At 38.3% G+C, this 57,671-nt stretch carries 50 protein-coding genes and 1 other RNA gene (1 of these 51 only partly in view); 38 read left to right on the forward strand and 13 right to left on the reverse strand.

From position 1 onward, the window contains the following. Positions 1 to 76: 76 nt before the first annotated feature. Positions 77 to 640, reverse strand: coding sequence for a c-type cytochrome (locus CER18_RS02620; RefSeq protein WP_100128548.1), 564 nt, complete (start codon positions 638 to 640; stop codon positions 77 to 79). A 108-nt stretch (positions 641 to 748) separates the two neighbouring features. Here CER18_RS02620 and CER18_RS02625 point away from each other — a divergent pair, with 108 nt between their 5' ends. From CER18_RS02625 to truB, 24 genes are all read left to right on the forward strand, one after another. Next, the gene (locus tag CER18_RS02625; protein ID WP_100128549.1) at positions 749 to 1,480 is read left to right on the forward strand and encodes a 3-deoxy-manno-octulosonate cytidylyltransferase; all 732 of its coding nucleotides are present in this window, start codon (positions 749 to 751) and stop codon (positions 1,478 to 1,480) included. Next, positions 1,477 to 2,340, forward strand: a complete 864-nt coding sequence (locus tag CER18_RS02630; RefSeq protein ID WP_100128550.1) for a prephenate dehydratase — start codon at positions 1,477 to 1,479, stop codon at positions 2,338 to 2,340. Before CER18_RS02625 ends, CER18_RS02630 begins: the two co-directional genes overlap by 4 nt. A 567-nt stretch (positions 2,341 to 2,907) precedes the next feature. Next, positions 2,908 to 3,312 carry a hypothetical protein gene (locus tag CER18_RS02635; RefSeq protein WP_100128551.1) on the forward strand — a complete coding sequence of 135 codons (405 nt, stop codon included), beginning with the start codon at positions 2,908 to 2,910 and terminating at the stop codon, positions 3,310 to 3,312. Between the two features lie 884 nt (positions 3,313 to 4,196). Next, positions 4,197 to 4,294: signal recognition particle sRNA small type (gene ffs / locus CER18_RS02640), an RNA gene on the forward strand. A 225-nt stretch (positions 4,295 to 4,519) separates the two neighbouring features. Next, positions 4,520 to 6,460, forward strand: coding sequence for a DNA polymerase III subunit gamma/tau (locus CER18_RS02645; RefSeq protein WP_100128552.1), 1,941 nt, complete (start codon positions 4,520 to 4,522; stop codon positions 6,458 to 6,460). Between the two features lie 14 nt (positions 6,461 to 6,474). Next, positions 6,475 to 6,798 carry a YbaB/EbfC family nucleoid-associated protein gene (locus CER18_RS02650; protein ID WP_100128553.1) on the forward strand — a complete coding sequence of 108 codons (324 nt, stop codon included), beginning with the start codon at positions 6,475 to 6,477 and terminating at the stop codon, positions 6,796 to 6,798. 31 nt (positions 6,799 to 6,829) lie between these two features. Next, the gene (gene recR / locus CER18_RS02655; RefSeq protein ID WP_100128554.1) at positions 6,830 to 7,435 is read left to right on the forward strand and encodes a recombination mediator RecR; all 606 of its coding nucleotides are present in this window, start codon (positions 6,830 to 6,832) and stop codon (positions 7,433 to 7,435) included. A gap of 49 nt (positions 7,436 to 7,484) precedes the next feature. Then, positions 7,485 to 8,513, forward strand: coding sequence for a YeiH family protein (locus CER18_RS02660; protein ID WP_100128623.1), 1,029 nt, complete (start codon positions 7,485 to 7,487; stop codon positions 8,511 to 8,513). A 235-nt stretch (positions 8,514 to 8,748) separates the two neighbouring features. Beyond that, the gene (gene tsaB, locus CER18_RS02665; protein WP_100128555.1) at positions 8,749 to 9,435 is read left to right on the forward strand and encodes a tRNA (adenosine(37)-N6)-threonylcarbamoyltransferase complex dimerization subunit type 1 TsaB; all 687 of its coding nucleotides are present in this window, start codon (positions 8,749 to 8,751) and stop codon (positions 9,433 to 9,435) included. After that, positions 9,435 to 9,926, forward strand: a complete 492-nt coding sequence (gene rimI, locus CER18_RS02670; RefSeq protein ID WP_100128556.1) for a ribosomal protein S18-alanine N-acetyltransferase — start codon at positions 9,435 to 9,437, stop codon at positions 9,924 to 9,926. The genes tsaB and rimI overlap by 1 nt, the downstream gene beginning before the upstream one ends. A gap of 31 nt (positions 9,927 to 9,957) precedes the next feature. After that, complete coding sequence (gene miaB / locus CER18_RS02675; protein WP_100128557.1) at positions 9,958 to 11,334, forward strand: tRNA (N6-isopentenyl adenosine(37)-C2)-methylthiotransferase MiaB; 1,377 nt, start codon at positions 9,958 to 9,960, stop codon at positions 11,332 to 11,334. Positions 11,335 to 11,463: 129 nt separating this feature from the next. Further along, positions 11,464 to 12,576 (forward strand): PhoH family protein, encoded by a 1,113-nt coding sequence (locus CER18_RS02680; protein ID WP_100128558.1) that lies wholly within the window; start codon positions 11,464 to 11,466, stop codon positions 12,574 to 12,576. 19 nt (positions 12,577 to 12,595) lie between these two features. Beyond that, positions 12,596 to 13,087, forward strand: a complete 492-nt coding sequence (gene ybeY, locus CER18_RS02685) for an rRNA maturation RNase YbeY (protein ID WP_100128559.1) — start codon at positions 12,596 to 12,598, stop codon at positions 13,085 to 13,087. A gap of 84 nt (positions 13,088 to 13,171) precedes the next feature. Then, positions 13,172 to 14,197 carry a hemolysin family protein gene (locus CER18_RS02690; protein ID WP_100128560.1) on the forward strand — a complete coding sequence of 342 codons (1,026 nt, stop codon included), beginning with the start codon at positions 13,172 to 13,174 and terminating at the stop codon, positions 14,195 to 14,197. After that, positions 14,160 to 15,794 (forward strand): apolipoprotein N-acyltransferase, encoded by a 1,635-nt coding sequence (gene lnt, locus CER18_RS02695; protein WP_100128561.1) that lies wholly within the window; start codon positions 14,160 to 14,162, stop codon positions 15,792 to 15,794. The genes CER18_RS02690 and lnt overlap by 38 nt, the downstream gene beginning before the upstream one ends. A 149-nt stretch (positions 15,795 to 15,943) precedes the next feature. Further along, complete coding sequence (locus CER18_RS02700) at positions 15,944 to 16,357, forward strand: helix-turn-helix domain-containing protein (protein WP_100128562.1); 414 nt, start codon at positions 15,944 to 15,946, stop codon at positions 16,355 to 16,357. Positions 16,358 to 16,487: 130 nt separating this feature from the next. After that, positions 16,488 to 17,756, forward strand: a complete 1,269-nt coding sequence (gene metK / locus CER18_RS02705) for a methionine adenosyltransferase (protein WP_100128563.1) — start codon at positions 16,488 to 16,490, stop codon at positions 17,754 to 17,756. Continuing rightward, positions 17,753 to 18,454, forward strand: a complete 702-nt coding sequence (locus tag CER18_RS02710; protein WP_100128564.1) for a tRNA (guanine(46)-N(7))-methyltransferase TrmB — start codon at positions 17,753 to 17,755, stop codon at positions 18,452 to 18,454. Before metK ends, CER18_RS02710 begins: the two co-directional genes overlap by 4 nt. A 150-nt stretch (positions 18,455 to 18,604) precedes the next feature. Further along, on the forward strand, positions 18,605 to 19,231 hold the full coding sequence (gene rimP, locus CER18_RS02715; protein WP_100128565.1) for a ribosome maturation factor RimP: 627 nt from the start codon (positions 18,605 to 18,607) through the stop codon (positions 19,229 to 19,231). A 47-nt stretch (positions 19,232 to 19,278) separates the two neighbouring features. Beyond that, the gene (nusA, locus tag CER18_RS02720) at positions 19,279 to 20,892 is read left to right on the forward strand and encodes a transcription termination factor NusA (protein ID WP_100128566.1); all 1,614 of its coding nucleotides are present in this window, start codon (positions 19,279 to 19,281) and stop codon (positions 20,890 to 20,892) included. Further along, positions 20,893 to 21,528 carry an RNA-binding protein gene (locus CER18_RS02725; RefSeq protein ID WP_100128567.1) on the forward strand — a complete coding sequence of 212 codons (636 nt, stop codon included), beginning with the start codon at positions 20,893 to 20,895 and terminating at the stop codon, positions 21,526 to 21,528. Next, complete coding sequence (gene infB, locus CER18_RS02730; protein WP_100128568.1) at positions 21,525 to 24,056, forward strand: translation initiation factor IF-2; 2,532 nt, start codon at positions 21,525 to 21,527, stop codon at positions 24,054 to 24,056. Before CER18_RS02725 ends, infB begins: the two co-directional genes overlap by 4 nt. An 84-nt stretch (positions 24,057 to 24,140) precedes the next feature. Then, entirely contained in the window at positions 24,141 to 24,587 is a 447-nt protein-coding gene (rbfA, locus tag CER18_RS02735; protein ID WP_280951561.1) for a 30S ribosome-binding factor RbfA, read from the forward strand. Positions 24,588 to 24,592: 5 nt separating this feature from the next. Continuing rightward, a complete protein-coding gene (truB, locus tag CER18_RS02740; RefSeq protein WP_100128570.1) occupies positions 24,593 to 25,555 on the forward strand; it encodes a tRNA pseudouridine(55) synthase TruB in 963 nt (320 codons plus the stop codon). A 471-nt stretch (positions 25,556 to 26,026) separates the two neighbouring features. Here the strand turns inward: truB and CER18_RS02745 are convergent, their stop codons facing one another. Beyond that, the gene (locus CER18_RS02745; RefSeq protein ID WP_100128571.1) at positions 26,027 to 27,655 is read right to left on the reverse strand and encodes an MFS transporter; all 1,629 of its coding nucleotides are present in this window, start codon (positions 27,653 to 27,655) and stop codon (positions 26,027 to 26,029) included. 312 nt (positions 27,656 to 27,967) lie between these two features. On the opposite strand from CER18_RS02745, the gene rpsO reads away from it, so the two are divergent. The 3 genes from rpsO to CER18_RS02760 all read left to right on the forward strand — a co-directional run bounded on the left by rpsO (position 27,968) and on the right by CER18_RS02760 (position 31,751). Beyond that, positions 27,968 to 28,237 (forward strand): 30S ribosomal protein S15, encoded by a 270-nt coding sequence (gene rpsO, locus CER18_RS02750; RefSeq protein WP_005774142.1) that lies wholly within the window; start codon positions 27,968 to 27,970, stop codon positions 28,235 to 28,237. 249 nt (positions 28,238 to 28,486) lie between these two features. After that, on the forward strand, positions 28,487 to 30,682 hold the full coding sequence (gene pnp / locus CER18_RS02755) for a polyribonucleotide nucleotidyltransferase (protein WP_100128572.1): 2,196 nt from the start codon (positions 28,487 to 28,489) through the stop codon (positions 30,680 to 30,682). Between the two features lie 73 nt (positions 30,683 to 30,755). Then, a complete protein-coding gene (locus tag CER18_RS02760) occupies positions 30,756 to 31,751 on the forward strand; it encodes a class I SAM-dependent methyltransferase (protein WP_100128624.1) in 996 nt (331 codons plus the stop codon). Between the two features lie 18 nt (positions 31,752 to 31,769). Here the strand turns inward: CER18_RS02760 and hslU are convergent, their stop codons facing one another. Together hslU and hslV are read right to left on the reverse strand one after the other, a co-directional pair. After that, complete coding sequence (hslU, locus tag CER18_RS02765; RefSeq protein WP_100128573.1) at positions 31,770 to 33,080, reverse strand: ATP-dependent protease ATPase subunit HslU; 1,311 nt, start codon at positions 33,078 to 33,080, stop codon at positions 31,770 to 31,772. Further along, the gene (hslV, locus tag CER18_RS02770) at positions 33,081 to 33,662 is read right to left on the reverse strand and encodes an ATP-dependent protease subunit HslV (RefSeq protein ID WP_012230625.1); all 582 of its coding nucleotides are present in this window, start codon (positions 33,660 to 33,662) and stop codon (positions 33,081 to 33,083) included. A gap of 218 nt (positions 33,663 to 33,880) precedes the next feature. Here hslV and CER18_RS02775 point away from each other — a divergent pair, with 218 nt between their 5' ends. The 4 genes from CER18_RS02775 to CER18_RS02790 all read left to right on the forward strand — a co-directional run bounded on the left by CER18_RS02775 (position 33,881) and on the right by CER18_RS02790 (position 38,391). Next, positions 33,881 to 34,870: an asparaginase gene (locus CER18_RS02775; RefSeq protein WP_100128574.1), complete on the forward strand. Its 990-nt coding sequence runs from the start codon at positions 33,881 to 33,883 to the stop codon at positions 34,868 to 34,870. 174 nt (positions 34,871 to 35,044) lie between these two features. Continuing rightward, positions 35,045 to 35,989 (forward strand): type I pantothenate kinase, encoded by a 945-nt coding sequence (coaA, locus tag CER18_RS02780; RefSeq protein ID WP_245410034.1) that lies wholly within the window; start codon positions 35,045 to 35,047, stop codon positions 35,987 to 35,989. A 13-nt stretch (positions 35,990 to 36,002) separates the two neighbouring features. Next, on the forward strand, positions 36,003 to 37,370 hold the full coding sequence (locus CER18_RS02785) for a leucyl aminopeptidase family protein (RefSeq protein ID WP_100128576.1): 1,368 nt from the start codon (positions 36,003 to 36,005) through the stop codon (positions 37,368 to 37,370). A gap of 160 nt (positions 37,371 to 37,530) precedes the next feature. Further along, on the forward strand, positions 37,531 to 38,391 hold the full coding sequence (locus tag CER18_RS02790; RefSeq protein ID WP_100128577.1) for an NlpC/P60 family protein: 861 nt from the start codon (positions 37,531 to 37,533) through the stop codon (positions 38,389 to 38,391). Between the two features lie 1,059 nt (positions 38,392 to 39,450). Here the strand turns inward: CER18_RS02790 and mutT are convergent. The 3 genes from mutT to CER18_RS02805 form a co-directional block, all read right to left on the reverse strand. Then, entirely contained in the window at positions 39,451 to 39,864 is a 414-nt protein-coding gene (gene mutT / locus CER18_RS02795; RefSeq protein ID WP_100128578.1) for an 8-oxo-dGTP diphosphatase MutT, read from the reverse strand. 122 nt (positions 39,865 to 39,986) lie between these two features. After that, positions 39,987 to 41,219, reverse strand: a complete 1,233-nt coding sequence (gene argJ, locus CER18_RS02800; protein WP_100128579.1) for a bifunctional glutamate N-acetyltransferase/amino-acid acetyltransferase ArgJ — start codon at positions 41,217 to 41,219, stop codon at positions 39,987 to 39,989. A 149-nt stretch (positions 41,220 to 41,368) separates the two neighbouring features. Then, the gene (locus CER18_RS02805) at positions 41,369 to 42,322 is read right to left on the reverse strand and encodes a peptidylprolyl isomerase (RefSeq protein WP_100128580.1); all 954 of its coding nucleotides are present in this window, start codon (positions 42,320 to 42,322) and stop codon (positions 41,369 to 41,371) included. Positions 42,323 to 42,743: 421 nt separating this feature from the next. On the opposite strand from CER18_RS02805, the gene secA reads away from it, so the two are divergent. From secA to prmC, 4 genes are all read left to right on the forward strand, one after another. Further along, on the forward strand, positions 42,744 to 45,461 hold the full coding sequence (secA, locus tag CER18_RS02810) for a preprotein translocase subunit SecA (RefSeq protein WP_100128581.1): 2,718 nt from the start codon (positions 42,744 to 42,746) through the stop codon (positions 45,459 to 45,461). Next, a complete protein-coding gene (locus CER18_RS02815) occupies positions 45,400 to 45,891 on the forward strand; it encodes a Fur family transcriptional regulator (RefSeq protein WP_100128582.1) in 492 nt (163 codons plus the stop codon). Before secA ends, CER18_RS02815 begins: the two co-directional genes overlap by 62 nt. Before the next feature lie 221 nt (positions 45,892 to 46,112). Next, positions 46,113 to 47,189 (forward strand): peptide chain release factor 1, encoded by a 1,077-nt coding sequence (gene prfA / locus CER18_RS02820; RefSeq protein ID WP_100128583.1) that lies wholly within the window; start codon positions 46,113 to 46,115, stop codon positions 47,187 to 47,189. Further along, positions 47,186 to 48,052: a peptide chain release factor N(5)-glutamine methyltransferase gene (prmC, locus tag CER18_RS02825; protein ID WP_100128584.1), complete on the forward strand. Its 867-nt coding sequence runs from the start codon at positions 47,186 to 47,188 to the stop codon at positions 48,050 to 48,052. Before prfA ends, prmC begins: the two co-directional genes overlap by 4 nt. On the opposite strand, the gene nrdF is transcribed toward prmC, so the two are convergent. The 4 genes from nrdF to nrdH are packed head-to-tail and all read right to left on the reverse strand — an operon-like array spanning position 48,049 to position 51,789. Next, positions 48,049 to 49,023 carry a class 1b ribonucleoside-diphosphate reductase subunit beta gene (nrdF, locus tag CER18_RS02830; protein WP_100128585.1) on the reverse strand — a complete coding sequence of 325 codons (975 nt, stop codon included), beginning with the start codon at positions 49,021 to 49,023 and terminating at the stop codon, positions 48,049 to 48,051. The genes prmC and nrdF overlap by 4 nt on opposite strands. 11 nt (positions 49,024 to 49,034) lie before the next feature. Then, entirely contained in the window at positions 49,035 to 51,185 is a 2,151-nt protein-coding gene (gene nrdE, locus CER18_RS02835; RefSeq protein WP_100128625.1) for a class 1b ribonucleoside-diphosphate reductase subunit alpha, read from the reverse strand. Continuing rightward, a complete protein-coding gene (gene nrdI, locus CER18_RS02840) occupies positions 51,167 to 51,565 on the reverse strand; it encodes a class Ib ribonucleoside-diphosphate reductase assembly flavoprotein NrdI (protein ID WP_100128586.1) in 399 nt (132 codons plus the stop codon). Before nrdI ends, nrdE begins: the two co-directional genes overlap by 19 nt. Next, positions 51,565 to 51,789 (reverse strand): glutaredoxin-like protein NrdH, encoded by a 225-nt coding sequence (gene nrdH, locus CER18_RS02845; RefSeq protein WP_005774163.1) that lies wholly within the window; start codon positions 51,787 to 51,789, stop codon positions 51,565 to 51,567. Before nrdH ends, nrdI begins: the two co-directional genes overlap by 1 nt. Before the next feature lie 685 nt (positions 51,790 to 52,474). Between nrdH and CER18_RS02850 the strand changes: the two genes are divergently transcribed. Genes CER18_RS02850 through CER18_RS02860 form a run of 3 tightly spaced genes read left to right on the forward strand, consistent with a single transcriptional unit; the run spans position 52,475 to position 55,031 of the window. Beyond that, positions 52,475 to 53,227 (forward strand): ABC transporter ATP-binding protein, encoded by a 753-nt coding sequence (locus CER18_RS02850; RefSeq protein WP_100128587.1) that lies wholly within the window; start codon positions 52,475 to 52,477, stop codon positions 53,225 to 53,227. Between the two features lie 3 nt (positions 53,228 to 53,230). Beyond that, positions 53,231 to 54,100, forward strand: coding sequence for a metal ABC transporter permease (locus tag CER18_RS02855; RefSeq protein WP_100128588.1), 870 nt, complete (start codon positions 53,231 to 53,233; stop codon positions 54,098 to 54,100). Between the two features lie 10 nt (positions 54,101 to 54,110). Further along, positions 54,111 to 55,031: a metal ABC transporter solute-binding protein, Zn/Mn family gene (locus tag CER18_RS02860; RefSeq protein WP_100128589.1), complete on the forward strand. Its 921-nt coding sequence runs from the start codon at positions 54,111 to 54,113 to the stop codon at positions 55,029 to 55,031. A 940-nt stretch (positions 55,032 to 55,971) separates the two neighbouring features. Here CER18_RS02860 and CER18_RS02865 read toward each other — a convergent pair. Further along, positions 55,972 to 57,018 carry a sn-glycerol-3-phosphate import ATP-binding protein UgpC gene (locus tag CER18_RS02865; RefSeq protein WP_100128590.1) on the reverse strand — a complete coding sequence of 349 codons (1,047 nt, stop codon included), beginning with the start codon at positions 57,016 to 57,018 and terminating at the stop codon, positions 55,972 to 55,974. 2 nt (positions 57,019 to 57,020) lie between these two features. Beyond that, a protein-coding gene (gene ugpE / locus CER18_RS02870) for a sn-glycerol-3-phosphate ABC transporter permease UgpE (protein ID WP_100128591.1) crosses the window boundary here: on the reverse strand, positions 57,021 to 57,671 show its 3' portion. Its footprint extends 201 nt past the window's final position; 651 of the gene's 852 nt are visible here — the last part of the coding sequence; its start codon lies beyond the right edge, outside the window; its stop codon occupies positions 57,021 to 57,023.

Below are 57,671 nucleotides of genomic sequence, written 5' to 3' on the forward strand. Positions count from 1 at the left end.
TCGATAAAACCTTAAAACTAAAATCATAAACAAAATTAATCATCCTTCTTTCTAAAATGAGCCATTATGGTATAAGTTAGCTTGGCTCGTTCACTTCATCATTATCCATTGGTATGGCAACAGGATGATCGGATAAACTGCGTAAATAAAGCAAAAGATCGGCACGATCTTGGTCATTTTTGATGCCACGGAAAGACATAGTGGTCCCAGGGAATGCTTTACGTGGAGAATGCAAATAACGATCTAACGTTACAAAATCCCATTTTTGATCAGAATGTGCACGCAACGCCCGTGAATACGCAAAACCTGCTGCTGATGCCAAAGGACGATTAACAATCTCCCAAAGAACTGGACCAACGCGCCCTGCTTGATTGCGTCCAGAAGTATGGCATATGGCACATTGACGAAAAATTTTACGCCCATTTTCAAAATCGCCTTGTTGAAGGCGGCTATTTAGTGATATAGGGATATTAGATTCTTCCTGTTTTTCCTCCAATGTATCATTCTTGGTAACTGTGTGATAATATTGAACTGAAGTAGGATGATCGTAAACTATATCACTGAGCGTGGAAATTCCCACAACAATAACCAGCACACATAAACAAGCGCCAATAAAATAGATAACTTTCGAGCAATCCATAAAAACTCAAATGTTCACGGTTTCATTACCATTTGTAGTATAGGCTTTTTCTTTATAACACACAACATCATAAATATATCCACTACAGATGACATTTGGAATCTTGCAATGGCTCTTGAACCGATTATTCTTATTCCTGCCCGTATAGGCTCAACCCGTCTTCCCCAAAAAGCTCTTGCTGAAATTGGTGGGAAGCCGATGATTGTTCATGTCGCAGAACAAGCCAAAAAAGCAGCAGTAGGGCGTACGATCGTTGCAACAGATCACAATGATATCGCCAAAGTTGTTGCAGAATATGGACATGAATGCATCATAACACGAGGAGATCATAAATCTGGATCTGATCGTATTTATGAAGCTTTAATGCGTATTGACCCTGAACAACGCTACAATGCTATTTTAAATATACAAGGTGACCTCCCAACGATCATGCCTCGCGAAATTATCCATGCGTTACGCCCTCTAGAAAATAGTTTTACTGATATCGCAACCTTGGGTTCTCAAATCATTGAGGAAGATGAAAAAAGAGATCCCAATGTTGTCAAAATCATTGGAACTCCGCTTTCTCAAAATCGCCTTCGTGCTCTTTATTTCACGCGCGCCACAGCTCCCTATGGAGATGGTCCTCTTTATCATCATATTGGAATATATGCCTACCGGCGCAAAGCACTTGAGAAATTTGTATCATTCAACCCCTCTACACTCGAGATGCGTGAAAAACTTGAACAATTACGTGCATTAGAGCACAATATGCGGATCGATGTGGAAATAGTCGATACGATTCCTTTAGGTGTAGACACACAACGTGATCTCGATAGAGTACGTAAGATTTTGGCATGAAAACACTCAAAAAAACCAATAAAATCTCTTTCCAAGGAGAATACGGTGCTAATTCGCACATTGCTTGCTCTAATATGTTCCCCAATATGGATGCTGTGCCCTGTGCTACTTTTGAAGACGCCCTTAATTTGGTGGAAAATGGGAAAGCTGATCTTGCTATGATCCCGATTGAAAATACTCTTGCTGGACGTGTTGCAGACATTCATCATCTTTTACCACAATCATCGCTTTATATTATTGATGAATATTTTTTACCTATCCATTTTCAATTAATGGTTTTGCCCGGCGTTACCCATGATGAAATTAAAACCGTCCACAGTCATACGCATGCCCTTGCACAATGCCGAAAAATCATACGAAACAACGGTTGGAAACCTGTTGTTTCTGCCGACACCGCTGGAGCTGCAAAATTTATTAAAAAAAGTGCTCAACGTTCACAAGCCGCCTTAGCACCGCTGATCGCAGCAGAACTCTACGGGCTTGATATTCTTGAAAAAGATGTTGAAGATAACTCTCATAATATTACCCGTTTTGTCATCCTTTCGCGGTCCAAACGACATGTCCCAAAGCCTACAAATGGCGAAAAAATTATCACCAGTCTTCTTTTTAGAGTGCGCAATGTCCCCGCTGCTCTCTATAAAGCTATGGGAGGATTTGCAACAAACGGTATCAATATGACAAAATTAGAAAGCTATCAAATCGGCGGAAATTTCAATGCAACACAATTCTTTGTTGATATTGAAGGACATCCTGAAGATCCCATGATGAAACTCGCCTTAGAAGAATTGTCTTTCTTTTCTGCTGAATTGCGTATTATCGGCACTTATCCAGCACAAAACGATCGAACATCGCATATATAAAAGCAACAAAACCACCAGCATTTTTCGCTGATATCGAAGAATATTCTAAAAATCCTATAATGCCATGTGTCCTAGAGAAAATCGTTTTTTATGCTAAACGCGCTTCATCATGAATGCTAAAGCAGAAAAAAAGAAAAACATCCAATAACAGAATATACAAATTGCTTTGATAATGTTTTTTGATAAATTATATGATAAATAGCAATTCAACGTGTACAAAGGTCTATATAAAGAAAAAAATAACCGAAAATGAAAGCATTTGTATCATCCATTTTCTTTCATATAAAAGTAAGATTCTTTAAAAAATATATCATTTCCTATAGCAGTTTATTCCAACAAAGATAACGAACTTCTTAAATTAACACTAAAAATAATTTAACTTATCATCAAAGTATATTTGAGATAACAGATTATTCAAACCTCTTGAATTCAAGTAATTTCAACGTGCTTTTTATAAAACTAAGCTAAGCTATGCCGTTTAATCATATTTTTGTATCACGTTTGAACTTTTCTATTTACAAAATCTGATTTATGATTCATCCCGTTTTAAGAAAAAAGGAGAGGATAATGAAAAAAATCTTCCCGCAAGGATTATTAGCTGCACATATTCTCGTCTGCTCTAGTGTTGCGTTTGCTGGATTTGGTGAGAGAGAATGGAATTTTGCGCCAGATGAAAGTGTTACAATTATTCCCTCCGATATAGTCCGTCAAGGAGTCGAATATTCTTGCGAAGCATTTAAACCGAAAAAAGTATCCTTTACTTTATCGTACTCTGCTCCCTCTGACTTAGACAAACTACACATTGTTGTTGATGATGAAAAGAAAATAACCCACGATAAGGAAAAGAAGATCTTTACGCTCAAAGATGTAAAATCCCTCAATATAGGTTTCCCTCCATCAGGAAATTATATTTTCAAAAATATTACGAAGGAAAAAGTTACTGGTATAGATTGTGATGCAGGAGATTTTTAATAATATTTCTCATCAACATCTAAGTTTCAGTAAAATTATCTTGTTTTTTCAATCCGACATGATGAATTATGAAAGCTGGATTCGTAAAAGGGATTTTTTGCTGGTAGAAATGGATATTTAAAGAATTTTTGTAGCAATTTAAATTGCTCTGTATTCTCTACCATCAGGCTCATTTTTAAATCAGTAAAACAAGTTCGGCCTTCGTAATAGATTAAGCTTAGAGCATTAAAAGTGCATTTACACAAATCACTTAGATTAAAAAGGAAAGTAATATTTTTTAGGTCTTAGGTGTGTTTCTTATTTTGCTCAGCATGATAAATCAGAAAAATGAAAAGAACTATTCCAATATATAACCGCACATGGAGGTCATATGAATAACCCGCACTACATTTTTTAGTGCTGTGAATGCTAGAAACTAAATTTTATTTTAAATCATATTCATCTGGGCTTATGAAACCGTTTATCTCTCTTTTATCCCCTTAATAAAGAATCTCATTATTTACAGCTATAAATGGAAGTAATGTGTGAGTAAAAACAATTAAAAAAGGAATAAAAATACCTCTTATGAATCCTCTTAAATAAATATGGGGGGCTGTTAAATAGTATGAGGGTGCCGGCTATCCTTTATATTAAGCATAAAGATGGTAATACAAAATGGATTTACACTTTAGAGGCAGTAGATACATACTTTACAAGTGATGTTGTGAAATAACGTTAGAGCTATAGAAAAATATTTCTTTAAAAAGCATGTGAATGGATCAATCCTCAATTTCTTCGTTGTTTATATCTCAATAAATTAAACGCAAAAAAAATTCTTTCTTGTTCTTATGATATTTTTCATTTCTGAGCTTGATTTTTCATTCCAAATCGACAATATGAGCTTGGGAGGTTGGTGGTGGACGAACTACTCGCCAACTGGGTCAGGTCTGGAAAGAAGCAGCCCCAACGAGTTCTAGTACGGGTCATCGTACCGGCCTCCTATTTCGCTGAAGCGATTATTTTTGTGCTATGTTTTAGCAAGGTATTTTCAATCTTCAGAGCAGCATTTTTATGCAGCACTTAAAGGGTTTGGTTGTTTTTAAGCAAATTATCCCATAAAAGTAAATTGATTGAGAAAAAATCCTTTATATATGAGAGTGTAGTATTGACCTATGCTTTGTGTATGATCAAAATGTACGCATAAAGAACTTCGAAGTTGGAAACATTCATGGAAAATGTACCGGTAGAAACAGCCTATCGTGTTCTTGCTCGTAAATATCGACCACAAAATTTTTCTGACCTCATTGGTCAGGAAGCTATGGTGCGTACTCTCACCAATGCCTTTGAAAAAGGTCGTATTGCACAAGCGTGGATGTTAACAGGGATTCGTGGCGTAGGTAAAACCACAACGGCACGTATTTTGGCACGCGCGCTTAATTATAAAACAAAAGATATTGACCAACCAACAACCGTATTGGACACTCTTGGTGAACATTGCACACAAATTATCGAAGGACGCCATATTGATGTTATAGAAATGGATGCCGCTTCTCATACGGGCATTGATGATATTCGTGAAATTATTGAACAAATACGCTATCGTCCTGTTTCTGCGCGCTATAAGGTTTATATTATCGATGAAGTCCATATGCTCTCAACGCAAGCCTTTAATGGTTTGTTGAAAACTCTTGAAGAACCACCATCCCATGTAAAATTTATTTTTGCCACAACAGAAATTCGCAAAGTTCCCATTACAATTCTTTCGCGTTGCCAACGTTTTGATTTGCGACGGATTGAATCAAAAGCTTTGAGTGCGCATTTGCACCAAATTGCCAAATATGAAAAGGTCGAAGTAGAAGATCAAGCACTTTCTATGATTGTTCGTGCTGCAGAGGGCTCTGCACGTGATGCATTATCCATTTTTGATCAAGCGATTGCCCATAGCAATGGCAATGTTAACGCCACCGCAGTGCGTACAATGCTAGGATTAGCTGACCAAGCACGTATTATTGATCTTTTTGAATTTATTATGAAGGGTGATGTTATCAATGCATTACATGAATTACGCAATCAATATGATGCAGGCGCAGATCCCCTTACTATCTTAACAGAATTAGCCGATTTTAATCATCTGGTCACGCGTTTACGTTTCACACCAGAAATAGTGGAAGATTTCTCACTGACTGAAGAACAACGTTTAAGAAGTTTAGACTTTTCAAAAAAACTTTCCGTTCCTGTTTTATCCCGAAACTGGCAAATGTTACTCAAAGGCATACAGGAAGTTAATCAAACTGCACGTCCACTTCAAGCAACTGAAATGCTTTTAATTCGTCTTGCACACACAGCTGACCTTCCAACTCTTGATGAAGCTTTAAAAAAACTTACGCAAGAAAAAACACCTCTCACGCTCATTACAAACTCTTCTCATCAAGAATCAATCAGTGCAAATAATATAACAAAAGAAACAATAGTCGATGCCCGTACTGTCTCGAGCGTTTCAAATGCGTTACCAAATCAATCAAACCTAAAAACATCCTTGCAAGACCCATTAGACCACTCTTTAAAACCAGAAAATTTCGTTAAAAGTCAAACTCCTGACAACACAAAAGCCCAAGAGGGCACAGAAACTGTTGAAGCTTCTCAAGCTACTGACTTTTATGAAAATATTGCAAATTTATCGCATTCTGTCACGCAAACAACAGGAGAGATTAGTGAACCTAAAACTCTCGTGATTAATTCTTTACACGATATTGTTAAATTAGCCGAACAACATAATGACGTGCCTTTCAAACTCCTTGTTAAAGAATTTGTTCACCCCGTTTCTTTTGAAACTGGACGTATTACTTTAAGACTTTCTGAAAATACCCCCAAATTTCTTGCTCATGATATCGAAAAAAAAATCTCTCAATGGGCTAAAAAACGCTATGTAATAACTTTTGTTAAGGAAGGAGGCGGTCCAACCTTACAGGAAGAAAGTGTCGCGATTCAAAAGACTCTTTTTTCCCATGCAGAGACAGATCCTGATATTGCGAAAATCCTCAACCATTTTCCAGAAGCAAAAATTGTCGATATTCGACTCAATAGAGAGGAAAATGATCTTGATTTACCCCCCGATACCTTTAAAAACACTGATCTCTTTAAAAATGAAAATGATAGAAACGATGAATAAGGATACCTATTCCTATGCGTGAAATGATGAGCATGATGAAAAAAGCTAAAGAAATGCAAGAGAAAATGCAGAAAATTCAGGAGGAAATGGCTAATCTGCAAGCGACCGGCACTGCAGGGGGTGATCTTGTCAGTATCACTTTAAATGGCAAAAATATTATAACAGCAATTCAAATTGATCCTTCATTACTCAAACCTGAAGAATCTGAAATTCTTGAAGATCTTATTATGGCAGCTTACAATGAAGCAAGAGCGAAAATTGACAATGCACTAGAAGAAAAAACCAAAAGCATGACGGCAGGACTACCTCTTCCGTCAGGTTTCAAGCTTCCATTTTAATCAAACGGATTTTTTCCATGGGAAAAAATATATGTCTAAATACATTGCAGGACCTGAGATTGAGCGTCTCATTCAGATTTTAGCACGGTTGCCAGGTCTTGGTCCGCGTTCAGCGCGTCGTGCTGCGCTTCATCTTATTAAGAAAAAGGAAACTTTGCTGGAACCTTTAGGAGCAGCTATACAAACAGCCATAGAAAAAGTCGGCATTTGTTCTGTTTGTGGCAATGTCGATACTATTGATCCTTGTTTAATTTGTACAGATCCGCGACGTGATGATACAACGATCATTGTTGTTGAGGACATTGCTGATCTGTGGGCTCTTGAGCGTGCAAAAACTTTAGCAGCACGTTATCATGTATTGGGTGGACGACTCTCACCCTTAGATGGAATAGGTCCTGACGAACTCAACATTGCCACCTTAATACAACGTGTTGTACAAAACCCAATTACGGAGATTATTCTTGCTGTCAATGCGACTGTCGAAGGTCAAACAACCGCTCACTACATCACCGATCAGCTTTCCAATTTTTCAGTTAAAATTACGCGACTTGCACATGGTGTTCCTGTAGGAGGCGAGCTCGATTATCTTGATGATGGAACTTTAGCAGCAGCCGTGCAAGCAAGAACAAATCTTTAAAACTTTTTCATCTTAGCCTTTAGTTTCTTTCGTGATGGGGAAATATAAAATTTTAAAGAAAAACTTTTTACTTTTAAACAACTTTGGTCCTGGTATTTTAGTATGTTTACTCATATCAGCTTCAGCGTATGGTTTAGAATCCCTAGAAAAACAGTTTTTTGGGCAAGCATGGCTTGAAGGTCTTGTTTTAGCAATTCTCTTAGGATCTGTTGCGCGTAGTTGTTTTAGGATGCCAACATATTTTCAAAAAGGTATCACCTTTTGCGCTAAAACACTTCTCGAAATTGCTATTGTCCTTCTAGGTGCAAGCATTAGTATTCATGCCGTTCTTTCCACTGGTTGGGGCTTGCTTGCAAGCATTGTGTTTGTTATATTTGTAACAATTATTCTCAGTTTTATCATCGGTCGATTGTTCGGGCTTTCTACGCATTTGGCAATGCTTGTTGCTTGCGGAAATGCCATTTGTGGAAACTCAGCCATTGTTGCCATTGCCCCTGTCATTAAAGCAAAACAAGAAGAGATTGCTGCATCAATTGCTTTTACTGCTCTTTTAGGGATTCTAATTATTTTATGTCTCCCTTTTGCTCATCCACTTCTGAATTTATCATTTAACCAATATGGCGTGCTTGCCGGCATGGTTGTTTATGCCGTACCGCAGGTTTTAGCAGCAACAACACCTATCTCTTTTGCCAGTGTTCAAATTGCAACTGTTGTTAAATTGGTACGCGTTCTGATGTTAGGCCCACTTATTTTTGCTCTCTCAATCATCTATCGCCGCTCAGCAGAAACACGCTTTCGCTTACGTACTCTCGTTCCATGGTTTATTATTGGTTTTATTATAATGATGCTGATGCGCTCGAATGCGCTTATTCCTGAAATAGCTCTCAATCCTATCAAATTTATTGCTCAATTGTTCACGGTCATTTCAATGTCCGCATTAGGACTAAGGGTTGATATTCACGCATTAAAACAAGCAGGATGGCGCGTTATTTTGGCTTCATCCTGCTCCATAATTATTCTCGGTATTTTTAGCCTTATCATGATACAATTGAACGATTTAAATCATATTTCATTTTGAAATATTGTTGTTTTTTTCATTAGCTTCTCAGTCCATAATAATTTGCAACGATGTAACATAAAAATACATGACGCATACAAATAAGAGCCAGATCAACATCTCGTCCTATTCCATAACAAGATATTATTGCCTATCAGCACTAGCAACTTTCTTACAAATGAACTATACAACGATAAAAAAGATTAGAAATACAGTAGACCTTTCTTCTATCATTTTATTCAATTAAAATATTTTTATGCTTATTCTTGCTATCGATACTGCTTCAATTTATTGCGCTGTTGCGCTCATTCATCATAAGTCTGTTATTGCACGTCTTAATGAGCGCATGAGTAAAGGGCATGCTGAAAGACTTATTGGGCAGATAACACAAATAATGACACAAGCCAATATGACGCTTGATCAAGTTGAGCGTATTGCTGTCAATGTTGGACCTGGATCATTTACTGGTGTGCGTGTTGGTGTTGCCACAGCACGCGCTTTGGCATTAGCACTTGAAATACCTGCTGTCGGAGTGAGTGCACTTGAAGCTTTAGCAGCACAAGTCACAACCAGTGAAAATACTGCATCAGCAATTACCGTTGTCATTGAAGCAGGCAGAGGGATGTTTTACCATCAAAATTTTCATAAGGATCTCACACCGTTGGGAAAACCGAGATTAAAAACAATTGAAAATATCCTCGAAGATTTGCCCCCAAAAACCCAACTGACTGGACCAGCAGCTGATATCGTTATGCAGCATATTGAAAACCACAAAATAAACGAAAAAATTATCCTAGAAAAAATCCCTTGTGAAGCAGCAGATATTGTAAACTATGCTTATCTTGCTGCAAACAAACAACCACAAAATTCGCCTCGCCCTCTCTATCTACGCAGCGCTGATGCAAAACAACAAACAAATTTTGCGTTACCACGAAAAAAATAATGTTTAAATTTTCAGTAACAAAAAAGCATCTTGGAATTGCTCCACTACACGTTAACGATAGTGCTTCTCTTCATCAAATTCATCAACATTGTTTTACCCCTTCTTGGAAAAAACAAGCTTTTGATACCTTTTTAACAGATCACTCTATCTTCGGGTACAAAGTCTTTCTCATTGATCAATCTGATAAAATTTTAGGCTTTTGCTTATGCCGTCTCATTCTTGATGAAGCAGAAATCATCACAATTGCTGTTCATCCTCATTATCGTCAAAAAGGAATTGGTACCTTACTTATCGATCATACAATTCACTATCTTCAGGATAAGCGCGCTATAAAATTATTCTTGGAAGTAGAATCCTCAAATCTTTCTGCTTTAAATCTTTATCAACGCTTTGAATTTCAAAAAATTTCTGAACGTCTAGCCTACTACCCGTCAAAAAATGGTCGCGGTGATGCAATTATTATGCAAAAAACTTTTAAGCAAAGAGATTGAGATTTATGTTAAAAACATTTAGACAAGCACTATGAATAAAGTAAATCCTAAAAATACGCCTCCTGTTGCTCCTAAAAAGGTTTTTATTAAAACCTATGGATGTCAAATGAACGTTTATGATAGTCAACGGATGACTGATAGTCTCAGTTCACAAGGCTACGTCACAACACAAACGCCAAACGATGCTGATCTTATTCTTGTTAATACCTGTCATATTCGTGAAAAAGCAGCAGAAAAACTTTATTCTGATCTGGGTCGTTTGCGTGTCATGCGTCAAGAGCGAACACCTGATAAACCCTTGACAGTTGGTGTAACGGGTTGTGTTGCACAAGCTGAGGGAAGTGAAATCCTACGCCGTGCTCCAATCGTGGATCTTGTCATTGGTCCGCAAATGTATCATCGTTTGCCAGAATTATTAGAAAAAGCCAAACAAGGCAAAAAAATTATCGAAACGGATTATGCTGTTGAAGATAAATTTGCTCATTTGCCGCCTCATAATAAACGTGCTGTAAGAAAGCGGGGTGTTAGTGCATTTTTAACAGTACAAGAAGGCTGCGATAAATTTTGTACTTTTTGTGTTGTTCCTTATACACGCGGTGCTGAAATATCGCGTTCCGTCGAGCAAATTACCGAGGAAGCGCGTCAACTCATTGAAGCTGGTGTTAAAGAAATTACGCTTCTTGGACAAAATGTCAATGGTTGGCATGGGCAAAGTGCTGATGGCAAAACTTGGCGTCTTGGTGATCTTCTTTATCATCTTGCCAAACTAGATGGTTTAAAGCGTTTGCGTTACACAACCAGCCACCCGCGTGATATGGATGACAGCCTTATTGCCGCGCATAGAGACCTTGATATGTTAATGCCTTACCTTCATCTTCCTGTTCAATCAGGTTCAGATCGCATCTTAAAAGCGATGAACCGCCAACACAAAAGCTCTTATTATCTTCATCTTATTGAAAAAATCCGAGCTGCGCGGCCAGATATTGCCTTTTCAGGTGATTTTATTGTAGGATTTCCAGGAGAAACAGATGAAGACTTTGAAGAAACCATTAAGCTTATTCAACAAGTACAATACAGTTCAGCTTATTCTTTTAAATATTCTCCCCGCCCTGGAACAGTGGGGGCCACAATGAAAGATCACGTTGATGAATCTGTAAAAGATGCCCGACTTCAACATTTACAAATTCTTCTCCTTGAACAGCAAAATACATTTTTACGTTCTAAAATTGGTCAAAAAACGGATGTTCTTATCGAAAAACCTGGTCGTCACTCAGGACAAATGGTGGGACGTTCCCCTTGGCTTTTACCTGTTGTCGTCGATACAGAATCCTCTACAGGTAGCGTGATAGAAATTCATATTAAAAATGCAAGCTCAAACAGTTTTGTCGGTGAAGTGACAAATAGATAAATATGCCTCTATCATCTTGTTCACAATAAAGATTTTGGAAAACTCTTTTATTTTCAAAGAAAATGATTACATCTAAAATATGAATTTTTATGAAAGAAAGGTTATCTTTTATAAAGTTTATTCAAAAAAATGTTTAATATTTATGTCGATATGGAGAATAGGCTGAAAGCTTTAAATAAAAAAATAAATGCTAACATTGAAAAAATTAACCCCTTGGAACAAGAAAGCGCTTCCGATACGGGTAAAGTCGTTTTGATTTTCGAAAATAATAAATATGCAAAAACGGTTTTTGGTAAATTTGATGAAAATCTTGCTTATATCGAAAAAAAACTCAAACTTAGTATTCATCCGCGTGGGAATGAAATCTTAATCCATGGAAATATTTCTGCTATAAAACGTGCACAATATATATTGCAGCAGCTTTATGAATGTGCCAAAACACATCATGAGCTCACTTTATCAGATATAAAAGGAGCGATTGCTATGGCGAGTATAGCACAGAAGCAGAAAGAAGACACAATAAAACACAAATCTGCAGCGAAGCGTATACCAGCACAGTTGAGTACCCATAAAAAAATAATTCATGCAAGGACTCCAACACAAGATGCTTATATACGCGCTATGGAACATACTGAACTTGTGTTTGGTGTAGGACCAGCAGGAACAGGAAAAACGTATCTTGCTGTTGCTCATGCTGCAATGCTTCTGGAACGTGGTATCATTGAACGAATTATTCTCTCACGTCCTGCTGTTGAAGCTGGAGAACACTTGGGGTTTCTTCCTGGTGATCTCAAAGAAAAAGTCGACCCCTATTTACGACCACTTTATGATGCACTTTATGACATGATGCCCGCTGAAAAAATAGAACGCGTTTTAGCTTCTGGTGTCATAGAGATTGCTCCTCTTGCCTTTATGCGCGGACGAACGCTTACCCATGCCGCTGTTATTCTTGATGAGGCACAAAATACAACACCCATGCAAATGAAGATGTTCCTCACACGTCTTGGAGAAGGAACCCGTATGATCGTTACTGGTGATGTAAGCCAAATTGATTTGCCTATAGGGCAAAAATCGGGTCTCATTGAAGCCATTCGCATTCTTTCAAATGTAGAAAATATCGCAATTGTGCGCTTTGATGAAAAAGATATTGTACGCCACCCGCTTGTTGCTGCTATCGTTCATGCTTATGATCGAGATTCTGAAATACAAAATAAAAAAAATCACTCGCGTATTATAGATTAAAAAATGAATTTGATTCATCATGATTATTATTGATATAATGGTTAAAAGCGCAGGGTGGAATGATGAGAAAATGCTTTATAATATCACCGAAAAAGCATTAACGACAACGATGCATCATGTTTCATTGGAAAATGTTGCAAGCGAGATTAGCTTGCTTTTTACGGATGATGAACATATGGCACAAATCAACGAACAATGGCGTGGTAAAAACAAATCCACCAATGTATTATCCTTTCCTGCTTTGCCAATTAAAGCTGGAAATCCTCCCGGTCCCATGCTGGGTGATATTATTATTGCGCGAGAAACTATTGTTCTCGAAGCGGAAAAACAAGGAAAAACATTTCAAGATCATTTAACACATATGATCGTTCATGGTATCTTGCATCTGCTTGGCTATGACCATGAAACCGATGATGAAGCACATCAAATGGAAAAGCTCGAAAGAGAAATTCTTCAAAAGCTTTCCATAAAAGATCCTTACGATGAGTTATCTATAAATGATAAAATTTAACTTTTAACATCAATATGACGAGCATCCCATTTAAAGCCTCTTATTCACCTATTATAAAAAGAAAGTTTAGAAGATTTTAAAACCATGGCCAACAAAATAAATGCACAAAATAATAGTCAAACATCTTCTAATAGTGAAAAAGATCCCTCTCAACAGACGAATCATACAGAAAAATATTCCCTGATGAATCATTTGTTTTCATTCTTACGGGGTCGTAATTGTGCATCTACGTCACTGCGCGATGATCTTACCATTGCACTTACGACTAACAATGAAAAAGATACCACCCTCTTCTCACCTGAAGAACGTACGATGCTGCATAATATTTTACGCTTGCGTGAAGCGCGCGTGGATGATGTTATGATACCACGTTCTGAAATTGAAGCATTGGAAATAAACACTTCACTTGGAGAAGCCCTTAAATGTTTCGCAAAAATTGGTCATTCTCGCATACCTGTTTACGCTGAAACTTTAGATGATCCGCGTGGCATGATTCATATCCGCGATATACTTAATTATATGACTCGCTTTATTATAAACCCTACAATAGCTGACCAGAAATCCGATTTGCTTCAATTAAATCATACAGATTTACATACCCCAATCGGTGAATTGGATTTGATCCGAACCGTTCTTTTTGTTCCTAGTTCTATGCTTGCAAGTCAATTATTAACACGAATGCAAACCACACGAACACAAATGGCTTTAGTTATTGATGAACATGGGGGAACAGATGGTCTTGTTTCAATGGAGGATATTGTTGAATTGGTTGTTGGGGATATCGAAGATGAACATGATCATGTCGACAATGCTATCGTACGCGAACACAACAATAAATGGCTCGTTGATGCAAGAACCGAATTAGAAGATGTGGAGAAAGCTCTTGGACCTGATTTTATCGTAGGAGAATATGGTGATGAGGTTGATACTATTGGTGGTTTAATTGTTTCCATTCTTGATCGTATTCCTGCAAAAGGTGAAGTTGTCGAAGCTGTTCCTGGCTATAAATTCCGCATTTTAGAAGCTGATAAACGTCGAATTAAACGGTTGCGCATTTTTCGCATTCCAGAAAATGAGAATCTTGAAAATAATGCCATCCCTAAAGAATAGTCGAGCGTTTTTAAATAATTTCATCGTTTTTTTGTTCTCTGTTACCGGCTGGAAGCGGCAGGCATGGATATTTCTATGCGGTGCTCTTACTTCCTTTGCACTTCCACCCTTTTATTTAACAGCTCTTTGCTTTCTAACTTTCCCTATTTTTATTGTTTTGCTTGACTCAATACACTCCTCCCCAAACAATAAAAAACATCTTTTTACCTATGCTTTAAGCTGTGGAGCCTTTGGTTTTAGTTATTTTATTTGCGGACTGTGGTGGCTCTGCAATGCTTTGTTGACAGATCCTGATTCTTTTGGCTGGGCAGTCCCACTCGCCATTTTATTTCCTCCTCTCTACCTTTCTCTTTATTGGTTTTTTTCTGGTTTCATTGTCGGTTTATTATGGACAAAAGGAATAGCACGCTTTTTTGTTTTAGCCTTTGCCTTAGGATTGGCCGAATGGTTGCGTGCGTTCTTATTCACAGGATTTCCATGGAATGCTCTTGGCTATACAGCCATGCCAACCCCAATGCTCATGCAGTCTGATACAGTCGTGGGGCTTTACGGAATGAATATTCTTGCTGTCTTAACCTACAGTTTGCCAACAGTTTTACTCACAGATGAAAAAAAGAAAGTAGCACTTTCTCTTTGCTTAGCTCTTATATTCATTCACAGTGGTTTTGGATTCTATCGTCTCCATACGATAGAGAATACCGTTGAAGATCAAAAAAGAAATTATTGGGTGCGCATTGTTCAACCTTCTATTCAACAAAACATAAAATTACGCGATAATACACGAGAAACTATGTTGGAAGCGCATATGCAGCTGAGTGCAACACCAATAACTGGTAAAAATCCAGAACCTGATTTTATCATATGGCCCGAAGCTTCTGTTCCTTACCTTCTCTATGACAACTCATCTATCACAATGCACATCGCCTCTCTTTTAAAACCTAAACAATGGGCTATTATCGGAGCGGTACGTGCCAGTGATGACCTTTCTCATTCCCAAACACAATACTTTAATACAATTGCAGTCATTAACGCTCAAGGTAATATTTTACACACTTCCGATAAACTTCATTTGGTTCCTTTTGGTGAGTATCTTCCCTATCAGAATTTATTGAAAAAAATTGGATTGCGTATTCTCGCTGATAATATTGGTGGATATAGTGCTGCACATGTGCGCAAAACTGTCACCATGCCAAACGGATTTTCTTATTTGCCTTTGATTTGTTATGAAGTAATATTTCCTCATGAAATGACTTTTAAAGGTTCCCCACCTCAAGCAATCATCAATGTTACAAACGATGCATGGTTTGGTGTAACACCAGGTCCCTATCAACATCTTCAACAGGCACAGCTTCGTGCCATTGAGCTGGGAATTCCCCTCATACGAGCAGCCAATAATGGAATATCAGCTGTTATTGATTCTTACGGACGAATCATTGTAGCCCTTCAACAAAATGCTGTGGGCATTATTGATTCAAAAATTCCATCATCCATTACCCCTATAGGAAGCAATGAATATAGAACTTTCTCTACTTTTATATTATTCATTCTTATGCTCTTGTGTCGTATTGGTTTTGGTTTTACAAAACAACCTAAATGATTCAAGTGCTCTTTGTACGGTATTATGTTGCGTGTACCAGTAATATTGAGAAAAAATATTACATATTATTTTAATTATATGATAAATCAACTTCGCATAAATTTGATGTTGGTTTAAAAGAAAAGTGCTGGAAATTAAAGAGTTGCATTATGACCGAAACTAGAAAAAAACCTGACCCTATAGATATCTATGTTGGAACTCGTATCCGTTTACGTCGTAATATTTTAGGACTTACTCAAGAAAAATTAGGTGAAAAATTAGGCATTACTTTTCAGCAAATTCAAAAATATGAAAAAGGCACAAACCGTATTGGTGCCAGTCGTCTTCAAGCGATAGCAGAAATTATGGATGTTCCTGTTTCTTACTTTTTTGATAAAGGTCTTACCTCCCAACAGGTAGAGGGATTTGCTGAAAGTGATCACAATTTTATGGACTTTTGTTCTAGCAGCGAAGGTATCCAACTCATGCGGGCTTTTACAAATATCTCTGATGTTAAAGTACGTCGAAAAATCATTGACTTGGCAAAAGCACTTTCTGAGGAAGATTTGACAGATAAGCTATAAAATTAAAATTATATTTTTCCCTCTTGTTCATATAAATTTGCATTGACGATTTGCTGTGAAATTGGCAAATCGTAGCAGCTTTACTAAGCAATTAATTGAATTGTTGGTTTTCTTTTTTGAAGGAGTTCCTATGCCGCATCAAGATTATCTGTTTACGAGCGAATCGGTATCGGAAGGGCATCCTGATAAAATTTGTGATCGTATTTCCGATGAAATCGTTGATATGATCTATAAAGAAGCGCAAAAAACTGGAACTGATCCATGGTTAGTGCGGGTTGCTTGTGAAACTCTCGTCAGTGTAAACCGTGTTGTTATTGCTGGTGAAGTCCGTGTTCCCGATACGCTCTTAAAAAAAGATAAAAATAAAGAATTTATCTATGATGAAACTGGCTTTCCACTCATTAATCCTACGCGTTTTCGTACAGCAGCGCGCCGTGCTATTCGCGCCATTGGCTATGAACAAGCAGGTTTCCATTGGAAAACTGTTAAAATTGATGTTCTTTTGCGCCCTCAATCTGCTGACATTGCAAGAGGCGTTGATAATGCAACGGATCGGCATGGTGAGGAAGGAGCAGGTGATCAAGGTATCATGTTTGGATATGCTTGCCGTGAGACACCTGACCTTATGCCTGCGCCAATTTATTATGCGCATAAGATTCTCAAACTTCTTGCTACAGCCCGCCATAAAGGAGAAGGAGAAACTGAAAAATTAGGACCAGATGCTAAAAGTCAAATCACCATACGCTATAAAGATGGAAAACCTATAGAGGTAACATCCATCGTTCTTTCAACGCAGCATCTTGATGAAAGTTGGGATTCCAATAAAGTCCGCACAGTCGTTGAGCCTTATATTCGTCAAGCTTTACATGATATTCCCATTGCAGCTCAATGTAGTTGGTATATTAACCCAACAGGAAAATTTGTCATTGGTGGCCCTCAAAGTGATGCTGGACTGACGGGACGCAAAATTATCGTGGACACGTACGGAGGTGCAGCCCCCCATGGAGGCGGTGCTTTTTCAGGAAAAGATACGACAAAAGTTGACCGTTCAGCAGCATATGCGGCGCGCTATCTAGCTAAGAATATTGTTGCCGCTCATTTAGCAGAGCGATGCACAATTCAACTCTCCTATGCCATTGGTATTGCACAACCTTTGTCAATTTATATTAATCTTCATGGGACAGGAAAAGTCGAGGAAAAGGTTATTGAAGCAGCCATTCGCAAAATAATGGACCTTTCCCCCACTGGAATTCGAAAACATCTTGACCTTAATAAACCGATCTACACAAAAACAGCTGCTTACGGTCACTTTGGGCGAAAGCCAAAGCATGATGGTTCGTTTTCATGGGAAAAAACTGATCTCGTGAAAACGCTTCAAACAATGATCAAGATCCCATGATTGAACATAATACACGCAAGAGCGAAGCCTTTTTTGGACGCCGACAAGGAAAACAGCTGCGAAACAGTCAGCTTGCACGTATAAAAATGCTTCTCCCCAATTTTAATATTGATTTAAATGCCCCTCCTCCCTCAAACCTTGCATCCTTATTTTCGAGCAAAGTAAAAGAAATTCGACTTGAAATCGGCTTTGGTGGCGGTGAACATTTACTCCATGAAATGGAACACTTTCCGCAAACTGGTTTTATCGGCATCGAGCCTTTTATCAATGGCATGGCAAAAATATTGTTTTCCCTTGAACAGTATACACACCATCAAAATCATCTTCGTCTCTATAATGATGATGCTACACGCCTGCTTGATTGGCTCCCTGATACCTCACTTGATGGCATAGATCTTTTCTATCCTGATCCTTGGCCGAAAAAGAAACACTGGAAACGACGTTTCATCAATATAAAAAATCTTAACCGCTTTGCGCGCGTTCTTAAAATGGGAAAAAAATTTCGCTTTGCTAGCGATATAGACAGTTATGTAAACTGGACCCTCTATCATTGTGAAAACCATGATCACTTTGAGTGGAAAGCAGAAGGCCCCCAAGATTGGAAAATCCCTTATCCACTATGGAAAGGCACCCGCTATGAAGCAAAAGCTTTACGAGAAGGACGAACGCCTACCTATCTTACCTTTATCAAGAAATAAATGATCAAGTGCTTTTCTCATAAATATCTTGAAAAATTTTGAATTTAAGAGTATCAATAACTAAATTCTTGGTCTTATGATGAAGAGTGGGTCTTGGACCTGCTCTTTTTTAATATCATAAAACTGACGAAAATAACTTGGGTAAAATGTATGAACGAAGCTGAAAAAATAAGCAATCTTGACGAACCACGTCTGTTTAAAGAAGATGGTATCGAGGCACGGGTTGCGGCTCTTGTCATACCACTGCTTAAACCTTTAGGTTTTCGTTTGGTGCGTGTAAAACTTCTTGGACAAAATGGTTTAACACTTCAAATTATGGTTGAGCGGGCTGATGGTTCTCTGACCGTAGAAGATTGTGAAACTGTTAGTCGGACTGTTTCGCCCCTCCTTGATGTGGAAAATGTTATTGAACGTAAATATCATTTAGAAATCTCATCCCCTGGAATAGATCGTCCTTTGGTCAGAAAATCTGATTTTTTTCATTGGCAAGGACATCTTGCAAAAATTGAAACCAAAACAACTATTGATGAGCGCCGAAAATTTCGTGGAATACTTACCAATATCACGCAAGATGGATTTATTTTAAACACTGATAAAGCTGCTTACGGAGAAGCCATGTATACCTCTATTTCCTTTTGTGATATCATAAGCGCGCATTTAGTGCTTACCGATGAGCTTATTCGCGATGCATTGAAAAAAAATAAAGATTTAAGTCAACAATTCATCCCTGAAGATAATCTTACCGACTCAATACAGACGCTCAATTCCAAAAAATAATATCACTGGGAAATACCCATCGTGTGGCACAAAGAAGGAGAAAATTGATGGCTACAAGCGCTAACAGGCTTGAGATTCTGCAAATTGCAGATGCTGTTGCACGTGAAAAGTCAATCGACCGTGAAATTGTCATTTCTGCAATGGCTGACGCTATTCAGAAAGCAGCACGTTCTCGTTATGGTCAAGAAACCAATATTCGTGCTGAAATTAATTCCAAAACAGGTGAAATTAAATTACAACGCCTGCTAAAAATCGTTGATGTTGTTGAAGACTATACAACGGAAATTACTTTGTCTGATGCCCTCAAGCGCCAAGAAGATGCACAAATTGGTGATTTTTTTGCTGATCTTTTACCTCCTATGGATTTTGGACGTATTGCAGCACAATCTGCTAAACAGGTTATTGTACAAAAAGTACGCGATGCAGAGCGTGATCAGCAATATGAGGAATTTAAGAATAAAGTTGGTGAAATTATTTCTGGTACAGTCAAGCGTGTGGAATATGGCAATGTTATCGTTGATTTAGGACGTGGTGAAGCGATTGTGCGCCGTGATGAATTAATTCCCCGTGAATCCTTCCGCTATGGAGACCGTATTCGTGCTTTTGTCAATGACGTACACCGTGAAACACGTGGACCACAAATTTTCCTTTCACGCACACATCCTCAATTTATGGTAAAACTTTTTACTATGGAAGTTCCAGAAATTTATGATGGTATCATAGAAATCAAATCGGTTGCCCGTGATCCAGGTTCACGAGCCAAAATCGCCGTTGTTTCACGCGATGGTTCCATTGATCCTGTTGGAGCATGTGTGGGAATGCGAGGAAGCCGTGTACAAGCTGTTGTTGCTGAATTACAAGGCGAAAAAATTGATATTATTCCTTGGTCACCTGATGCTGCAACATTTGTCGTTAATGCACTGCAACCTGCTGAAGTTTCTAAAATCATCCTTGATGAAGATGCTGAACGCATTGAAGTTATTGTGCCAGATGACCAACTCAGCCTTGCTATTGGACGACGCGGACAAAATGTTCGCTTAGCTTCGCAACTAACGGGATGGAACATTGATATTTTAACGGAAAAGGAAGAATCTGAAAATCGTCAGAAAGAATTTACTGAACGCAGTAAATTGTTTATGGAAGCCTTAGAGGTTGACGAAATGATCGGACAGGTTATGGCATCAGAGGGCTTTTCTTCTATTGAAGAAATCGCTTACATTGATCTTGAAGAAATCGCTTCTATTGATGGTTTTGACCATGATACCGCTGCTGAAATCCAAAGTCGGGCCCGCGAATATCTCGATCATCAAGAAAAAGAACTTGATGAAAAACGCAAAAAGCTTGGAGTTTCTGACGAATTGCGGACACTTCCTGGAATGACAAGTGCTATGCTGGTTGCTGTGGGTGAGGATGGTGTAAAAACAATAGAAGACTTTGCAGGCTATGCCGTTGATGATTTAGCTGGGTGGAGAGAACGCAGAGAAGGTCAAACAAAGAGTTTTCCTGGTGTTTTAACCCCTTTTGACATTACACGCGCGGATGCAGAAGCTATGGTTTTAGCCGCACGTGTACAAGCAGGTTGGATAGATCAAGCCGATCTTGTTACAGAAAATCCTGTAGAAGATGAAAAAACAGATGATTTGGATGTGGATACACTTTAAATGAATGAACGGACTTGCATTGTGACCCGACAAAATGCTTCAGCACAAACGCTGATCCGTTTTGTTATTGGTCCCAATAACCAAATTGTTCCTGATCTTAAAGCGAATTTACCAGGGCGTGGCGTTTGGATTTCTGCCCATCACACTGTTATTGAGAAAGCGATCAAACAGAAAGCTTTTCACAAAAATTTTAAAACAGATGTTGAGGTTGCACCAAATCTTGTACATATTGTCGATACGCTCTTACTCAAAGCTGCTCTTTCAAGCCTTTCCATAGCAAGAAAAGCAGGAGCTGTTGTCATGGGAGCAACGAAGGTTGACGCTGCTATCCGCTCTGGTCAAGTTATTCTTGTACTTCATGCTAAAGAAACAACAGAAGATGGAAAACGAAAAATTGCACAAGCCATCCATACAATACAACAACAAACAAATCGGACGATAAAAACCATATCTTTATTTACAAGTGATGAAATGCGTGTGGCTTTTGGCTCTAATCCTGTCATGCACGCAGCCTTGTTGGACACAAAGGCTGCTGAAGGATTTCTTAAAACGACATATAAATTGATCAGCTATCGTGATGACAAGCATAATAAGCACGGTGAGATGACGGCACAAGCCGTGAAGGAAGTACAATGAGTGAAAATAACAACGACAAAACAACAGGCAAGAAGACATTAACTCTTAAGCGGTCTGTCTTGGAAACGAGTACGGTCAAACAAAATTTTAGCCATGGTCGCACAAAAGCTGTCGTTGTTGAAACCAAACGACGTAAAATTACGCGACCTGATGAAAAAGCTGAAACCCTGCAACCTATTACAAAGCCGCATGTAGCATCCCAGCGCTCTAAACCGCGTTTTGAGGAAAAAAAGCCTCAAGAATCTGTAACCAAAAGCAATCTTTCATCAGCTGAAATGGAAGCAAGGCTTCGCGCGTTAGAAGAGGCACATATCCAAGAAAGAATAACGCGAGAACAAGCTGAAAAAGAAGAAAAACGTGCTAAAGAGCGTGAGGAAATTTTAAAGCAAGAAATTAAAGAAAAAGAAATACTTCCACAAGAAGAAGAAGAAGAGAAATCACCAATACAGATTTCACCTGTTCTCTCTGAGCCCCCCCTCATCGAAAAGACAGATGTTCCTATTGCGCCTAAAAACACAACTGTGATTGAAAAACGAAAAATAGATGAAGATAAAGAGGAAGAACGGCATAGCCGACGCGCTAATCCTGCTAAATCAGAAATACGTGCACCCAAAATTGTCAAAGGAGCTGATGAGCGACGCCGTGGAAAATTGACTCTTAATAGCGCACTGGACGAAGAAGGAAGCGCACGGGGACGATCCATGGCTGCAATGCGGCGCAGACAGGAAAAATTTAAGCGTGCGCAAAATCAAGAACCAAGAGAAAAAATTTCTCGCGAAGTTGTTCTTCCTGAAACGATCACTATTCAAGAGCTCGCACAACGTATGACTGAGCGTTCTGTTGATGTCATTAAATTTTTAATGAAACAAGGACAAATGATGAAACCTGGCGATGTTATTGATGCAGACGTTGCTGAACTCATTGCTGTTGAATTTGGTCATACTGTTAAACGGGTTTTAGAGTCTGACGTAGAAGAAGGTATCTTTAATATAACAGATAATCCTCAAAATATGCAGCCGCGTCCCCCTGTTGTAACCATTATGGGCCATGTTGACCACGGAAAAACTTCTCTTCTAGATGCTATTCGCAAAGCAAATGTTGTTTCTGGTGAAGCAGGTGGTATTACCCAGCATATTGGGGCCTATCAAGTAGAACAAAACGGTCAAAAAATTACCTTTATTGATACACCAGGTCATGCTGCATTTACTGCTATGCGTGCCCGTGGGGCTCGTGTTACCGATATTGCCGTTCTTGTTGTCGCCGCTGATGATAGTGTCATGCCGCAGACGATTGAATCCATTAATCATGCCAAAGCTGCTGGTGTCCCTATTATTGTTGCTATCAACAAAATTGATAAACCAGCTGCGAATGCACAAAAAGTTCGTACAGAACTTTTACAACACGAAGTGTTTGTTGAAACGATGGGTGGTGAGACTTTGGACGTTGAAGTTTCTGCTAAAACTGGTCAAAACCTTGATAAACTTCTCGAAGCTATCCTTCTTCAAGCTGAAATGCTTGATCTCAAAGCAGATCCTCAACGAACGGCAGAGGGCGTTGTCATTGAAGCCAAATTAGATCGCGGACGTGGATCTGTTGCAACCGTTCTTGTTCAAAAAGGTACATTACATCCTTCTGATATTATTGTTGCTGGAAATGAATGGGGGCGTGTGCGTGCTTTGATTGATGACCATGGTCGCCATGTCAAAGAAGCCGTTCCCTCTACACCGATTGAAATTTTAGGCATGCAAGGAACACCACAAGCTGGAGACCGTTTTGCTGTTGTCACGCATGAAGCAAAAGCACGTGAAATTTCTGAATACCGTCAACGCTTAGCACGTGATAAAGCTGTTGCGCGACAAACCGGTTCGCGTGGCTCTCTCGAACAGATGATGACAAAATTGCAAACCACTGGTGTTAAGGAATTTTCTCTTATTATCAAAGGAGATGTGCAAGGATCAATTGAAGCAATCGCTTCAGCATTGGAAAAACTAGGGAATGATGAGGTTCGTGCGCGTGTTGTACATTCTGGTGCTGGAGGAATTACCGAAAGTGATATTTCTCTTGCGGAAGCTTCCAACTCAGCTGTGATCGGTTTTAATGTGCGAGCCAATAAACAAGCGCGTGATTTTGCTAAAACACAAGGAATTGAAATTCGTTATTACAACATCATTTATGATCTTGTTGATGACATCAAAGCAGCCATGTCTGGGTTACTCTCACCAGAACAGCGTGAGACTTTCCTTGGTAATGCTGAAATTCTAGAAGTCTTTAACATTACAAAAATCGGGAAAGTCGCTGGTTGCCGTGTTACAGAAGGTAAAATAGAACGAGGAGCCGGTGTTCGCCTTATCCGCGATAATATCGTTATTCACGAAGGAAAACTGAAAACACTCAAACGCTTTAAAGATGAGGTCAATGAAGTGCAAAGTGGTCAAGAATGTGGAATAGCCTTTGAAAATTATGAAGATATACGCGCAGGAGACATCATTGAGACCTTCCGTATCGAACATATTAATCGCACATTATAAAATAATCCCATAACTTTACTCTGTTTTGAAATGAAGAGAGTTATGGGTGTTCTATACACAATGTCTCTTTATTTTCTTATCTGAATGGTCAAAAAAAAGAGATCTTGGAGCAAGGATAAGACTTCGATGAAAAACGCAGGGCCATCACAACGGCAACTTAGAGTAGCAGAACAAGTGCGTCATGCAGTAGCGCATATACTACAGCGTAATATTTTGCTTGATGATGTCTTAAAAGATATTGTCATTTCTATCTCTGAAGTACGCATGTCTCCAGATTTAAAAATTGCTACTTGCTTTGTATCACCTCTCAGCACGCTTAAAAATGCTTCCCATACCGATGTTGTTGATACCCTCAATAAACATCGTCGTTTTCTTCGTGGAGAAATCAGTCATGCGTTGCGACAAATGAAATATATACCCGAATTGCGTTTCCGACTTGATAATAGTTTTGACAATTTTTCAAAAATTGATGCCCTCCTGCGATCACCTGAGGTTGCGCGTGATCTTCATAGTAATAAAGATGAGGATTAAAGAGAATGGCACGGCAACGCAAAAAAAAAGGGCGTCCTGTTTCTGGCTGGATCATATTTGATAAACCGAAAGGAATGAAATCAACAGAAGCTGTCTCACAAATCAAATGGTTCTTTCATGCACAAAAAGCAGGGCATGCGGGTACACTTGATCCTCTTGCTTCAGGTCTTCTCCCCATTGCTTTAGGTGAAGCAACCAAAACTGTTCCTTACGTGATGCAAGGCAAGAAAACTTACCGTTTTCATATCGCTTGGGGGCAAGAACGCTCAACAGATGATCTGGAAGGAGAAATAACGAAAACTTCTCTCAAACGTCCAACACAAGAAGAAATACTTTCTCTTCTTCCTCAATATACAGGTGTTATTTTGCAAACACCTCCACAATTTTCAGCAATCAAAATTGCTGGAAATCGCGCCTATGATCTAGCGCGTGAAGGGGAAATCGTTGAAATTGCACCCCGTGAAGTAGAAATAGAAACTTTCGAATTAATAAAAATGCCAACCAAAGAGTATTCTGTCTTTGAAATAACTTGTGGAAAAGGAACTTATGTGCGCTCACTAGCACGCGATATGGGACGTGATCTGGGGTGCTATGGGCATATCGCTGACTTAAGGCGTATTGCCGTCGCACCTTTTGATGAAGAGGATCTTATTACATGGGATGAACTAAAAGCAGCAACATCGTCAAAGAACAACACAGCAGATGAAAATGAGAATTTTTTTGAAAAAAACTTCTCAACACTCGATGAACTGTTAATTGAAACGGGAGCTGCATTAGATTGTCTTCCTCATTATCCGCTTACTGAAACCCAAATGCAGAGAGTTATGAGGGGACATTCTATTTCTTTGTGCGCTCATAAAACACTTCTTGATGAAGAAGAGGTTTGTGTCTTCTATAAGGAACAACTTCTTGCTATTGGCACTCTCGACAAAGGTCTATTTAAACCAAAGCGGATTTTCACAATTTAAGTGTTTCTTTCTTCTAACCATCTCTTATTAAAAATATTGTTCTCTATCAAATTAAGAGAAATATGTTGTTTTTCATTTCTCTATGCTCACCGTATTCATATTAAAACTTAAAGATCGTACGACAAGCCAACCCTATCCTATACTTTGCCATTCTCTAATTTTTAAACCCTTATATTTGAAAAGCTTCATAAGAGGCTTTTTTTATTTCTTTTTTAATCGTTTTTCACACATTAGTCCCCATTTGTAATGTGCAAGAAAATGGTTTTTATTGATTCAATACAAATAAGATCAATAGATTTAAAATAAGAGAATCTTAAAGATTTTTAGGGCTATTACTCAACATAGAAGTAATAAATATCATTATAAATCAATTATTTAATAATTAAATCATTCGTTTTTGGGGCTTATGCTAACCAATTGACCAAAAGAGTATGACCATATTTAATATTTTACAAAAAAACTGTTCTAACCTTAAGGAAGATGATCAGAAGGAACTTTTAAAAGCATCTCATTGACTTGGGGTATTGTCTGTCGTTCAATCATGCGGTGCACTCTTATACCCTCAGGAGCACAATTTAAATGACGCAAACGCTTATTAACTTCAGCATCCGCTTTTGTACGGCGATGATTATGGCGTAAATAATCTACCCATGTTGGCATATGATAAGCCTCTGTCCAATATTCAGGTCTTTCAAGATCTCGTAAAAGGACCCATTGACGTGCACCATCACGTAAACGAATATGGCGTCGACGCGTCATTACTTTGAGAAACTCTTCTAGATCATTTTCATGAATTTGATAATCAATCATTATCATGATCGGGCCACTTCTTGCTTTTAGGTCGAGTAAGAGTTCTGGCTCTCTAAAATGATCAAGGGGATTCAAATCTATTTGAGGAATTTCTTGAATTCTAAATTTTACCCCCGCAAGAGCCCCAACAATCAAGAATAGAGAACAAATACTCAAAGCAACTGTTGGAGAATAACCATCAGCTAAAATTCCCCAGATTGCACTACCAATAGCCATCCCCCCATAAGATGCGGTTTGATAAAGTGCTAAAGAACGTGCCACAACCCAGCGTGGTGTAGAGAGCTGTACAGATGTATTAAACAATGATAATGCCAAAACCCAACATAAACCTGCAGGAAATAAAGCAATATGGCTTATAATCAGTGAGCGGCTTATTCCCAATAAAAAGCAAGAAAAAGCAAAACCAATAAATGCACTTGCAATAATTGTTTCTGAACGAAAATGATGCCGTACAAATGCATTAATAATCCCTGCCGTCATAGCCCCTAACCCAAAACAACCAAGCAATGTACCATAAAGAAGGGCACTTCCTCCCAGAACTTGATGTGCAACAATTGGCAAAAGGGCTAAAATCGAAATCGCCCCTATACCAAAAAGGAATGCTCGAACCATAATACTCAGAAGATTAGGTGACATCGCAACATAACGCAAACCATCCGAGACAGCCCCTAATAGTCTTTCTCTTGGCAATGGATTGTTTTTATAATTCGATTTCCAGAAAAATAATGCACCAATAAGAGGGATATAGCTTATAGCATTAAACAAAAAAGCAGCCGATGCCCCCAAAGTTGCAATGATGGCTCCTCCAATAGCGGGTCCAACACTCCGCATCAAATTAAAACCGACACTATTCAAACTAACAGCTGCAGGAATATTTTCCCTACTCACGATATCTCCTATCGTTGCTTGCCAAGAAGGATTATAAAAGGCTGTGCCACATCCAATCAAAAACGTAAAACATAACAAAAGCCAAGGTGTTAAAAATCCCATATAGGCTAAAATAGATAAGCTCATAGATATGACCATCATCATAATCTGTGCGCACAACATAATTTGACGACGATTAAAATTGTCCGCTAATGCCCCTGCCATCAAAGAAAACATAACAAGTGGTAATGTTGTCGCACTCTGAACAAGCCCAACCATAGAATGCGAAGAACTAATTAACGCCATTAACCACCCTGCTCCAACAGCCTGTATCAGCCCCCCTAAATTAGAAATAAGAGTAGATGACCATAAATTTCGAAATACCGAATTACGAAAAAGTTTTAATGTTGAAATGCTCTGCATCTTTTCCCTCCAAATCGGTATTTATCACTTTTGTTACCACACACACTCATAATCTTTGTATCAAAAGATGCATAAATCTTTAAAAAACCTCTCATAAAACCCTATTTAAATCAATATTTCAAAACAAAAGCCTTTACTTCAAAGAAAGACTTCAAAATGCTTATCAGGACTAGTATTTTAACCTTCTTTCCTATATAAGGGCAAAAATAGATAAGAGTCTTTGACTCTTCTTATTTCCTCGCAGACCCTAGCTGAACGACATCTCGGCTATGGGTGACTTGATGTTTCTTCGTTTTTTGAAAGGATGATACGATGTCGATTACAGCTGAACGTAAACAAGCTCTTGTTGCAGAATATGCAAATAAAGTTGGTGATACAGGATCACCCGAAGTACAGATTGCTGTACTTTCTGAACGTATTTCTAATTTAACAAACCACTTTAAATCTCACAAAAAAGATAATCATTCTCGTCGTGGTCTTTTAAAGATGGTGTCTCAACGCCGGCGCCTTCTTGATTATCTTAAAGGAGTTGACCAAAATCGTTATCAGACACTTATTAAGAAGTTAGGTTTGCGTCGCTAAAAGAAAAGTCGGGTGGTTTAAAAAACCACCCGTTTTTTCAACATGTTTCTTTTAATTAAAAATTTTAAAAGCTGACAAGTTATTACAGGATAGGACTGTTCATCATTTCGCATTTAAGGTGATTTATCTCTCTCTTCTCGCAATAAAGATGGAAGTAACTTGTTGTCCACCCCAGAACTTGAAAATATGCTACGCAAAGCCAGAATGTAAGCAATCAAAGATTTAAACACTGGTCATTAAGGATAAAAAATGTTCAAAACACATAAGATAGAAATTGAATGGGCCGGCCGTCCGCTCACCCTTGAAACAGGGAAAATAGCGCGTCAAGCTGATGGTGCAGTGATTGCTACCTATGGAGAAACGATTGTCTTAGCAACTGTTGTATCGGCCAAAAGCCCAAAACCAGACCAGGACTTTTTTCCGCTCACCGTTAATTATCAAGAAAAATCCTATGCGGTTGGTCGAATACCTGGAGGCTATTTAAAACGTGAAAGTCGGCCAAGTGACCATGAGACATTGGTTTCACGTTTGATTGATCGTCCAATTCGTCCTCTCTTCGTTGAGGGGTATAAAAATGATACACAAGTCATTGTTTCCGTTATACAGCATGATCTCGAAAATAATCCCGATATCCTTGCGATGATTGCTTCTTCTGCCGCATTGACCCTATCAGGGGTTCCTTTTATGGGGCCTATAGCAGGTGCCCGCGTTGGCTATTGTAACGGACAATATGTTCTCAATCCTCATATTGATGAAATGCCTGAATCAAAACTTGATCTGGTGGTTGCTGGAACAGAAAGTGCTGTATTGATGGTTGAATCAGAAGCACAAGAATTGCCTGAAGATATCATGTTGGGTGCTGTGATGTTTGGTCACAAAGGCTTTCAACCTGTTCTTGATGCCATCATCAAGCTTGCTGAGGTTGCTGCAAAAGACCCTCGTGATTTTGTTCCTGAAGATCTTTCTGACCTTGAAAAAGCAATGCAGGAAATGGCCGAACAGGGTATACGAAAGGCCTACACAATTACTGATAAGCAAGAACGTTATGCCGCAATTGATGCCCTGAAAACAGAAGTCATTCATAAATTTATGCCAGAAACAGAAGAGAACTGTGACTTTAGTGCTGATCAAATTGCAACCGTATTTAAACAGTTGCAAGCAAAAATTGTTCGCGGAAACATTCTTGATACCCAAAAGCGTATTGATGGACGTAATCTTTCTACCGTGCGTCCTATCCAATCAGAAGTCAGTATTTTGCCTCGCACACATGGATCAGCACTCTTTACTCGCGGAGAGACACAAGCGATTGTCGTTGCAACATTGGGAACTGGTGAAGATGAACAATATGTTGATGCTTTAACAGGGATGTATAAAGAAACATTTCTCCTCCATTACAATTTTCCACCATTTTCAGTAGGTGAAACAGGACGTCTTGGTTCTCCTGGTCGTCGTGAAATTGGACATGGAAAATTAGCATGGCGCGCAATTCACCCCATGTTGCCAACGAAAGAATCTTTCCCTTATACTATTCGTGCTGTATCAGAAATTACTGAATCCAATGGATCTTCTTCCATGGCAACAGTTTGTGGAACGTCGCTTGCTCTCATGGATGCTGGTGTTCCGCTCGCGCGCCCCGTTGCTGGTATTGCCATGGGCTTGATTAAAGAAGGAGAACGTTTTGCTGTTCTGTCTGATATCTTAGGAGATGAAGATCATCTTGGTGATATGGATTTTAAAGTTGCTGGAACAGAAAATGGTATTACTGCTTTGCAAATGGATATCAAAATCGACGGTATTACCGAAGAAATTATGAAAATCGCCCTTGAACAAGCCAAAGATGGCCGAATCCATATCCTTAACGAAATGGCGAAAGCTTTAACCAGTGCACGAGCTGAACTGAGTGAATTTTCTCCACGAATCGAAGTGATGAATATTGCTGTTGATAAAATCCGTGATGTTATCGGCTCTGGTGGTAAAGTTATTCGAGAAATTGTCGAACAAACTGGAGCAAAAATTAATATTGAAGATGATGGTACCATTAAAATTGCTTCTGCTGATGCTAAAACCATCGAAGCAGCAAAACGCTGGATCCATTCTATTGTCGATGAGCCTGAAGTTGGTGCTGTCTACCAAGGAACAGTTGTAAAAACTGCAGACTTTGGTGCATTTATAAACTTCTTTGGTTCTCGTGATGGGCTTGTTCATATCTCTCAACTGGCATCAGAACGCGTCACTAAAACAACTGATATCGTTAAGGAAGGTGATAAAGTTTGGGTTAAACTCATGGGCTTTGATGAGCGTGGAAAAGTTCGCTTATCAATGAAAGTCGTTGATCAAGAAACCGGAAAGGACATTACCGATGATAAATCGATGAAAGAAGAAAAGTCCATGGATGAAAAAAAACAACCTGAAAATAAGCGCCGCCGGCAGAAAAAAGAAGAGTAATTTTTTCTTCTTATCATAATCATGAAATGCCATCCCAACATTGGAGTGGCATTTTTCTTTGAAAGAACCACATGTGTTATCATTTTTACCTTTTGAAAATCATGCGCTCCCTTATCCAGATCCAAACCAATGCTGGCTCAGTTTTGGTTTAACGGAAGTTCCTGCTCCAGAATGGGCACAAAATTTAAAAGTTATCACGCCTTGGCGACCAGACTTTTTAAAATTTGTCGATACTCAATTTCATTGCTCTCCTCAAATAGATAAAAATTTCATCTATGATGGAGCATTTTTACGTTTAAGCAAATATCGCGGTTTTAACCAAAATTGTTTTCTTGATTTATTAGAATGCGTTAAACCCAGTGGATGGATTGTGATCAGTGGGAATAAAACGGCTGGTGCTGCTTCAATGATGAAATGGGTCAAAAAAATTGTTCCCATAACCAATAAACTATCTAAAAATCATGGTCTTGTATTTTGGCTTCAAGTTCCTCAACAAATAGAGAGACAAAATATAGCACAATTGCGCTCACAACCGCTTTCTTTTGATAAATTTCAAACCACTTCTGGTATGTTCTCACACGGTCGTATTGATACAGGATCTGCAGCACTTGCTTCTTATATGCTCAAAGTTATTTCTGGGAAAACGGCTGATTTTGGAGCTGGCTGGGGCTATCTTTCTCACGTTGCACTTGAAAGCGATGTAAAACTTACAACTCTTGATCTTTATGAAGCAGACTACAACGCTTTGAAAGCAGCAAAACAGCACCTTGAACCCATAAAAGCCTCTTTTCCAATTCATTTTTATTGGCATGATCTTGTGCATGAGCCTGTCACAAATCTGTATGACACAATCATTTCCAATCCGCCGTTTCATACACAACAAACGACAGATGTCTCCTTAGGAAAAAGTTTTATTATAAATGCTGCAAAATGCCTGAAATCGGGTGGCAGTCTACTTCTTGTTGCAAACCGCCACCTTCCTTATGAAACATTGTTAAAAGATATTTTCCGCACAGTATTAATACATGAACAAGCCCATGGTTTCAAAATTATCGAAGCACGAAAATAAACAAAACAAGCAATACCTCTAAAGAATAAAACGGGAAAGATCGATATCAGCAGCAAGCTCGCCAATAGATTTTCTGACATAATCGGCATCAATTTTAAAAGATGTTCCAGCTTTATCCGGTGCCGTGAAAGAAATCTCATCTAAAACGCGCTCCATAACGGTTTGCAAACGACGTGCTCCTATGTTTTCAATCCTTGCATTTAAATCTACAGCAATATCTGCTAAAGCATCAATCGCATCATCGGTGATTTCCAAATGAACCTCTTCCGTTGCCATAAGAGCAATGTATTGTTTAATCAAACTTGCTTCTGGTTCTGTTAGAATACGTCGTAAATCTTCCCTTGTTAAAGGGTTAAGCTCCACGCGGATCGGCAAACGTCCTTGAAGTTCTGGTAATAAATCAGATGGCTTGGAAACATGAAATGCACCAGAGGCAATAAAAAGGATATGATCTGTTTTGATTTGCCCATATTTTGTAGCAATTGTTGTCCCTTCCACCAAAGGCAAAAGATCACGTTGGACGCCTTCACGCGAAACCGCAGCACTGGCTCCACCATCCCTCGTTGCAATTTTATCAATCTCGTCAATAAAAACAATACCGTCATTTTCAGCAACGCGAAGTGCTTCTTGAATAATTTGTTCCTGATCAAGGAGTTTTTCAGATTCATCATCAATGAGTGGTTTAAAAGCATCCCTTACCGTCGTTTTACGGACTTTTGTACGACTGCCCATTTTACCTAAAATATCGGATAAATTCATAATCCCCATTTGCGCCCCAGGCATACCAGGAATATCAAAGGTTGAAGCACTATTGCTATTATTATCGGCTACTTCTATTTCAATCTCTTTCTCATCCAATTCACCTTCACGCAATTTTTTGCGAAAACTATCGCGGGTAGCTGGACTTGCTGTTTTACCAACAAGGGCATCTAAAACGCGCTCTTCGGCATTCAGGTGAGCCTTTTCTCTTATTTCATCCCGTTTCTTTTCACGCACAAGAGAAACGGCAATTTCAACAAGGTCTCGAATAATTTGCTCAACGTCACGCCCCACATAACCAACTTCAGTAAATTTAGTCGCTTCTACTTTCACGAAAGGCGCTCCAGACAGTTTTGCTAATCGACGTGCAATCCCTGTTTTACCAACACCTGTTGGCCCTATCATTAAAATATTTTTTGGCATCACTTCTTCACGCATCGGTTCATCAAGCTGTTGTCTACGCCACCGATTACGCAGTGCAATAGCGACAGAACGTTTGGCATCATTTTGGCCAATAATAAAGCGATCAAGTTCAGAAACAGTTTCACGAGGGGAAAATACAACACACATTTAAATAGCTTTCTCTAAAGAAGATAATTCTGCATCCAATGTTTCAATCGTAAAATGATCATTGGTGTAAACACAAATTTTAGCGGCAATAGCCATCGCTTTACGAGCAATGGTTTCTGCATCTAAATCCAAGTCCATCAGTGCCCGCGCTGCTGAAAGAGCAAAATTTCCTCCAGAGCCAATGGCCATAACACCATCTTCTGGTTCTAAGACATCACCAAGCCCTGTTAGAGCCAAAGTCACTTTCTTATCAGCCACAAGCATCATTGCTTCAAGACGACGTAAATAGCGATCTGTTCGCCAATCTTTTGCAAGTTCTACACATGCACGCATAAGCTGATCAGGATATTGCTCAAGCTTTGTTTCCAATCTTTCCAGTAATGTGAACGCATCTGCCGTAGCACCCGCAAAACCAGCAATAACCACGCCACTCTTCCCAAGACGACGGACTTTACGTGCATTGCCTTTCATAATCGTCTGTCCAAGAGAGACCTGACCGTCGCCAGCCATCACGACTTTGCCACCTTTTCGTACTGTAATAATCGTTGTACCATACATTATGTCTGGCTTATGTTCTGTCATAAGGAGACTCCTCAATATTACTCTTCATTTTTAATATTATCTTTTCATACAATGTAAAACTCAATTACTATTGTCCTATTTAAGAACATATACAGCAAAACACAATGATTCAGCATCACTCAATTTGTTGAAATTGAAAAAATGATATTATTGTTGTCAATGTAAATTACTGCTAAATAGCTTTATGTAAACAGTTTGTGCCTTTATAGAGGAAAATTATGAAAAAAATAGCTATAGGAACCTTAGGTGGAACAATTGCAATGACCGCTGATCGTTTTGGCCACATGCAACCGACTTTAACCTCAGATAACCTGATAAAAAGTGTTCCTGATTTAAATAAGGTAGCTGAGATTCATGCACAAACATTAATGCAAATACCAAGTGGATCTTTATCCTTTAAAATTCTTTTTGAAATAATCGAGTGGGCAAAACAACGAATAAACGCTGGCGCAGAAGGGATTGTATTAACGCAAGGAACGGATACCCTAGAAGAAACAGCTTTTTTTCTTTCTCTTTATTGGAAGGAAGCTGAACCACTCATCATAACTGGTGCTATGCGTACCCCTCACGAAGCAGGCGCTGATGGACCCGCTAATATTTTAGCAGCAACGCGTGTTGCAGCAGCCCCACAAAGCCGTAATCGAGGTGTTCTCGTTGTCATTAATGATACTATTCATTCACCGTATTGGCTCTATAAAAGCCATACCGTCAAAGTTGAAACATTTCAGTCGGGTCTCGCAGGTATTCTAGGAACTATTTTGGAAGGAAAAATCATTTATTTTAATAATCAAAAATTTTTCCCGACAACGTTTGATCTTCCCCAAAACCACAATCATCAAGTTGCACTCCTTTATTCCTCTTTATCATCTGATACACAATTAATGAAATTCTGTCTTGAAAGTGGATATTATACTGGACTTGTTATTGCCGGTTTTGGTGCAGGACACTGTAGTTTTCAAGAAGCAGACCTTGTACGACAATATGCACAAAAAATACCAATCATTATTGCTAGTCGTTGTTGTAATGGCTCCACAACTCGTATAACTTATGGCTATAAAGGCTCAGAAATCGATATGATTGCTTCGGGTGCTCTCATGTCTGGTTATTTATCAGCCGTAAAGGCGCGTTTGCTTTTATGGGCTTTTTTGGCACAAGGGCACTCGTTGGCACAGATCCGTGCACACTGGAATGACTGGACGATAAGTTAATAAAAATGATCTATTATTTTAAAGAAGAGAGCATGTAAAATAAAATTTATTTGAATATAAAGCAGCTCATCTTTCCGCTCTTAATCGATTGCTGTGGAAAAGAAAACTCGACAAATACAAATGATTGACACGACTATACAAAAAATTAATCAGGAAGATAATTTGGTCAAATCCATTTCTGACCGATATTCGCCCTATCGCGTCTTTACAGCACAAGAATGGTCAGAATTTCGTGCCGATACACCTCTCACTTTGACTTTTGATGAAATTAAACGTTTACGTTCTATTGATGATCCTATCGATCTTGAAGAAGTCCAACGCATTTATCTTTCTTTATCGCGTCTACTCTCATGCCATGTTGAAGCAGTACAGGAGCTTTTTCACAAACGTCAGCAGTTTCTCCATCAGGAAGAGACTAAAAAAACACCCTTTATTATTGGAATTGCTGGTTCTGTAGCAGTAGGAAAATCAACCACCGCTCGCATCCTTCAAGAACTGTTGAAACGTTGGACATCTAGTCTTAAAGTTGATCTGATCACAACGGATGGTTTTCTCTATCCTAACGCAATCTTACAGCAAAAAAATCGTCTGAATCGTAAAGGATTTCCTGATTCCTATGACATTAAAAAATTGCTGTGCTTTCTTTCGGCTATAAAAGCAGGTGTTGGGAATGTCCCTGCTCCGCTTTATTCGCATATGACCTATGATGTTCTAGAAAACCAGACAATTACCATTAACCGTCCTGATATTTTAATTGTTGAAGGGATTAATGTATTACAAGTTAGTGATCTTCCTAAAGATGGAAAAGTCATTCCTTTCGTGTCGGATTTTTTTGATTTTTCAATCTATGTCGATGCTGAAACAGAAGTCATTCGTCACTGGTATTTAGAGCGCTTTAAACGTTTACGTAAAACAGCTTTTCAAAATCCTGAATCCTATTTTCATCGTTATGCCCTTCTCAATGAAAAAGAAGCCTCAAAAATCGCTGAGGATATTTGGCAAACAATTAATTTAAAAAATTTACAAGAAAATATATTGCCAACACGACCACGGTCCAATCTCATTCTACGAAAGGGAAAAAATCATTTGGTCGAGTATGTCGCACTTAGACGACTATAAGGATCTCATAACTATGCACCAGAATCCCATTCATTTTACCTCAACACGTATCGATAACAGTTGCCCTATTATCTTGGTAAACCAAAGAAATCTTGCCAACTTATCACTTGATGCCTCAACAACAGCATGGATAAAAGTGAATGACTTTACTGGAAAAGCAGGACAAACACTCTTTGTTCCTCACGAAACAGGCCATTTAAAAAAAGTTTTATTTGGAATTGGCAACGGTAATGATCCCTTTATTACAGGACTGCTTGCTCAAAAACTTCCTGCTGGTCAATGGCATTTAGAAGGTGAAACCTCTGATGAAATAAATGCCTATCTTGGATTGGCTCTGGGAAGCTATCAATTTAATCGCTATCGTCAAAACTCTTCTTTTAAGTCATTATCTATCCATGTCAATAAGGCTGTTGATCTTAATGAGCTCCAACGCATTTATGAAGCTGTCTTCTTCGTCCGTGATCTCATCAATATTCCAGCCAATGATATGACCCCTGATACTCTCGAAGTAGAAGCACGAAAATTAGGAAAAACATACGGTGCTCATGTCCAAACTATTTGTGGAGATGATCTCTTAACCCATAATTTTCCGATGATTCATGCCGTAGGAAGAGCAGGCAGTACTGCACCAAGACTGATTGAGTTACACTGGGGGCAAGAACATCATCCTAAAATAACGTTGGTAGGCAAAGGCGTAACTTTTGATACAGGAGGACTGGATATTAAATCAGCCAATAACATGTTGCTTATGAAAAAAGACATGGGAGGTGGAGCAAACGTTTTGGGATTGGCTAAACTTATCATGGATGCAAAATTACCTTTCCGTCTACGTGTTTTGATTCCAGCTGTAGAAAATGCAATTTCTGCGAATGCTTATCGACCAGGTGATATTCTCAAAAGTCGTAAAGGTTTAAGTGTTGAAGTGGGTAATACAGATGCTGAAGGACGACTTGTCCTTGCTGATGCACTTGCCTATGGTGATGAAGAAAGTCCAAAATTCATGCTTTGCATGGCTACTTTAACAGGAGCAGCACGTATAGCATTAGGACCAGATCTTCCTGCATTTTATTGTAATGATTCAATATGGGCACAACAAATTTCTGAATCGGCTCACGCTGTTTTTGATCCTCTTTGGCAAATGCCCCTTTGGAAACCTTACCAAGAGATGTTATCATCACCAATTGCTGATCTTAATAATGTAACTGGAAATAGCTTTGCTGGCTCTATAACGGCTGCTTTATTTCTTAATTCTTTTGTTGAAAAAGCTGAACATTTTGCGCATTTTGACCTTTATGGATGGGTTCCAAAAGAAAAACCAGGATACCCTATTGGGGGATCAGCTCAAACTATTCGTGCCCTTTATAATATTTTTAAAAAATGAAATTTGACACAAAATATCCACAAAGATGAACGATTTTATTGGTTCAGAAGAATTTTCTTATCATCTTAAATTATGCTCTGTGCTTTAATTTAAAAAGATGAGGTGTTCTGTTTGTGCTGTCGTCATGAATCTATTTAAAGATACAATGAAAGGTAAATAAATGATCTCTAAAGATCCCAGATTACATGCATTCCGAGAAGATCTAGCAGATCAACGTCTTGAAACAGAAATTAAAGCACAGCGCTTTGTGCAAGGTGAAAAAAGACGTGTTAATGTACCTGTTGCTGGACTGTTTAAAGAAAACAATAAAAAAAGCGAAATGCAGACAGAGTGCTTATTCGGGGAAGAACTTCTTATTTTTGAACATGGAGAAACGATGTCATGGGGACAATCTCTTAAAGATGATTATGTTGGCTATATTGATACAACAGCGCTTTGTATATCAACTGTCAAACAAACACATGTCGTTTCAGTGCCACGTACTTTTCAATATTTTCAAGCTGATTTGCATGGACCAATGGAATATCCTTTATCCATGGGAAGTAAGGTAAGTGTCGTTGATGAAGTTGAAGTCCGTGAAACCATGTATTCTATACTTGAAAACGGAAAAGCAATCATTAGTAATCACCTTAGTCCCATTGAAAATGTGTATAAAGATTATGTCACTGTTGCTGAAATGTTTATCCGCACACCTTACCTTTGGGGTGGAGCCAGTGGCTTTGGAATTGATTGCTCAGGACTCATCCAACTTTCTATGATAATGACTGGTCAGAGGGTTTTACGTGATACTGATATGCAGCAGAAAACTATCGGAAATCCTCTCTCAGATAGTGATAAACTTCAACGAGGTGATCTGATTTTTTGGCAAGGTCATGCTGCCATTATGATTGACCATGAAAATATCATTCATGCAAATGGCTTCTCTATGGACGTTACGATCGAACCGCTAGAGGGAGTCATTACACGTATTGCTCAAACATATCAACGATATCCCATCGCAAAACGTCGTCCAACTCAATAAACTTAATAGAGCCCCCTCTAAAGACAATTCATTGACTGTTTTTATTATATCGTAAATTGGTTTATAGGGTAATTAGTTATCATTTTCCCGGAGAAAAATTTTTAAATATCGTAAAATTTTCTCACTTCAAGTTTGATGTTGAATTAATAAAAATATCTGTCTGTGCATCACAAGCAGGTGTGATGTGTGAATAAAATGATTAAGAAAAGAATACCTCTTATGAATGCTCTCTAATGCCAAGGTCTATCGTAAAATCGGGGCTGAAAAAATATATGATGGTGCCCATTTGCCCTTTTATTAAGCGTAAAGAGGATGACGTGCAGTAGATTTTATATTATTTCCATAGAGGCTTTAACATTGTACCTTTCACAAAAAAACAACGCGAAAGGGGCTTAGTGCGTTCGAGAAATGTATCTTTTAACATACCTGTGTATTGGCAATACAATGATTTTCAGTATTACCTAAAGAACCTGCCTTCCTTGACCAAAAGACATATCTTAAGGTATCTCATAAAACACTCTTACGTTATTTGTATTTTTCATTCATATTACTTAGAGAGATTTTTCTTCATCTCTCATATGATAAAACGTATATTATATCCCCCTAATCAGTCCTCTTTTCATGTTTTTTATATTTAATCATTAGTCGAGAGAATCAAGAGAAAAAAGACAATTTATGATTATAAAATAATATGTTATTATACTAAATATATTATGATGACGTTTAAATTATTGGTCATGTAAAATAATCTCTCATAACAAGCTCAAAATATTCTCTTCTAAAGAGTCTTTCGAAATTTTTCCTATTATCGATATCCCATGAAATAAATACCCCTGACATCTCTCAGCGTTCCTAAGCCTAACTCACAACAACACGCGTAAAAAGTATAAATCAATTATCTACCATCATTTTATGCTTGTGAAACATGCAAAAGGCATGATTTTGATTGATTGAGGATAAACAGACTTTAAATAGAAGGATTTTACGAGACTGGACTCTCTCACTTAATAATTATCAATCAATACCTATATTTAAACAATATTGTCTTCTTACACCCCATTAGAGAAGATGATTTTTTAACACCTGAACCAATGGTTTATCAGCATCAGGCATAGGATATTTATCAAGATCATTAATAAAAATCCATTCTAAATTTTGCCCCTCTCGTCCTTGCGCAACTCCCTCATAATGCTTACAAAGATACAGCGGCATTAAAAGATGAAATGTTGCATAGCTATGGCTCGCAAACGTTAAAGGGTGTAAATTATTTGCCTGAACATATACACCAAGCTCTTCTTCTAATTCACGAATCAATGAGATTTCTGGAGTTTCACCTTGCTCAACCTTTCCACCAGGAAACTCCCATAAACCAGCCAACGATTTTCCTTCAGGACGCTCGGTAAGCAAAACACGATTATTTTGATCTAACAATGCGCAGGCAACAACAAGAAGAAGGGGATTTTTTATACACATATCGCTCTCCAATGAGAATATAACAGTCTCTGTATCATATTCCCTTACCTCAAAAAGAATTCATATATCTCATTCTCTTTTTTTAATAATAGGCCATAAATATAGAATAAAGCGTGCATCCATTAACTTCTGTAATCACTATTGATCATAACGTACTCTTTTGTTAAGTCGCAAGACCAAACCGTTGCCTCACCAGCGCCCAAACCGATATCAACACGAATTGCAATGTGTTTACCTTGCATATAAGAACTTATTGCCTCTTCACAATACGCAGGATCTCGTTCGCCATTCACTGCCACTCGATATTCACCAAACCAAATCATCAACAAATCACGATCAACTTCAACACCTGCCTTCCCAACCGCCATAACGACTCGCCCCCAATTTGCATCTTCACCGGCAATAGCCGTTTTTACAAGTGGTGAATTTGCAATTGATAAAGCAATCGTTTTGGCTGCATTGTCTGTTGTAGCACCACTCACATTCACCTCAATTAAATGACGCGCACCTTCACCATCACACACAACTTGAAGTGCAAGTTCATGCAAAAGTGCATGCAAGTGCTTTGAGAATACCTCATAACGTGGATCAGCTCTCTGCGTAAGGAGAGGAAAGCTTTCTTTTCCTGTCGCAAACAACATAAGCGTATCTGAAGTTGAGGTATCATTATCGACAGTAATCGAATTGAAAGACCCCTGAACAGCTTCTGATAACATGGATTGAAGCATATCCGAAGAAATCGTCGCATCACTGACCACAAATGAGAGCATTGTTGCCATATCGGGTGCAATCATACCAGCACCTTTTGCAATTCCATGAATGGTAACAGTCTCTCCCCCGCAATCAAAAGTGCGCGTAGCAAGTTTTGGAAATGTGTCCGTTGTCATTATGGCTCTTGCAGCTTCCAACCAATTTCCCTCTTCTGCTGTCTCTGCCATACTTGGTAAAAGATTTACAATACCCGATGCATCCATTGGCTCGCCAATAACACCCGTAGAAGCTATAAAAATTTCATTTTCTCTAACCTTTAAAGTGTTCGCTGCTGCACAGATGATTTCATTGGTTGTGTGCTTTCCTTTTCTTCCTGTAAAAGCATTGGCATTTCCAGAATTCACAACAACACCCCTCGCAACCCTATGGGGAAGCGATGCACGACAATGCTCTACAGGGGCAGATGGACATTTTGAACGTGTAAAAACACCTGCAACACTTACTGGTTTATCGAATACAATGAAAAGGAGATCTGTACGATCCTTATATTTAATTCCAGCTTTAGCTGTTGCTATCCGTACACCAGATAATGGAGAAAGTTCTTGGATATTTTGGGGCATCAAAGGAGATATTTTTAAAACCACAATATGCTTTCTATAAAAAATGCTTTCTATAAAAACAAATAAAACGATTACAGCTTAAGAGCCTCTTAATAGAAAACTGCTAGGTTTTTTTGAAAAAACAAACCTAGCAAACGATCTATTTAAAGAGGCTACCTACTTATTTTTCCTCGTTATTCCGTATCTTCTTCATCGGATGTCTCATCGGGTAGCAACGTCCCATTTTGATTAAGCGATTCCATGATTTTTGTAACATTAGGATCAGGATATTTCACATCTATCTTGCTCCGCAAATCAACAATGAGTTCTTGATAGCGCTTTTTTATCAACTGTGTACGCAACATCTCTTTAACATCATCAAATGCAGGAGGTTGTTTTACACGACGATCTTCTAATTTTATAATATGCCAACCAAAAGGACTTTCAACGGGTTGTTTCGTGTATTCGCCAACTTTCAAACCAAATGCTGCATCTTCAAAAGGCTTGACCATTTGACCATGGCTAAAATAACCAAGATCACCCCCAACAGCAGCGGAACCATCTGTTGAGCTTTTCTTTGCAATCTCTTCAAAATTTTCGCCTTTATTTAAATGCTTAATGATAGATTCTGCTTCTTTTCTGGTTTTGACCAAAATATGACGGGCTTTAACTTCATCCTCTTTAGGTAAAGCAGCAATTTCTTGCTTGTAAAGAGCTTCCAAATCAGCATCCGATATTTTGTCAACAATCGCCTGTTTAAAATAAAGTTGTTGAAGTACATTGTCACGCATAACTGCCATACGTTTATCGTAAGCTTCCGTCTTATCAAGACCTTTGCTTCTTGCTTCTTTTGAAAGTGCCTGCATATCCAAATAAGCCTTTAAGACCATAATACGGCGTTGTTCATCAGGAAAGCGTGCTAAATTAGGATTTATTTCAAGCGCTAACTCATCCAATTGGCCTGCTGTAATATTCTTCCCATCAATAACGGCCATAACATGAGATGGAGAAACAGCTTTTTCAGAAGTTTTCTCCAAAGCCTTTAAATCATTCGACGATGAATTCAAATTTTCTTGGGCTCTCACCCCTAAACTTGTACTTGCCAATAAAGTTGATGCTAAAATCAGCGTGATAAAGTTAAATTTCATAAATATACTCCTTAAAATGCAAGGCAGGTTCAAGATTCCAATTTTCTTTACCATAACACTTTAACCTTTAAACATAGAGAAATAAATGAGTAATTTATTTTAAAAAGTGCAAAATCATCCTTTTATCTTAGTTCCTCCAACCCTATCTAATGCTAATGAAAAACATGATAATAGAGAAAAATGGCATATTGTATCTTAAAATACTTTGTATTGTATCCATTAAATAACATACCTAAAGTTGACATAGCGCCCTTCGCCTCTTATCTCTACTTTACAATTTAAAGTGAAAAATTGCACACCGGCAAGTATAATGGTACCATCTGCACTTCATGATATCAGAAAACTTAAAGAAAATGTGGAGCATGGGAGAGCATATGAATTTCCCAACAAGAGTGACAACAATTAAAAGAAAGGGCCAGAGATGGTCAGTCTAGGTGTTTTTGCACGTAAACTTTTTGGTTCAGCTCATGAGAGACGTCTCAAGGCACTCCGCCAAAAAGTTGCACAAATTAATGCTTTGGAAGAACAGTTCGTAAAATTAAGTGATGAACAGCTTTGCCAAAAAACAGATGCTTTTCGTAAACGCCTTAGTGAAGGTGAAAGTGTTGATGTACTCTTACCGGAAGCATTCGCAACGGTTCGTGAAGCCGCAAAACGTGTTTATGATATGCGTCCTTTTGACGTACAGCTTATTGGTGGGATGGTTCTTCACGACTGTGGTATCGCTGAAATGCGTACAGGTGAAGGTAAAACATTAATGGCAACCCTGCCAATTTATCTCAACGCATTAGAAGGTAAAGGCGTTCATGTTGTAACAGTAAACGATTATCTCGCCAGTCGTGATGCTGAAACAATGGGAAAAATTTTTAGTTTTCTAGGGCTTACAACGGGTGTGATTCTTCATGATCTTGATAGCGATGCCCGCCGAGAAGCCTATGCATGTGACATCACCTATGCAACAAATAATGAACTAGGTTTTGATTATTTGCGCGATAATATGGCTTTCGATCATAATCAAATGGTTCAACGAGGACATCATTACGCAATTGTCGATGAAGTGGATTCTATCCTCATTGATGAAGCGCGTACTCCCCTTATTATTTCTGGTCCTCTAGAAGATCGTACTGACTTTTATAACCTTATTGATACATTTATTCCTGCTTTAATTCCAGAAGACTATGAAATAGATGAAAAACAAAAGACAACGACCTTTACTGAAGTTGGTACTGAAAAAATTGAAAAAATGCTTGAACAGGCAGGGTATCTTAAAGGTGAAAGTCTTTATGACATAGAAAATGTCGCTATCGTTCATCATGTTAATAATGCTCTAAAAGCCCATAAACTTTTTGTTCGCGATAAAGATTATATTGTGCGCAATGATGAAATTGTTATCATTGACGAATTTACAGGCCGAATGATGCCTGGACGTCGTTATTCTGAAGGACTTCATCAAGCCTTAGAAGCTAAAGAGCGTGTTGCTATCCAACCAGAAAATCAGACACTTGCTTCCATCACTTTCCAAAATTATTTCCGTATGTATAGAAAACTATCTGGAATGACTGGAACTGCAACAACAGAAGCCGAAGAATTCAGAAATATTTATGGTCTTGACGTTGTCGAAGTTCCTACCAATTTACCCGTACAACGTCTTGACGAAGATGATGAAATTTACCGAACAGCAGAAGAGAAATATCGGGCAATTGTGCGTGATATCCGTCAAGCGCACGAAAAAAAACAGCCTATTCTTGTTGGCACAACCTCTATTGAAAAGTCAGAACAATTGGCAGAGCGTTTACGAAAAGAAGGCATTACCGATTTTAGAGTTTTAAATGCTCGCTATCACGAGCAAGAAGCATACATCATTGCACAAGCAGGCGTTCCTGGAGCTCTCACCATCGCAACCAACATGGCAGGACGCGGTACGGATATACAGCTTGGTGGTAATGTTGACATGCGTATCCGACAAGAATTACAGGATATCCCCGAAGGACCAGAGCGAACGGCTAAAATTGAAGAAATCAAAAAAGATGTCAAACAACTTAAAGAAAAAGCTTTAGCGGCTGGAGGGCTTTACGTTATCGCGACTGAACGTCATGAAAGCCGCCGTATTGATAACCAGCTTCGTGGACGTTCTGGGCGTCAAGGCGATCCCGGTCGCTCAAAGTTCTTTCTTTCTCTTCAAGATGATCTTATGCGTATCTTCGGTTCCAACCGTATGGATAGTATGCTGCAAAAACTTGGATTGAAAGAAAATGAGGCTATTATCCATCCGTGGATTAATAAAGCCCTTGAAAAAGCACAAAAAAAGGTCGAAGCACGGAACTTTGAAATTCGTAAAAATCTGCTAAAATATGATGATGTCATGAATGATCAACGCAAGGTTATTTTTGAACAGCGTATGGAGGTCATGAATGCAGATGATTTATCAGAAATGATCCATGAAATGCGCAATGAAGTCGTGGAAGATCTTGTAGAGACTTATATTCCCTCTGGAACATATTCTGAAAAATGGGATGTAAAAGCTCTCGAAGAGGAACTTAAACAACTCTTTAATCTTGAGCTTCCTGTGGAAGAATGGGCAAAAGAAGATGGAATTGCCGAGGAACAAATTTTAGAGCGTATCTTGGATGCTGTTACAAAACTTGAAAATGAGCGTACTGAACGCTACTCTCCAGAGGTTATGGCTTATTTTCACAAAGCAGTATTGCTCGAAACTATTGACACGCTATGGCGTGAAAATCTGGTTAGTTTAGACCATTTGCGTTCTGTTGTTGGTTTTCGTGGTTACGCACAGCGAGATCCACTCAATGAGTATAAGACAGAATCTTTTGAACTCTTTCAAAGTATGTTGAGAAATTTGCGCCGAATTGTTATTTCTAAACTTATGCGCTTTGAAATTATTCAACAACCTACCGAGCCATCCATGCCTGAACAAACTGGTGCTGATTCTTCTGTTTTTAATGATCAAAATCAAGAAAATGGTCCACCCTTATGGGCACGATCACAAGAAAATAGGTTTGTTAATCCAAAAGACCGTGACCCCAACGATGTAACCACATGGGGAAAAGTTGGACGCAATGAACGTTGTCCTTGCGGTTCAGAGAAAAAATACAAACATTGTCATGGTGCCTTTGTTTGAAAAGCAAACAATGAAGATGAATAAAAAGCGAAACTATGAGCAAGAATTGCGCACAGCTGGTTTAAGAGTAACGCGCCAACGGCGTGTTATTCTTGATATTTTGGCTGATACAAATGATCATCCTAATGCATTTGAGATTTTTGAGCGTGCAAATAAGATAGATTCGAGTATTTCACTCTCAACGGTTTATCGAACTATGAAAACATTGGAAGGAAATGGAAAAATTCACCGTCATACCTTTGGTGGTGGCCCATCTCGTTTTGAGCAAGCAGATGGGCAACATCATGATCATCTCATTGATATAGAAACAGGACAAGTTATCGAATTTCATTCGGATGTTATTGAAAAATTGCAAGAGGAAATTGCAAAATCCCTTGGCTATGATATTATTCATCATCGTCTTGAACTTTATGGAAAAAAAAACTCTTAAAAAGATGATATGCCATGAGATGAAGATATCTCAGACAGTTGCATTTTATAAAAATTTACCTTGAAAATAGAATAGTTTTCATTGGCAAAAAAGCTTTTCTGCTTTATTACCGCTTTTTGTATGATGCTATAGGGTCATTCATTGCCAGTGTGATAACAAAAAAGCATTGCAATAAAATATTTGTAAAAAATTGTATTATGAAAAATTAGGCCAATATTATCATGGTTTCTTTGCCACAAGATCGCATAAAACAGCTTGAAAAGCGCTTTGAAATAATTGAAAGCCAAATGACGACCAATCCAAATGCTGAAACATACGTGAAATTAGCTTCTGAATACGCAGAGTTACAACCCGTTATTGCCTCTATACGCGCATTAAATGCTTTTTACGGAGAGATTACAGAATTAGAAACGATTATCAACGATAAACAAACAGATATAGAAATGCGTAATCTTGCTCAAGAAGAGCTACCGTCATTACATAAAAAAGTAGAGCAACTTGAAAAAGAACTCCAAATTCTGCTTTTGCCTAAAGATGTAGCAGATGAAAAAAGCGCTATTGTTGAGATTCGAGCAGGAACGGGTGGATCAGAAGCAGCACTTTTTTCTGGTGATCTTTTCCGCATGTATGAACGTTATGCCCATGCTCACCATTGGAAAGTAGAGGTTATTTCACTCAGTGAGGGGGAAGTTGGGGGATATAAAGAGATTATTGCTACCATCTCAGGAAAAGGTGTCTTTTCTAAATTAAAATACGAATCAGGTGTCCATCGTGTGCAACGTATCCCTGAAACAGAGACTGGAGGACGTATCCATACATCAGCAGCAACCGTTGCCGTGCTTCCAGAGGCTGAAGAAATTGATATCGATATTCGTCCTGAAGATATTCGTATCGATACAATGCGTGCATCTGGAGCAGGAGGACAGCATGTCAATACAACAGATTCAGCTGTTCGTATCACGCATATCCCAACAGGAATCATGGTCGTGCAAGCAGAAAAATCACAACACCAAAACCGTGCACGAGCTCTTCAAATTTTAAGGGCACGCTTATTCGATATCGAACGACAAAAGGTAGAAAGTGAACGTTCAGCTTCTCGTAAAAGCCAAGTTGGCTCTGGTGATCGTTCAGAACGTATTCGTACCTATAATTTTCCACAAGGACGTGTCACTGATCACCGTATTAATCTAACCCTGTACAAGCTTGATCGCATTTTAGAAGGAGATCTTGATGAGATTATTCATGCACTCATTTCAGATCACCAAACAGCACTCCTGATGGAAATGGATAATAATTGAGTAAATATTCTTTCAAAAATGTCATTCAACAAACGCAAGAAAAATTGCGCACGAAAGGAATTTCTGAAGCCCATCTCGATGCGAAAATACTTGTCGAATGGATAACAGGGATCAATGCTGCGATAAGAATTTCTAACCCAGATATGCATCTGTCTTCTGAGCACATTATACAAATAGAACAAGCTGTACAACGGCGTATCGCGGGAGAACCGATCTACCGTATTATAGGAGCACGAGAATTTTATGGCATATCTTTCGCGTTGTCTCAAGAGACATTAGAGCCCCGTCCGGATACAGAAACGCTCATCGATCTTGTTCTCCCTTTCCTCAAAAAACAGGTCGAAAATTCCAGAAAAACAACACTTCTTGATATGGGAACAGGAAGTGGCGCCATTGCTATTGCTATTCTTAAACAAATTCCTCAATCCTCTGCAGTGGCGGTCGATATTTCTGAAGATGCCCTTAAAACAGCTACAAAAAATGCAAAAAATGCTGAAGTCATACATCGCTTCACACCTCTTCTTAGCGATTGGTTTGATTCTGTCTCAGATCGCTTTGATTTCATTGTGTCTAATCCTCCCTATATTCCCGCAAAAGATATCAAAAAACTTGCAAAAGAAGTGCGCTTATATGATCCATTGCGTGCTCTTATCGGGGGAAAAGATGGGCTTGATTTTTATCGAAAGCTTGCCCATGAAGCAGCCAACTACTTAAAAGAAAACAGCTATGTTGCTGTTGAAATCGGTTACTCTCAAGAAAAAGAAGTCTGCGATTTGTTTGAAAAAAATGGTTTTAAATGTTTAGAAATGCGCAAAGATCTAAGCGGGATCCCCCGCGCACTTCTGTTTGCATGCAAGCATTAAAATTCCCAATCATCATCTGTAGTCGCAACCGCCTTGCCGATAACATAGGAAGAACCAGCCCCTGAAAAAAAGTCATGATTTTCATCAGAGTTTGGTGATAAAGCTGCTAAAATCGCAGGATTAACACGACAAACCTCAGGAGGGAAAAGAGCTTCAAAACCCAAATTCATTAAAGCCTTGTTGGCATTATAATGAAGAAAAATTTTCACATCTTCCGTCAATCCAAGCGCATCATAAAGATCTTCGGTATATTTGCACTCGATGTTATAAAGGTCAAAGAGCAAATTAAAAGCAAAATCTTTAATTTCTTGTCTTTTGGCTTCCTCAAGCTTTGCGTAGCCCAATTGGAATTTATACCCTATATAATAACCATGGACTGCTTCATCACGAATGATTAGTCGAATGAGATCTGCTGTATTGGTCAACTTAGCGCGACTAGCCCAATACATGGGCAAATAAAAACCAGAATAAAATAAAAAGCTTTCTAGCAAAGTCGAGGCAATTTTCTTCTTGAGTGGATCGTTTGCTTCATAACGCTCAAGGACTAATCGAGCCTTTTTCTGTAAATGACTATTTTCTTCTGACCATCTAAATGCATCATCAACTTCTACCGTCGAGCAAAGGGTTGAAAAAATAGAGGAATAAGAACGTGCATGAACCGCTTCCATGAACGCAATATTCGTCAAAACAGCCTCCTCATGCTCTGTTATCGCATCAGCAAGCAATGAAATAGCTCCTACCGTATTTTGAATCGTATCTAGAAGTGTTAATCCCGTAAAAACACGAATCGTCAATTTACGTTCCTCATCCGTTAAGCTTGACCATGAGGGAATGTCATTGGAAAGTGGAACCTTCTCAGGCAGCCAAAAATTCCCAGTTAAGCGGTTCCATACTTCAAGATCTTTCTCATCGTGTAATCTATTCCAATTAACAGCAGACACAATAGGATTTTTGGTTGTAATCTTTGTCATATGATGACCTCCTATAAACTGCACGAAACACAGCCATCGACTTCTGTTCCACTCAATGCAACTTGTCGCAGTCGCACATAGTAAATACTCTTTATCCCCTTTTTCCAAGCATAAATTTGTGCGCGGTTAATATCACGTGTGGTAGCGGTATCCGGAAAAAATAGTGTTAATGAAAGACCTTGATCAACATGCTGTGTCGCAGCAGCATAGGTATCTATAATTTTTTCAGGACCAATCTCATAAGCATCTTGGTAAAAATTTAAATTCGTATTATCCATATAAGGAGCAGGATAATAAACGCGCCCAATTTTTCCCTCTTTGCGAATTTCAATTTTTGAAGCAATTGGATGAATAGAAGAAGTGGCATGATTAATATAGGAAATAGATCCCGTAGGGGGAACAGCCTGTAAATTGCGGTTATAAAGCCCATACTCAATAACGTCTTTCTTGAGTTCCTGCCAATCCTTTTGATCTGGGATAACAATATTATTCCGTGCAAAAAGCTCTTGTACAAGTGCAAATTGCGGTTTCCATTCTTTTTCAATATATTTTTCGAAAAAACGTCCATCTGCATAAGCTGATTTTTCAAACCCTGCAAACATTTCTTGACGTTCGCGCGCAATTAAATTGGAAACTCGTATGGCATGATATGTCACAATATAAAAATAAATATTAGTAAAATCAATCGCTTCTGGAGACCCATAATAGATCTGCTCACGGGCTAAAAACCCATGCAAATTCATCTGTCCCAAACCAATCGCATGACTTTCAGCATTGCCTTTCGCAATGGACGGAACGCAAGCAATATTACTCATATCCGAAACCGCAGTAAGGGCGCGAACAGCAGATTCCACCGTCTGTCCGAAATCAGGACTTTCCATGGCTTTGGCAATATTCATTGATCCAAGATTACAGGATATATCACTTCCAATCGTGCGATAGGTTAAATCCGTCTCCAGTTCACTCGCCTCACTTACCTGCAAAATTTCTGAACATAAATTGCTCATACTTATGCGCCCAGCAATCGGATTGGATCGATTAGCAGTGTCCTCAAATAAAATATAAGGATAACCAGACTCAAATTGAATTTCCGCTAATGTCTGAAAAAAAACGCGTGCACTTATTTTCTTCTTACGAATCTTTGCATTATCAACAAAAGAGCGATAATGCTCTGTTAAAGAAATATCGCTAAAGGGTTTACCTGTCACACGCTCAATATCATAGGATGAGAAAAGATACATATCCTCATTATTCCGTGCAAGCTCAAAAGTAATATCAGGAATAACCACCCCAAGCGAAAGCGTTTTTATTCTGACTTTTTCATCAGCATTTTCACGCTTTGTATCCAAAAACTTCATAATATCTAAATGATGTGCATGCAAATAAACAGCTCCAGCCCCTTGTCGAGCCCCAAGCTGATTGGCATAAGAAAAAGAATCTTCCAAAAGTTTCATCACCGGTAAAACGCCGGATGATTGATTTTCTATTTGCTTAATCGGCGCTCCAGCCTCCCGCAAATTTGTTAAACAAAGTGCCACACCTCCACCACGTTTTGAAAGCTGCAAAGCCGAATTAACCGCACGACCGATCGATTCCATATTATCTTCAACACGGAGCAAAAAACACGAAACCAATTCACCACGTTGTTTTTTGCCAGCATTTAAAAATGTTGGCGTTGCTGGTTGAAAACGCCCTGTAATAATCTCATCCACAAAACTTTCAGCAAGAGCTTTATTCCCTTGTGCCAAATATAAGGCCACAAGACAAATACGATCTTCATAACGTTCAAGATAACGCTTCCCATCAAAAGTCTTTAGTGTATAGCTGGTATAGTACTTAAATGCGCCTAGAAAGGTAGGAAAACGAAATTTAAATGCATAAGCGCGTTTAAAAAGCTTTTTAATGAAAGAAAAGTCATAAAGCTCAAATAAGGCTTTTTCATAATAACCTTCTTCTATTAAGTAATCTATTTTTTCCTTCAGGTTATGAAAAAAAACTGTATTTTGATTAACATGCTGAAGAAAATATTGCCGTGCAGCAAGCCGATCCATATCAAATTGGATATGACCATTTTCATCATAAAGATTAAGCATTGCATTCAGCGCATGATAATCCGTAATCTGATCGGATTTCTGCGACTGTTCTATCCCAATTGTTTCCAAAATCTTTCCAATCCCTTTTTTACACAAATAACGTCTTCATCAGTGCCACGTAGCTCAAAACGATAAAGGCAAGGTACACAACATTTTTCAGCAATGATCTTACTGGCTAAATTATAATAGCGCCCAAAATTGCGATTCCCATTGCCAATGACGCCACGAATTAACTTGCGATTCTCAGCTTCATTAAGAAAACGAATAACAGCTTTCGGTACCGCCCCTCTTCCTTCTCCATCTGCATAGGTAGGAACAACCAGTACATAAGGTTCACCAACGAATGCAGAGGGATTTCTTTTATCAATTTTGAAGAGTCGTTGACCAAGCTGCAAGACAAAATGTTCTGTATTACCCGTTGCACTCGAATAATAAACAATGAGCCCCATTAAGCACAGAGGCCACTAATCATATCTGGTCTAAAACCAGACCAATGATTCTCACCACAAACAACGACAGGAACCTGACGATACCCCAGAGATTGAACAAAACTGTATGCTTGTTCATCACAGGAAATATCAACAACACGATAATGAATGCCTTTTGCATCAAAAGCACGGCGTGTAGCATCACATTGAACACAAGATGGTTTGCTATAAATAGTGATCGACATTTTCTTCAACTTTCACAATTCAAAACAATCAACCCTACCTAAGAGAGTTAATCTAATAATTTTATAGGTACTCAAGAATAACAAACAACAGAAATTGTACGCAAAACGCGCGATTATTTTCAAACAGCACACAGCTTCTTGAAAATAACGGAATCTCTCATCAAATAACTTCAAAGAATATGATGAGAATAAGCGATTATTCTACAACTTAAATGGAGTTCCCTAGTCATAAAACAACCTTTTGCTTGGCAAACAATTCCCTCCTGCTGTCTAAAAAACTAACGTTCTAAACCACCGTTTTCAAGAGTTCTGTTTTACTCTTTTACGGCAAAAATCAATTACAAAAATGAAAAGAAATTCTTCCAAAAGAGATAGCTCAGCAAGAATATCATTATATCCTTGCTCAACAAACTTTTACGATAACGTTGGAAATAACTTAGATACCAAACGAAACACACTAACACCCTCTCTTGTGCTTATTTAGAATCACCAATCATTTTGACACTATATATAGTATATACTCTCTCTCTTTCGTCAAGAAAAATTCGACCATTATTTTGAATTGTCCACGATCTTCCCACTAAAATACTCAACACACAAAATTATGTAATAATATAACATTTTATTGACAAACGTTATATTATTACATAGTTATCCAAGATAATAAGCAAAGATGGTATACGTTATGGATCTGCATTTTAAAAAGACAACATTAGGCTATGGGAATAGGATAGCGATCAAGGGCTTTTCAGCAAAGTTAAAAGCAGGTTCCTTGATCGCAATAACGGGTGATAACGGTGCTGGAAAATCAACATTGCTCAAAGCCATCGCCGGATTGATAAAACCTCTTAAAGGGAAAATTACAAAACCTAAAAAAAGCCGCATTGCTTATCTTGCTCAGCAATGTGATATAGACCAAACATTTCCAATTGATGTAAAAACACTTGTAAAAACAGGATTATGGTCTTTTTGTGGATTGTGGAAAAATCAGCGTCCTTATGATTCTAAGATTCAGAACGCACTTGAAATGGTCGGCCTCACAGCACTTGCCAACCGTTCGCTTGAAACATTATCAGGTGGGCAATTACAACGCGCCCTTTTTGCACGTATCATTGTACAAGATGCCGATATTATCTTGCTTGACGAACCTTTCAATGGTATCGACCGTAATACTCAAAAAGACCTTCTTGCACTGATCACGTACTGGCAACAGCAAGGACGTACAGTTCTCACAGCACTCCATGACCCTTTCGTCGTGCAAGAATTTTTTCCTCAAATGATTCAAATTAATCAACAAAACGCCTTTTATGGAGAAACAACACAGTTTCTCGACAACACCATTCACAACGTTATACCTTCCCTCTTCTCAAACTCTTTGTGTATTCGTACACCAAAACAGCACCCTCCTATTAATGATTCTCTCTTTATCAGGTTATAAGACGTGTATGCATTTTTTCTTGCCCCTTTTGTTGATTTCCACTTCATGCAGAATGCCCTTATCGGCTCTATTCTGCTCTCTATTAGCGCTTGTCCTGTTGGTGTATTTTTGATGCTCCGTGGAATGAGTTTGACAGGAGATGCTATTTCTCATGCTATTCTTCCTGGTGTTGCAACTGCTTTTCTCATTTGCGGCTTCTCTCTTATATCTATGACACTTGGGGGTATTTTTGCTGGTATTATTGTTGCTTTAGCAACCGTTTTAATTTCACGAAATAGCTTTCAGAAAGAAGATGCATCCATGACCGTCTTTTATCTTATTGCACTTGCAGCAGGCGTCATTATTATCTCACTGAAAGATTCAACCATTGAACTGCTTCATCTCTTATTTGGATCGGTTCTTGCAATTGATACGCAAGCTCTTTGGTTGATCTCTATCATAATGCTGATCACACTCTGCTGCCTTTTTGTTTTTTGGCGTGCGCTTGTTTTAGAAAGTTTTGATCCCCTCTTTTTTAAATCACTTTCTCCATTGAGTAAATATATTCATATCTCATTGCTTGGACTTGTCGTATTGAATCTGGTTGGAGGCTTTCAATCCCTAGGAACATTACTTTCCGTTGGCATTATGATGATTCCAGCGATTGCAGCTCGTTTTTGGTTTTCACGCTTAGGCCCTATTTGTGTGCTTTCCACTCTTTTGGGTATCATTTCTAGCGTATGTGGTCTTCTGCTTTCTTTTCATCTCTCACTGCCCTCTGGCCCTGCTATCATCATTGCCGCAGGATTTATTTACCTTATTTCCTGCCTAATAAGTCCACGCGGTTTTATTGTAACATGGTTTCCCCATCTCTTTTATACGTCCTCAATTTAAGGAAAAAATTATGTCTAAATTTACTCAAAAATTTGTTCTGCTTAGTGCTTTATTATTTGCCTTTTCTCCCTTTTCTGCTTCTGCGCACAATAAAATAAAAGTTGTTGCAAGCTTTTCTATTCTTGCAGATCTCGTAAAAAATGTAGCAGGCAACAATATCTCTATGACCACTTTTGTAGGACCCAATGCGAATACCCATACTTATGAACCCACCCCCCACGATGCTCAAGCTCTTAGAAACGCTCAGATTATTTTTATCAACGGACTTCATTTAGAGGGATTCATTGACCGCCTCATCACAGCAAGCGGTACAAAAGCACTTCTTGTCGAGGTTAGCGCTAATATTCCTCCCCTCGAAATGAAACATCAAGAACATGATGCTCATCACCACCATCACAGTATTATTGATCCGCATGCTTGGCAAACAATTCCCAATGTCGAAATCTATGTGAAGAATATCGCTGCTGCTTTTTGTAAAATTGATTCACAATCTTGTACACGCTACAATAAAAATGCCGAAACCTACATCAAAAAACTTAAAACAGCACAAGATGCCCTAAAAGCAAAAATTGCAACCATCCCTCAAGATAAACGTATTATTATCACATCTCATGATGCTTTTGGCTATTTTGCCAAAGAATATGGCTTTACTATCCTTGCGCCTCAAAGCGCTTCAACAGAAGCTGAAGCAACCGCAGCTGATGTTGCTAAACTTATCAAACAAATTAAAGCGAATAAAGCAGCAGCATTGTTCGTTGAAAATATCTCTAATCCCCGTCTCATAAAACAAATTTCAAAAGAAACAGGTTTAAAAATTGGTGGAACCCTTTATTCTGATGCATTGTCAAACGAAAATGGTCCTGCCGCAACTTATCTCGATATGATGGAGCATAATGTGAATACCATCATTAATGCCATCACTAAACATTAAAAATCTTTTTATAGAAGAAAAAAGTTCATAAAGTTACAAGCCCATGGTTATATTAAAAAATGATATGAAATAAAGTTAATTTTACAGAACAAATTTATACTCTATAGATGTTGAGATAGATAAAACCATAAGTGGATTTATCTATCTCATGTCATGGAGCTCAAACTGCAAAAATTATCATGCTCTATTTACAACGTTTCTTTTGCAATAACTCTCAATACTTGGAACAATTCATAAGAAATATTTTAAGCCCTTTCTTAAATATTTTATCCACACAGCCCTTTCCGCTTGTAACGGCAAGCGAATAATTTTGATTGCTTCAACATGGAACAGATTTGAAATGAGGAAACTTATGGTTTTCGGGATTCTCATTCAACACTCAAAATAGTGAATTATCATTATAAATCAATCTATTGTTGTTAAATAAAACGTACTTATTCTTGTACGTACTATTCAGAATAGTGTCCTGTTTTTATGGATAAAATAGATCTTTATATCACTGATCAAAGCTAAGATATGGAGTACCTAACGCCACCATTTGTGAATAATTTTTTCTCTTTATTTTTCTTATGCATTCTTTATAAAATATATAAATTATCTCATCAGAAAATAAATGATAAGATATTGTTACTCATGAATAAAACACTTTTTTTAATCAGCAAAAATATGATTAATAAATTATTGTTATTCATATTAATTGCAATGAAAAAACTTTATTATGTTTAAAAAATGATCTTCTTAAAACCGTAAAAGGATAGAATGTCTTCATATGCGTATTTCAACACGCTTGGTATCATGTGACAACGCATCATAACAAAAAATTTTAATTTTTTTGATCTCACCGGTTACACTCTGATTTTGTGAATGTAATTGAGAGAGCCAAAATATAATACTATCATAATGCAGCATAAAAAAAGTATTATCACATCAATTATAATGTTTACTTATTCCCTGTTCGCTTTCCAGTGTTTTTGTTAAACGTATGAAAATTTTGGTGAGCGACAGTGAAACTGAGTTTTTGACCATAGTCTTGTGTCAAGCGTTCTTTTATTTCAATCGTAAAAATGAGATCATTCCAACGCGTTAAGACATGGCAACCTGTTCCAATCGGCTTGATAAGCTCAATTTGTGTGTGGAAGACAGGTCCTTTATCTGGGTGTTCGCCCAATAAAATTATTTCGGGTCTGAAAGCTAAAAGATCAGTTTCTTCGCTATAGGCAAATGAATGGCCTAAATGTTGTTCTAGAACATGACGATCAAGAAAATTCATCGGTGGAGAACCGATAAAATCTGCAACAAATGTGGTTGCTGGCGTATCGTAAATTTCCATTGGTGTTCCAATTTGCTCGATAGCTCCTTTATTCAAAACGACTATTCTATCAGCTAATGTCATGGCTTCTAGTTGATCATGGGTAACATAAAGACTGGTTGTTCCTAATGAACGCTGTAGCGTTTTTATCTCAATACACATTTGCGCCCGTAATTTTGCATCAAGATTTGAAAGAGGTTCATCAAAGAGAAAAACACGGGGTTGACGTACAATCACACGTCCCATTGCAACGCGCTGGCGTTGTCCCCCTGATAACTGTCGTGGTTTACGATCAAGAAATGGTTCTATCTCCAAAAGCTTTGCCGCATGTGCGATGCGTTTTTTTATTTCTTCTTTAGGCGTTTTACGATTTTTAAGACCATATTCTAAGTTTCCACGAACTGTCATATGAGGATAAAGGGCATAATTTTGAAAAACCATAGCAATATCACGATCAGCTGGTTCACGATCATTGATACGTTCGTTATCAATACATAATTCACCTGAGGTTACTTGTTCAAGTCCTGCAATAATACGTAACAACGTTGATTTTCCGCATCCTGAAGGACCAACAAGAACAAGAAGCTCTTTATCAGCAACAGTTAAGTTTAAGTCATCAATAACCAGAATGCCGTTGTCATATCGTTTTTTTATATTTGATAACTGGATGATGGCCACAATTACTTCTCCGTTTCAATAAGACCTTTGATAAAAAGCCGCTGCATGAAGATAACAACAAGAACAGGTGGTACCATGGCAACGACCGATACTGCCATGAGGATATTCCATTGAGGATCATGTTGTAGTGATTCGACAACAAGTTGTTTTAAAATAATAAGGATCGTTTGATGATTTTGATCCGTTGTGATGATAAGAGGCCAGAGATATTGTATCCATCCATAAATAAACATAATGATAAATAAAGCAGCAATATTGCTTTTGCTGAGAGGAAGGAGAATATCCTTAAAAAACTTAAATGGTCCTGCACCATCAACACGTGCTGCCTCTAAGAGTTCATCAGGAACAGTCAAAAAAAACTGGCGAAATAAAAATGTAGCGGTTGCAGATGCAATAAGTGGGATAATCATTCCACTATAGGTGTTGATCATCCCCAATTTCGCAACAACCTCATAGGTTGGAAGAATACGAACTTCAACAGGAAGCATCAATGTAACAAAAATAAGAACAAAAGCCGTTTTTCGGAAGGGAAAACGCATGTAGACGATTGCATAAGCAGACAAAAGTGAAATAATAATTTTTCCAATACTAATTCCAAAAGCCATAATGAGTGAATTCATTAAAAGTGGCAAAAGGTTAGGTAGACCACGCTG

Origin of the sequence: Bartonella tribocorum (assembly GCF_002777915.1) — a bacterium.
GTDB lineage: Bacteria > Pseudomonadota > Alphaproteobacteria > Rhizobiales > Rhizobiaceae > Bartonella > Bartonella tribocorum_A.

Coding starts and splice junctions, on each gene's coding strand:
- CER18_RS02620 (WP_100128548.1), bottom strand. CDS start 640: ATGGATTGCTCGAAAGTTATCTATTTTATTGGCGCTTGTTTATGTGTG.
- CER18_RS02625 (WP_100128549.1), top strand. CDS start 749: ATGGCTCTTGAACCGATTATTCTTATTCCTGCCCGTATAGGCTCAACC.
- CER18_RS02630 (WP_100128550.1), top strand. CDS start 1,477: ATGAAAACACTCAAAAAAACCAATAAAATCTCTTTCCAAGGAGAATAC.
- CER18_RS02635 (WP_100128551.1), top strand. CDS start 2,908: ATGAAAAAAATCTTCCCGCAAGGATTATTAGCTGCACATATTCTCGTC.
- CER18_RS02645 (WP_100128552.1), top strand. CDS start 4,520: ATGGAAAATGTACCGGTAGAAACAGCCTATCGTGTTCTTGCTCGTAAA.
- CER18_RS02650 (WP_100128553.1), top strand. CDS start 6,475: ATGCGTGAAATGATGAGCATGATGAAAAAAGCTAAAGAAATGCAAGAG.
- recR (WP_100128554.1), top strand. CDS start 6,830: ATGTCTAAATACATTGCAGGACCTGAGATTGAGCGTCTCATTCAGATT.
- tsaB (WP_100128555.1), top strand. CDS start 8,749: ATGCTTATTCTTGCTATCGATACTGCTTCAATTTATTGCGCTGTTGCG.
- rimI (WP_100128556.1), top strand. CDS start 9,435: ATGTTTAAATTTTCAGTAACAAAAAAGCATCTTGGAATTGCTCCACTA.
- miaB (WP_100128557.1), top strand. CDS start 9,958: ATGAATAAAGTAAATCCTAAAAATACGCCTCCTGTTGCTCCTAAAAAG.
- CER18_RS02680 (WP_100128558.1), top strand. CDS start 11,464: ATGTTTAATATTTATGTCGATATGGAGAATAGGCTGAAAGCTTTAAAT.
- ybeY (WP_100128559.1), top strand. CDS start 12,596: ATGATTATTATTGATATAATGGTTAAAAGCGCAGGGTGGAATGATGAG.
- CER18_RS02690 (WP_100128560.1), top strand. CDS start 13,172: ATGGCCAACAAAATAAATGCACAAAATAATAGTCAAACATCTTCTAAT.
- lnt (WP_100128561.1), top strand. CDS start 14,160: ATGAGAATCTTGAAAATAATGCCATCCCTAAAGAATAGTCGAGCGTTT.
- CER18_RS02700 (WP_100128562.1), top strand. CDS start 15,944: ATGACCGAAACTAGAAAAAAACCTGACCCTATAGATATCTATGTTGGA.
- metK (WP_100128563.1), top strand. CDS start 16,488: ATGCCGCATCAAGATTATCTGTTTACGAGCGAATCGGTATCGGAAGGG.
- CER18_RS02710 (WP_100128564.1), top strand. CDS start 17,753: ATGATTGAACATAATACACGCAAGAGCGAAGCCTTTTTTGGACGCCGA.
- rimP (WP_100128565.1), top strand. CDS start 18,605: ATGAACGAAGCTGAAAAAATAAGCAATCTTGACGAACCACGTCTGTTT.
- nusA (WP_100128566.1), top strand. CDS start 19,279: ATGGCTACAAGCGCTAACAGGCTTGAGATTCTGCAAATTGCAGATGCT.
- CER18_RS02725 (WP_100128567.1), top strand. CDS start 20,893: ATGAATGAACGGACTTGCATTGTGACCCGACAAAATGCTTCAGCACAA.
- infB (WP_100128568.1), top strand. CDS start 21,525: ATGAGTGAAAATAACAACGACAAAACAACAGGCAAGAAGACATTAACT.
- rbfA (WP_280951561.1), top strand. CDS start 24,141: ATGGTCAAAAAAAAGAGATCTTGGAGCAAGGATAAGACTTCGATGAAA.
- truB (WP_100128570.1), top strand. CDS start 24,593: ATGGCACGGCAACGCAAAAAAAAAGGGCGTCCTGTTTCTGGCTGGATC.
- CER18_RS02745 (WP_100128571.1), bottom strand. CDS start 27,655: ATGCAGAGCATTTCAACATTAAAACTTTTTCGTAATTCGGTATTTCGA.
- rpsO (WP_005774142.1), top strand. CDS start 27,968: ATGTCGATTACAGCTGAACGTAAACAAGCTCTTGTTGCAGAATATGCA.
- pnp (WP_100128572.1), top strand. CDS start 28,487: ATGTTCAAAACACATAAGATAGAAATTGAATGGGCCGGCCGTCCGCTC.
- hslU (WP_100128573.1), bottom strand. CDS start 33,080: ATGTGTGTTGTATTTTCCCCTCGTGAAACTGTTTCTGAACTTGATCGC.
- hslV (WP_012230625.1), bottom strand. CDS start 33,662: ATGACAGAACATAAGCCAGACATAATGTATGGTACAACGATTATTACA.
- CER18_RS02775 (WP_100128574.1), top strand. CDS start 33,881: ATGAAAAAAATAGCTATAGGAACCTTAGGTGGAACAATTGCAATGACC.
- CER18_RS02785 (WP_100128576.1), top strand. CDS start 36,003: ATGCACCAGAATCCCATTCATTTTACCTCAACACGTATCGATAACAGT.
- CER18_RS02790 (WP_100128577.1), top strand. CDS start 37,531: ATGATCTCTAAAGATCCCAGATTACATGCATTCCGAGAAGATCTAGCA.
- mutT (WP_100128578.1), bottom strand. CDS start 39,864: ATGTGTATAAAAAATCCCCTTCTTCTTGTTGTTGCCTGCGCATTGTTA.
- CER18_RS02805 (WP_100128580.1), bottom strand. CDS start 42,322: ATGAAATTTAACTTTATCACGCTGATTTTAGCATCAACTTTATTGGCA.
- secA (WP_100128581.1), top strand. CDS start 42,744: ATGGTCAGTCTAGGTGTTTTTGCACGTAAACTTTTTGGTTCAGCTCAT.
- CER18_RS02815 (WP_100128582.1), top strand. CDS start 45,400: ATGAACGTTGTCCTTGCGGTTCAGAGAAAAAATACAAACATTGTCATG.
- prfA (WP_100128583.1), top strand. CDS start 46,113: ATGGTTTCTTTGCCACAAGATCGCATAAAACAGCTTGAAAAGCGCTTT.
- nrdF (WP_100128585.1), bottom strand. CDS start 49,023: ATGACAAAGATTACAACCAAAAATCCTATTGTGTCTGCTGTTAATTGG.
- nrdI (WP_100128586.1), bottom strand. CDS start 51,565: ATGGGGCTCATTGTTTATTATTCGAGTGCAACGGGTAATACAGAACAT.
- nrdH (WP_005774163.1), bottom strand. CDS start 51,789: ATGTCGATCACTATTTATAGCAAACCATCTTGTGTTCAATGTGATGCT.
- CER18_RS02850 (WP_100128587.1), top strand. CDS start 52,475: ATGGATCTGCATTTTAAAAAGACAACATTAGGCTATGGGAATAGGATA.
- CER18_RS02860 (WP_100128589.1), top strand. CDS start 54,111: ATGTCTAAATTTACTCAAAAATTTGTTCTGCTTAGTGCTTTATTATTT.